This is a genomic window from Pseudomonas sp. AP19, from assembly GCF_001728855.1.
GTDB classification, from domain to species: Bacteria; Pseudomonadota; Gammaproteobacteria; order Pseudomonadales; family Pseudomonadaceae; genus Aquipseudomonas; species Aquipseudomonas fluorescens.
Map to the genome: position 1 here is coordinate 1 of NZ_LXJP01000024.1, position 53820 is coordinate 53820.

At 59.9% G+C, this 53820-nt stretch carries 55 protein-coding genes and 1 pseudogene; 30 read left to right on the top strand and 26 right to left on the bottom strand.

From position 1 onward, the window contains the following. Positions 1-111: 111 nt before the first annotated feature. The gene (locus A7D21_RS17420) at positions 112-1149 is read right to left on the bottom strand and encodes a patatin-like phospholipase family protein (RefSeq protein WP_053255125.1); all 1038 of its coding nucleotides are present in this window, start codon (positions 1147-1149) and stop codon (positions 112-114) included. A gap of 217 nt (positions 1150-1366) precedes the next feature. Between A7D21_RS17420 and A7D21_RS17425 the strand changes: the two genes are divergently transcribed. The 3 genes from A7D21_RS17425 (at position 1367) to A7D21_RS17435 (ending at position 3339) form a co-directional block, all read left to right on the top strand. Further along, a complete protein-coding gene (locus A7D21_RS17425) occupies positions 1367-1645 on the top strand; it encodes a hypothetical protein (protein ID WP_010176194.1) in 279 nt (92 codons plus the stop codon). A 44-nt stretch (positions 1646-1689) separates the two neighbouring features. Then, positions 1690-2451: a CHAD domain-containing protein gene (locus A7D21_RS17430; RefSeq protein WP_069552249.1), complete on the top strand. Its 762-nt coding sequence runs from the start codon at positions 1690-1692 to the stop codon at positions 2449-2451. Between the two features lie 90 nt (positions 2452-2541). Beyond that, on the top strand, positions 2542-3339 hold the full coding sequence (locus A7D21_RS17435; RefSeq protein ID WP_069552250.1) for an acyl-CoA thioesterase II: 798 nt from the start codon (positions 2542-2544) through the stop codon (positions 3337-3339). A gap of 6 nt (positions 3340-3345) precedes the next feature. Here A7D21_RS17435 and A7D21_RS17440 read toward each other — a convergent pair. From A7D21_RS17440 to A7D21_RS17450, 3 genes and pseudogenes are all read right to left on the bottom strand, one after another. Continuing rightward, positions 3346-3594, bottom strand: a pseudogene (locus A7D21_RS17440) (terminase); the annotation flags it as partial. A 108-nt stretch (positions 3595-3702) separates the two neighbouring features. Beyond that, positions 3703-5184, bottom strand: a complete 1482-nt coding sequence (locus tag A7D21_RS17445; RefSeq protein ID WP_053255128.1) for a methyl-accepting chemotaxis protein — start codon at positions 5182-5184, stop codon at positions 3703-3705. 96 nt (positions 5185-5280) lie between these two features. Beyond that, complete coding sequence (locus A7D21_RS17450; RefSeq protein WP_053255129.1) at positions 5281-6087, bottom strand: TatD family hydrolase; 807 nt, start codon at positions 6085-6087, stop codon at positions 5281-5283. Between the two features lie 236 nt (positions 6088-6323). On the opposite strand from A7D21_RS17450, the gene A7D21_RS17455 reads away from it, so the two are divergent. From A7D21_RS17455 to A7D21_RS17465, 3 genes are all read left to right on the top strand, one after another. Continuing rightward, positions 6324-7745, top strand: a complete 1422-nt coding sequence (locus A7D21_RS17455; RefSeq protein ID WP_069552251.1) for a transglycosylase SLT domain-containing protein — start codon at positions 6324-6326, stop codon at positions 7743-7745. Between the two features lie 102 nt (positions 7746-7847). Continuing rightward, positions 7848-8282 carry a DoxX family protein gene (locus A7D21_RS17460; protein WP_053255131.1) on the top strand — a complete coding sequence of 145 codons (435 nt, stop codon included), beginning with the start codon at positions 7848-7850 and terminating at the stop codon, positions 8280-8282. Between the two features lie 259 nt (positions 8283-8541). Further along, the gene (locus A7D21_RS17465; protein ID WP_053255132.1) at positions 8542-8850 is read left to right on the top strand and encodes a hypothetical protein; all 309 of its coding nucleotides are present in this window, start codon (positions 8542-8544) and stop codon (positions 8848-8850) included. A 4-nt stretch (positions 8851-8854) separates the two neighbouring features. Here A7D21_RS17465 and A7D21_RS17470 read toward each other — a convergent pair whose 3' ends face one another. From A7D21_RS17470 to A7D21_RS17480, 3 genes are read right to left on the bottom strand one after another with little or no spacing between them, the layout of a single operon-like run. Then, positions 8855-10597 carry a Gldg family protein gene (locus A7D21_RS17470; protein ID WP_069552252.1) on the bottom strand — a complete coding sequence of 581 codons (1743 nt, stop codon included), beginning with the start codon at positions 10595-10597 and terminating at the stop codon, positions 8855-8857. Positions 10598-10612: 15 nt separating this feature from the next. Further along, entirely contained in the window at positions 10613-11338 is a 726-nt protein-coding gene (locus A7D21_RS17475) for an ABC transporter permease (RefSeq protein ID WP_069552253.1), read from the bottom strand. Then, positions 11335-12261 carry an ABC transporter ATP-binding protein gene (locus A7D21_RS17480; protein WP_069552281.1) on the bottom strand — a complete coding sequence of 309 codons (927 nt, stop codon included), beginning with the start codon at positions 12259-12261 and terminating at the stop codon, positions 11335-11337. Before A7D21_RS17480 ends, A7D21_RS17475 begins: the two co-directional genes overlap by 4 nt. Positions 12262-12500: 239 nt before the next feature. Here A7D21_RS17480 and A7D21_RS17485 point away from each other — a divergent pair, with 239 nt between their 5' ends. After that, complete coding sequence (locus A7D21_RS17485) at positions 12501-13499, top strand: hypothetical protein (protein ID WP_069552254.1); 999 nt, start codon at positions 12501-12503, stop codon at positions 13497-13499. 125 nt (positions 13500-13624) lie between these two features. Beyond that, positions 13625-14098, top strand: a complete 474-nt coding sequence (gene greB / locus A7D21_RS17490; protein ID WP_053255136.1) for a transcription elongation factor GreB — start codon at positions 13625-13627, stop codon at positions 14096-14098. A gap of 42 nt (positions 14099-14140) precedes the next feature. Here the strand turns inward: greB and A7D21_RS17495 are convergent, their stop codons facing one another. Further along, the gene (locus A7D21_RS17495) at positions 14141-16651 is read right to left on the bottom strand and encodes an ABC transporter permease (RefSeq protein ID WP_069552255.1); all 2511 of its coding nucleotides are present in this window, start codon (positions 16649-16651) and stop codon (positions 14141-14143) included. Then, complete coding sequence (locus A7D21_RS17500) at positions 16651-17334, bottom strand: ABC transporter ATP-binding protein (protein WP_053255138.1); 684 nt, start codon at positions 17332-17334, stop codon at positions 16651-16653. Before A7D21_RS17500 ends, A7D21_RS17495 begins: the two co-directional genes overlap by 1 nt. A 10-nt stretch (positions 17335-17344) precedes the next feature. Here A7D21_RS17500 and A7D21_RS17505 point away from each other — a divergent pair, with 10 nt between their 5' ends. The 3 genes from A7D21_RS17505 (at position 17345) to A7D21_RS17515 (ending at position 19355) form a co-directional block, all read left to right on the top strand. After that, on the top strand, positions 17345-17950 hold the full coding sequence (locus tag A7D21_RS17505; protein ID WP_053255139.1) for an arylesterase: 606 nt from the start codon (positions 17345-17347) through the stop codon (positions 17948-17950). 58 nt (positions 17951-18008) lie between these two features. After that, positions 18009-18299: a hypothetical protein gene (locus tag A7D21_RS17510; RefSeq protein WP_053255140.1), complete on the top strand. Its 291-nt coding sequence runs from the start codon at positions 18009-18011 to the stop codon at positions 18297-18299. Positions 18300-18383: 84 nt separating this feature from the next. Next, the gene (locus tag A7D21_RS17515; RefSeq protein ID WP_053255141.1) at positions 18384-19355 is read left to right on the top strand and encodes a L,D-transpeptidase family protein; all 972 of its coding nucleotides are present in this window, start codon (positions 18384-18386) and stop codon (positions 19353-19355) included. Positions 19356-19490: 135 nt separating this feature from the next. Here the strand turns inward: A7D21_RS17515 and oprI are convergent, their stop codons facing one another. Continuing rightward, the gene (oprI, locus tag A7D21_RS17520) at positions 19491-19742 is read right to left on the bottom strand and encodes an outer membrane lipoprotei OprI (protein ID WP_003172710.1); all 252 of its coding nucleotides are present in this window, start codon (positions 19740-19742) and stop codon (positions 19491-19493) included. Positions 19743-20354: 612 nt separating this feature from the next. Here oprI and A7D21_RS17525 point away from each other — a divergent pair. Then, positions 20355-20636: a GNAT family N-acetyltransferase gene (locus A7D21_RS17525; protein WP_003189869.1), complete on the top strand. Its 282-nt coding sequence runs from the start codon at positions 20355-20357 to the stop codon at positions 20634-20636. A gap of 64 nt (positions 20637-20700) precedes the next feature. On the opposite strand, the gene A7D21_RS17530 is transcribed toward A7D21_RS17525, so the two are convergent. After that, on the bottom strand, positions 20701-21777 hold the full coding sequence (locus A7D21_RS17530; RefSeq protein ID WP_053255142.1) for a 3-deoxy-7-phosphoheptulonate synthase: 1077 nt from the start codon (positions 21775-21777) through the stop codon (positions 20701-20703). A 131-nt stretch (positions 21778-21908) separates the two neighbouring features. Then, the gene (locus A7D21_RS17535; protein WP_069552256.1) at positions 21909-22343 is read right to left on the bottom strand and encodes a PilZ domain-containing protein; all 435 of its coding nucleotides are present in this window, start codon (positions 22341-22343) and stop codon (positions 21909-21911) included. On the opposite strand from A7D21_RS17535, the gene A7D21_RS17540 reads away from it, so the two are divergent. The 5 genes from A7D21_RS17540 to cysB all read left to right on the top strand — a co-directional run bounded on the left by A7D21_RS17540 (position 22342) and on the right by cysB (position 26271). After that, entirely contained in the window at positions 22342-22728 is a 387-nt protein-coding gene (locus A7D21_RS17540) for a thioredoxin (RefSeq protein WP_053255144.1), read from the top strand. The genes A7D21_RS17535 and A7D21_RS17540 overlap by 2 nt on opposite strands. After that, positions 22725-23690, top strand: coding sequence for a putative 2-dehydropantoate 2-reductase (locus A7D21_RS17545; RefSeq protein ID WP_053255145.1), 966 nt, complete (start codon positions 22725-22727; stop codon positions 23688-23690). Before A7D21_RS17540 ends, A7D21_RS17545 begins: the two co-directional genes overlap by 4 nt. A gap of 14 nt (positions 23691-23704) precedes the next feature. Beyond that, positions 23705-24622: a 5'-nucleotidase gene (locus tag A7D21_RS17550; protein ID WP_053255146.1), complete on the top strand. Its 918-nt coding sequence runs from the start codon at positions 23705-23707 to the stop codon at positions 24620-24622. Positions 24623-24692: 70 nt separating this feature from the next. Then, positions 24693-25193, top strand: a complete 501-nt coding sequence (locus tag A7D21_RS17555; RefSeq protein WP_053255147.1) for a universal stress protein — start codon at positions 24693-24695, stop codon at positions 25191-25193. A gap of 103 nt (positions 25194-25296) precedes the next feature. Then, positions 25297-26271, top strand: coding sequence for an HTH-type transcriptional regulator CysB (gene cysB, locus A7D21_RS17560; RefSeq protein ID WP_003189876.1), 975 nt, complete (start codon positions 25297-25299; stop codon positions 26269-26271). 5 nt (positions 26272-26276) lie between these two features. Here the strand turns inward: cysB and A7D21_RS17565 are convergent, their stop codons facing one another. Both A7D21_RS17565 and A7D21_RS17570 read right to left on the bottom strand, forming a co-directional pair. Next, a complete protein-coding gene (locus A7D21_RS17565; RefSeq protein WP_053255148.1) occupies positions 26277-26759 on the bottom strand; it encodes a GreA/GreB family elongation factor in 483 nt (160 codons plus the stop codon). A 12-nt stretch (positions 26760-26771) separates the two neighbouring features. Continuing rightward, on the bottom strand, positions 26772-27140 hold the full coding sequence (locus A7D21_RS17570; protein WP_069552257.1) for a hypothetical protein: 369 nt from the start codon (positions 27138-27140) through the stop codon (positions 26772-26774). Positions 27141-27272: 132 nt separating this feature from the next. On the opposite strand from A7D21_RS17570, the gene earP reads away from it, so the two are divergent. Together earP and A7D21_RS17580 are read left to right on the top strand one after the other, a co-directional pair. Further along, positions 27273-28406, top strand: a complete 1134-nt coding sequence (earP, locus tag A7D21_RS17575) for an elongation factor P maturation arginine rhamnosyltransferase EarP (protein ID WP_069552258.1) — start codon at positions 27273-27275, stop codon at positions 28404-28406. A gap of 49 nt (positions 28407-28455) precedes the next feature. Further along, complete coding sequence (locus tag A7D21_RS17580; RefSeq protein WP_053255151.1) at positions 28456-29028, top strand: elongation factor P; 573 nt, start codon at positions 28456-28458, stop codon at positions 29026-29028. Positions 29029-29090: 62 nt separating this feature from the next. On the opposite strand, the gene A7D21_RS17585 is transcribed toward A7D21_RS17580, so the two are convergent. From A7D21_RS17585 to A7D21_RS17595, 3 genes are all read right to left on the bottom strand, one after another. Further along, complete coding sequence (locus tag A7D21_RS17585) at positions 29091-29510, bottom strand: organic hydroperoxide resistance protein (protein ID WP_034126737.1); 420 nt, start codon at positions 29508-29510, stop codon at positions 29091-29093. Positions 29511-29711: 201 nt separating this feature from the next. Further along, positions 29712-30164: a MarR family winged helix-turn-helix transcriptional regulator gene (locus A7D21_RS17590; protein ID WP_053255152.1), complete on the bottom strand. Its 453-nt coding sequence runs from the start codon at positions 30162-30164 to the stop codon at positions 29712-29714. Positions 30165-30244: 80 nt separating this feature from the next. Beyond that, positions 30245-31195, bottom strand: coding sequence for a LysR family transcriptional regulator (locus tag A7D21_RS17595; RefSeq protein WP_053255358.1), 951 nt, complete (start codon positions 31193-31195; stop codon positions 30245-30247). A gap of 108 nt (positions 31196-31303) precedes the next feature. Between A7D21_RS17595 and A7D21_RS17600 the strand changes: the two genes are divergently transcribed. Continuing rightward, entirely contained in the window at positions 31304-32053 is a 750-nt protein-coding gene (locus tag A7D21_RS17600; RefSeq protein WP_053255153.1) for a sulfite exporter TauE/SafE family protein, read from the top strand. On the opposite strand, the gene A7D21_RS17605 is transcribed toward A7D21_RS17600, so the two are convergent. Further along, positions 32043-32924, bottom strand: coding sequence for a LysR family transcriptional regulator (locus A7D21_RS17605; protein WP_069552259.1), 882 nt, complete (start codon positions 32922-32924; stop codon positions 32043-32045). The genes A7D21_RS17600 and A7D21_RS17605 overlap by 11 nt on opposite strands. A 70-nt stretch (positions 32925-32994) precedes the next feature. Between A7D21_RS17605 and A7D21_RS17610 the strand changes: the two genes are divergently transcribed. Next, on the top strand, positions 32995-33201 hold the full coding sequence (locus A7D21_RS17610; RefSeq protein WP_053255155.1) for a DUF1127 domain-containing protein: 207 nt from the start codon (positions 32995-32997) through the stop codon (positions 33199-33201). A gap of 45 nt (positions 33202-33246) precedes the next feature. Continuing rightward, complete coding sequence (locus tag A7D21_RS17615; protein WP_069552260.1) at positions 33247-34479, top strand: winged helix-turn-helix domain-containing protein; 1233 nt, start codon at positions 33247-33249, stop codon at positions 34477-34479. Between the two features lie 96 nt (positions 34480-34575). Here the strand turns inward: A7D21_RS17615 and A7D21_RS17620 are convergent, their stop codons facing one another. After that, the gene (locus tag A7D21_RS17620; protein ID WP_053255157.1) at positions 34576-35922 is read right to left on the bottom strand and encodes a class II 3-deoxy-7-phosphoheptulonate synthase; all 1347 of its coding nucleotides are present in this window, start codon (positions 35920-35922) and stop codon (positions 34576-34578) included. A 124-nt stretch (positions 35923-36046) separates the two neighbouring features. On the opposite strand from A7D21_RS17620, the gene A7D21_RS17625 reads away from it, so the two are divergent. Continuing rightward, complete coding sequence (locus A7D21_RS17625) at positions 36047-36802, top strand: spermidine synthase (protein ID WP_053255158.1); 756 nt, start codon at positions 36047-36049, stop codon at positions 36800-36802. 130 nt (positions 36803-36932) lie between these two features. On the opposite strand, the gene A7D21_RS17630 is transcribed toward A7D21_RS17625, so the two are convergent. After that, a complete protein-coding gene (locus A7D21_RS17630; RefSeq protein ID WP_053255159.1) occupies positions 36933-37724 on the bottom strand; it encodes a crotonase/enoyl-CoA hydratase family protein in 792 nt (263 codons plus the stop codon). A 423-nt stretch (positions 37725-38147) separates the two neighbouring features. Here A7D21_RS17630 and A7D21_RS17635 point away from each other — a divergent pair, with 423 nt between their 5' ends. After that, positions 38148-39821, top strand: coding sequence for a DEAD/DEAH box helicase (locus A7D21_RS17635; RefSeq protein ID WP_053255160.1), 1674 nt, complete (start codon positions 38148-38150; stop codon positions 39819-39821). 123 nt (positions 39822-39944) lie between these two features. Here A7D21_RS17635 and A7D21_RS17640 read toward each other — a convergent pair whose 3' ends face one another. Beyond that, a complete protein-coding gene (locus A7D21_RS17640; protein ID WP_053255161.1) occupies positions 39945-40712 on the bottom strand; it encodes a class III extradiol ring-cleavage dioxygenase in 768 nt (255 codons plus the stop codon). A 103-nt stretch (positions 40713-40815) separates the two neighbouring features. On the opposite strand from A7D21_RS17640, the gene A7D21_RS17645 reads away from it, so the two are divergent. Beyond that, positions 40816-41472, top strand: coding sequence for a thiopurine S-methyltransferase (locus A7D21_RS17645; RefSeq protein WP_053255162.1), 657 nt, complete (start codon positions 40816-40818; stop codon positions 41470-41472). Positions 41473-41526: 54 nt separating this feature from the next. Here A7D21_RS17645 and htpX read toward each other — a convergent pair whose 3' ends face one another. Both htpX and A7D21_RS17655 read right to left on the bottom strand, forming a co-directional pair. Then, entirely contained in the window at positions 41527-42414 is an 888-nt protein-coding gene (htpX, locus tag A7D21_RS17650; protein WP_053255163.1) for a protease HtpX, read from the bottom strand. A gap of 304 nt (positions 42415-42718) precedes the next feature. Next, positions 42719-43930, bottom strand: a complete 1212-nt coding sequence (locus tag A7D21_RS17655; RefSeq protein WP_053255164.1) for a pyridoxal phosphate-dependent aminotransferase — start codon at positions 43928-43930, stop codon at positions 42719-42721. Positions 43931-44132: 202 nt separating this feature from the next. Here A7D21_RS17655 and msrB point away from each other — a divergent pair, with 202 nt between their 5' ends. The 3 genes from msrB (at position 44133) to A7D21_RS17670 (ending at position 45630) form a co-directional block, all read left to right on the top strand. Next, positions 44133-44525: a peptide-methionine (R)-S-oxide reductase MsrB gene (gene msrB / locus A7D21_RS17660; RefSeq protein WP_053255165.1), complete on the top strand. Its 393-nt coding sequence runs from the start codon at positions 44133-44135 to the stop codon at positions 44523-44525. A gap of 131 nt (positions 44526-44656) precedes the next feature. Further along, positions 44657-45142, top strand: a complete 486-nt coding sequence (locus A7D21_RS17665; protein WP_053255166.1) for a glutathione peroxidase — start codon at positions 44657-44659, stop codon at positions 45140-45142. Then, a complete protein-coding gene (locus A7D21_RS17670; RefSeq protein ID WP_069552261.1) occupies positions 45139-45630 on the top strand; it encodes a MarR family winged helix-turn-helix transcriptional regulator in 492 nt (163 codons plus the stop codon). Before A7D21_RS17665 ends, A7D21_RS17670 begins: the two co-directional genes overlap by 4 nt. Here the strand turns inward: A7D21_RS17670 and A7D21_RS17675 are convergent. Then, complete coding sequence (locus A7D21_RS17675) at positions 45584-47893, bottom strand: response regulator (RefSeq protein WP_069552282.1); 2310 nt, start codon at positions 47891-47893, stop codon at positions 45584-45586. The genes A7D21_RS17670 and A7D21_RS17675 overlap by 47 nt on opposite strands. 163 nt (positions 47894-48056) lie before the next feature. Between A7D21_RS17675 and A7D21_RS17680 the strand changes: the two genes are divergently transcribed. After that, entirely contained in the window at positions 48057-48947 is an 891-nt protein-coding gene (locus A7D21_RS17680; protein WP_053255168.1) for an ATP-binding protein, read from the top strand. Beyond that, positions 48944-49426, top strand: a complete 483-nt coding sequence (locus A7D21_RS17685) for a GAF domain-containing protein (protein WP_053255169.1) — start codon at positions 48944-48946, stop codon at positions 49424-49426. Before A7D21_RS17680 ends, A7D21_RS17685 begins: the two co-directional genes overlap by 4 nt. Before the next feature lie 25 nt (positions 49427-49451). On the opposite strand, the gene A7D21_RS17690 is transcribed toward A7D21_RS17685, so the two are convergent. Further along, a complete protein-coding gene (locus A7D21_RS17690; protein ID WP_053255170.1) occupies positions 49452-53087 on the bottom strand; it encodes a transporter substrate-binding domain-containing protein in 3636 nt (1211 codons plus the stop codon). A gap of 8 nt (positions 53088-53095) precedes the next feature. Further along, entirely contained in the window at positions 53096-53722 is a 627-nt protein-coding gene (locus A7D21_RS17695) for a response regulator transcription factor (RefSeq protein WP_053255171.1), read from the bottom strand. Positions 53723-53820 lie beyond the last annotated feature (98 nt).

Here is a 53820-nt window from a genome sequence, read left to right on the forward strand (position 1 = left end):
GGCTCCTTCGCGAGCCAGCCCGCTCCCACATTCGATCGAGTTCCACCTTTGGAATGCGGACAAATGGGGGAGCGGGCTTGCTCGCGATGACGCCATCAGTCACGCCGCCAGTCAACCCTGCTCACTCTCATACTTGTCCAGCGTATCCCTGGCGATTTCCCGGCCCAAGGCGATCAACTCCGGCGCCTTGTAGAACTCGAAAAACCGGCACACGCGCTTCGGCACGTTGATCAGCACATCCGGCGGGTAACCGGCGATCTTGTACTGCGCCAGTGATGTTTGCATCACCTCGAAGCTCTGGTTGATCAGGTCCAGCAGCGACGCCGGGCCAACGTTGTCGATGATGAACGAGCCGGTCGCCGATTTGGGTGCCCCGGCTTTTTCCGGCGCGGCGGCGGGTTGCTGGGATTCGGGCTCGGCCGACTCCAGCCAGGGGTTGATTTCTGCGGTCTGGGCCTGCAATGCCTCCTGCTCCAGCTTCATTAACTGCTCGGCTTGTTTGCGGCGAAACGGCAGGTGTGAGCCCAATGATTTGGCCAAGCTGTTGAAGCGGCTCTTGAACGCCGGCGGGCGCTGGATCACCGGCAGTTGGTAGTGTTTTTGGTTGGTGGCGTTGAGGTTGACCGCGATGATCAAGTCGCAATGGCTGGACACCACCGGCACAATCGGCAGCGGGTTGAGCAGGCCACCGTCGACCAGCATGCGGTTGCCCTGCATGACCGGTGTGAACAGGCTGGGAATCGCCGCCGAAGCGCGCATGGCCTGGTGCAGGCAGCCTTCCTGGAACCAGATTTCCTGTTGGTTGGTCAGGTCAGTGGCAACGGCGGTGTAGGGAATGCGCAGCTCTTCGATATTGATCTCGCCGACAATCTTGCGGATTTGTCCGAAGACTTTCTCGCCGCGGATCGCCCCCAGGCGAAAACTCACGTCCACCAGGCGCAGCACGTCCAGGTAGTCGAGGCTTTCGATCCAGTTTCGGTATTCATCGAGCTTGCCGGCGGCATAGATCCCGCCTACCACTGCGCCCATCGAGCAACCGGCGATACAGGCGATGTCATAGCCGCGCCGTTCGATTTCCTCGATCACGCCAATATGGGCGTAACCCCGGGCTCCGCCGGAGCCCAGCACCAAGGCAACACGTTTCTTCATGACCTGATCCTTCGCAAAACAGGTGCCCACAATGCACCCATCAAGGTCAGTGCTTCAATCCTCGTCGACACACGCAATAATTTTCCGGAATAGTCGTGGCGCTCGGGTATGCTCTGGCTATTGTGACTTTCGGTTTCAGGCTCCCGTACAAGGCACTTTTCCTTGTCGCCAACGTCTACACCGTACGACTGTTTTTCTTAAATTTGAGGTGTCATTGATGAAAGCCTGGATGTGTGTGCCTGTGATCGTGTTGGCCCTGGCCGGTTGTGCCGGGAAAACCGCGTACCGCGACAGTTGTGGCACGCAATTGGACGCGGCGTGGCATGAGTTGGATTTGGCCAAGGCCGAAGGGTTTGCCGGGACTGTCAGCTACTCTAAGGCGTTGTCGTTGTTGACGGGCGCCAAGACCCAACAGCAATTCGAAGCGTTTGAAGGGTGCTCCAACAAGGCCGAGAAAGCGCGGTTCTATATCCGTGAGTCGCGCGCCGGGCGTTAATCGGTAAGCGGCAAGCAGGGTCTTAATGGTTTAGGGAGGAAGGGATGTCAGCTTTGGTTGATCAGTTAGTCGCTCAGGTCATTGGCCTGGAGGTAGGGTTACTGAGCTGCCAGGCTCGCCTCGCCGCCGTCACCGACGATGAAGCCTTGCACGACCTGCGCACCACCGTGCGGCGCCTGCGCAGTTTGCTGCGGCCTTTACGTGGCCTGCCGGGTGTCGAACAGCTTGAATTGGCCGCCGGCACGGTCGGCCAAATGACCACGCCGCTGCGCGACCGAGAGGTCCTGGCGGCGTATCTTCACCAGCACGGTCATCACGACGCTGCCGACCGACGCCTGCGCCTGCAACCCGATGCCTACCGCCACGTCGCGCAAAGCCCGGAACTGGCGCACCTGCTGCTGATCCTTGATGCCTTCCCACGTTTTATCCGCGCCTCCCAGCACCAGAAGCTGCTCAAAGGCCTGCGCTCCAGCATCGAAAAGCGGCTGGGCAAGCAATGGCACGCCCTCGATAAAGCCCTGAAAGACCCAAACCATGACCGTCATCGCCTGCGCTTGCTGATCAAGCGCGTACGCTACGCGGCCGAGGCCTACCCCGCGCTGGACAAACTCCCGGCCAAAGCGATGTCGCGCCTCAAGCAAGCGCAGGGCGCCCTGGGTGATTGGCACGATTGCTGGCAGTGGTTGGCCCAGGCCGAACATCAACCCGACTTGCAGCCGTGTGTTGCAATCTGGCATCGCACCATGGCCGAGGCTGAAGGGCAGGCGGATCGGGTGCTGGACAAGCTTGGCGCCGATTGTTTTTAACGCGGTCCGGTTTTTGGCCGGAATGCGCGCTGTACGTGGCTGACCTGATGGTTAAGATCCCTTGATCGGTTTTCTTGAGGTGAGGTCGCCATGCGTTTTAGTGATTTGCTCGACGCTGCCCGTAGTACCCCGCTGGACGTCACTATTCCCGCCGAATGGGCCCAGGGTCGCGCGACCTTTGGTGGCCTGGTCGCCGCCTTGCAATACGAAGCGCTGCGCGCTCAAGTACCGGCAGACCGGCCCTTACGCTCACTGGCTGTGACCTTCGTCGGTCCGGTCGCCCCGCAGGTGCCTGCCAGTTATCAGGTTGAGGTCCTGCGCGAAGGCAAGGCTGTGAGTCAACTGCTCGGCCGTGTGGTGCAAAATGGCGAGGTTGCAACCCTGGTGCAGGCCAGCTTTGGCGCGGCACGCGAGTCGCAGATTGATGTGGCAAGCGAGGCCCCACCGGTGTTCAAACATTGGGATGAGTGCCAGGAGTTGCCTTACATCAAGGGTGTCACCCCCGAATTCATGCGGCACCTGGCAATGCGCTGGAGTGTCGGCGGACTGCCGTTTACCGGTAATAAATCGCGCGTCATGGGCGGCTGGGTGCGTTTGCGCGGGGACGTGAAGGAAGAGCCCCTCACCGAGTCGCACATCCTCGCCCTGGTCGATGCCTGGCCACCGGCCTTGCTGCCACACCTGTCCGCGCCGGCGCCCGGCAGCACGCTGACCTGGACCATCGAATTTATCCAGCCGCTACATGAGCTGAGCACCCTCGACTGGTGCCAGTACTGCGTCAACATCGAGCATGCCCGCGACGGCTATGGCCATGCCGCCGCCGCACTCTGGAGCCCGACCGGCGAGTTGATCGCCATCAGCCGCCAGACCGTAGTGGTCTTCGCCTGAGCCTCAGAACCGCTGGCTACCCTGAGCTTCCAGCGTGCGCCCGTGGCGTTGCAGCGCAACGCCTGCCAACACACCGATGGCGCCGACGGCAAAACTGGCCAGGCTGAGGCTGAATACACCGGATGCCATCGACAGAAAACCGATGATCAGCAGCGGTACGGCAATCAACTGCAGCCCCAGGTTGGTCGGGTGCTGAAGGCTGTGTGGCTGATTGCGCCATTGCCACGCGGGGAAGTTAGGATGACGTTTGCCCATGATGATTAATCCTCTGTCCGTTGAAACAACATGGACAAAGTGTAGGTCGCAGGCGGGTGGGGCGGCGAATCAAGCCTCGCTATGGGGGCCATAGCCAGCCTTGTCTGGCTACAACTTCAACTGCCCGATCGCCTTGCTCAACTCCCCGGCCAGCGTCGCCAGTTCATTGCTGGTGGTGGCCGAGCCCACGGTCTGCTGCACGGTGTTCTCGGTCACATCACGAATGCTCACCACTGCGCGGTTCATCTCTTCGGCAACATGGCTCTGCTGTTCGGCGGCGACGGCAATCTGCGTGTTACTTTCGCGCATCTGCGCCACGGCACCGGTGATTTCGGCGAGCGCCGCGCCGGCTTCCTGGGCCTGTTGCACACAGTCGTCGGCCTTGAGTGAGCTTTCCTGCATGAAGTCCACGGCGTCGCGGGTGCCCGATTGCAGGGCTGACACCATGCGGGTGATTTCGTCTGTGGAGGTTTGCACGCGTTTGGCCAGGTTGCGCACTTCGTCGGCGACCACGGCAAAACCACGGCCCATTTCCCCGGCCCGGGCGGCTTCGATGGCGGCGTTGAGGGCGAGCAGGTTGGTCTGTTCGGCGATGCTATGGATCACACTGACGACACCGTTGATTTTCTGGCTGTCTTCGGCGAGTTGCTGGATCATTTCGGCGGTCTGTTGCACGCCGGTGGACAACCCGGCAATCGAGCGCTGGACCCGGTCGACCACTTCCCGGCCGCTGCCCGCCAGGGTATCGGCGGTCTGTGACAGGTCGCGGGTGGCGCCGGCGTGTTGGGCGATATGGTGGACGGTGGCGGTCATTTCGTTGATGGCGGTGGCGGCCTGGTCGGTTTCGCTTTGCTGGCCGAGCATGCCGTGTTGCACCTCGTTCATGCTGCTGGCCAGGCGCGCGGCGCCTTCATCGAGCTGCCGCGCAGTGCGCGCCACGGTGTTGACCACTCGCTGGTAGCCGGCTTGCATGGCGTTGAACGCACTGGCCATTTGGCCGACTTCGTCTTTGCAGGCCAGCGGCACGCGGGCCGACAAATCGCCGGTCTTCTCGACGTGCAGCATCACGTCCTTGAGGGTATTGAGTTGGCTGAGCAGGAAGCGGATCAGCAACTGCGAGGCGCCAAGCATCGCCAGCATCAGGATCAGCACCGCCACGGCGTAGTTGGCGAAGCGTTCGGTGAATACCTGGCTCAGGCTCTGCCCGTAGGCCAGCACGGCAACCTGTCGCCCATCGGCGCGCGCAATGACGTCAGCGCCGATCAGCGGGTTGTTCCCGAACAAGGGCAGATGATTCAGTGCGACCCAGCCACTGGCTGTGCTCAGGGCTGACAGGTCCTGATCGGCCAACTGCGGGGTTTGGCCACGGGCAAACGTCAACCAATGCTCGCCTTCAGGCAGCGCCTTGTCGGCCGGCCAGGTGCCGAGCAATCGGGCCTGCGCCTGGGCCGAGGCTTGGGACGCGTCGCTGCGTGCCTGTTGTTCGAGCTGCACGGCGTACAGCACCAGCAGCAAGGTGGTGATGAAAGCGACCGCGTTGACCGCCCAGAATTTGTATTTCAGCGAGATATTGCTAAGCCAGGCACCCATGGAAGGTTTTCTCTGATAGCGGAAACAGTATTGGCAAGGTGCCATTATTGTGCCGCTACTCAGGAAATCGGTTTTGACATGGGTCAATGCGCCGCATCAGGCGATGTGGGGCAAGCCAAAAAATGCGCGCGAGCATGCGCTGCTGTGTTCGGCCAGGTCTTCGATGGTTTCGTTGCGGTGCAGGGCGACTTCACGCAGCACTTCGGGCAAGTAGGCGGGTTCGTTGCGGCCATTTTTTGGCTTGGGGCGCAGTGTGCGCGGCAGCAGGTAGGGCGCATCGCTTTCCAGCATCAGACGGCCGCGGGGAATTTCCCTGACCAGCGGATGCAGGTGAGTCCCACGGCGCTCGTCGCAGATCCAGCCGGTGATGCCGATGTGCAAATCGAGGTCGAGGTAGCTGAACAACGCGTGTTGTTCGCCGGTAAAGCAATGCACCACGGCAGCCGTCAGGTGGTCGCGGTAACCCTTGAGAATTTCCAGCAGGCGCTGGTTGGCGTCACGCTCGTGAAGAAACACCGGCAACTTCAGCTCGACGGCCAGCGCCAGGTGTTCTTCGAGGACTTTTTCCTGCTGAGGGCGCGGCGAGAAATCCCGGTTGAAATCCAGCCCGCATTCACCCACTGCACGTACCCGGCTTTCGCTGAGCAAACCGCGCAGGCGCTGAGCACTGTCGCCGTTCCAGTCACTGGCCGAGTGCGGGTGGATGCCGGCGGTGCTGAACAGGCGTTGGCCGCTTTCATCAAGTTTTACGCACAGCTCCAGGGCCTGTTCGCTGCCATCCACACTGGTGCCGGTGAGCACCAATTGTTCCACCCCGGCGGCATAGGCACGGTCGAGAACGGCCTGGTGCCTCTCGTCGAAACTGGGGTTGGTCAGGTTGACGCCGATATCAATGAGTTGCATGGTGCTATCTCCGCCTGCGGCCGGAAAGCATATCAGAGCTGTAGATTTATAAGAAAAACTAAGAACTACAACGAGTTATAGCTGTCTTTGAACGTCGTAAGCGACATTGTGGAGGGTCACTCGCCCTCTACCTTGCCGCCGTTGCGTGCCTTGCCAGCGCATAAAGCGCTCTGTTTCTGACCTCCAGCCCTTCGCCTTTCGCGACGGCGCTGGCCAGTATTCTTTCCGGAGAGCGGATGATCCGACCCTCGGCGTTGCTTGTGTTGTGCCTGACGTTACTGCTGCCCATGGCGGCGGTCGCACGTCTGGACGGCCCGCTGGAAGTGACCAAGCCTGGCAAGGTACGTGATCTGGCGCAAATTCGCTCCAGCCGCACCCTGCGTGTGTTGGTCAACCAGAGCCGCAACAGTTCCGGTGAAGTCCAGGGCCAGGCCATCGGTGTCGAATACCATCGCCTGCGGGCCTTTGAGCAATACCTGAACGGTCACGCCCGTGACGGTGAAGAAATCAACCTGAAGATTATTCCCAAGGCCAAGGACCAACTGCTCGGCGCGCTGGCCCGTGGCGAAGGCGACCTGGTCGCGCCGGGTGAATTGCTCGATGTGAAGGCAGTGCACAAAATCAGCAGCAGCGACCCGATTGCCACGGGTGTGCCGTTGTGGCTGGTGGGCGTGAAGGGCGAGCGGCGGTTTACCAAGCTGGAGCAACTGTCCGGGCGCCCCCTGGCGCTGACCACCGGCAGTGCGGCGGCGGACGCGATCAACCAGGTCAACCAGAAACTGGCCCTGCACAAGCAGCCGCCGGTCAAGGTGGAATGGGTCGACCCGACATTGGCCGTGGAGGATGTTTTGGAGATGGTCCAGGCCGGGATCTTCCACCTCACCATTGTCGAGAAACCGATTGCCGAGCGTTGGTCGAAAATCCTGCCCAAGTTGCGCTTTGATCGGCAGGTGGCAATCAGCGAGCCGGGCGATGAGTACTGGTTCGTGCGCCAGGATGCCTCGATGCTGCGGGCCAGCATTGATCGGTTCCTCAAGTCTTATCGCACGCCTTCCGACCAGGACGTGGCGTTTCAGCGTATCTACCGACGCCTCTATCAAGTGCGTAACCCCCTGGCGCGCGCCGATCGCCAGCGTTTGGAAAAGCTGCGCCCGGTCCTGCAAAAACACGCCCGTGAGCAGGGTATGGACTGGTTGAACCTGGCGGCACTGGCGTTCAAGGAGTCGGCCTTTGACCCTGGCGCGCGCAACAGTGGCGGACCTACCGGCCTGATGCAGATCACGCCGTCGGCGGCGCAGCGCGTGGGCGTCAACAATATCGAGAGCCTCGACAGCAACGTGCAGGCTGGCGCGCGTTACCTGGCGATGATTCGCCGCAAATTCTTTGCCAGCCCAAAACTCAACGAGCGTGAACGCATGGCCTTTGTGCTGGCGGCTTACAACATGGGGCCAGAGCGTGTGCAAGGTATGCGTGCGGAGGCGCGCCGCCGAGGGTTGAACCCCAATCAGTGGTTCTTCCAGGTCGAACGTATTGCCATGGAGCAGGTGGGAATGGGTGGCGTCAGCTATGTTAATAGCGTGAACAAGTACTACTTGGCGTTTGATCGGGAGCGCGGGTCCCTGGAGCCGTCGGCACCGAAGATCGCCTCGCGAAAATAATCGGTTTTATAGATAAGTATTAGGCATTTTTTCGGCTTTTATCATTGCTTAATCCGATTAATATAGCGGCCAACCCACCCTACTTTGAAAAGGATTATCTCGATGAGCCCACTGATCAACCGCGTCCTGTCCACCCGTGCCGGTTACGGCCTGACCATTCTGCGAATTTTCGTCGGTATCATTTTCGCGGCACACGGCTCGCAAAAACTTTTTGGCTGGTTTGGTGGCTACGGCCTGGCGGGTACTGCGCAGTACATGGAAAGCCTCGGCCTGACACCGGGTACCTTGATGGCGGTGCTGTCAGGCGGTACGGAGTTCTTCGCCGGGCTGGCATTGATCATTGGTTTGCTGGTGCGCCCAGCCGCGTTGGGCCTGACCTTCCTGTCGCTGGTGGCTATTTTCTCGGTGCACATCCACAACGGGCTGTTCATGGCCAACAACGGTTATGAGTTTGCGTTGGCCTTGCTCGGCGGCGCGCTGGCGGTCTTGCTGGAAGGCGCTGGTAAGCTGTCAGTCGACCGCGCCATTGCCAACTGATACTCACGCAGCACCTTGAAAAAGCCCGCCATGCGCGGGTTTTTTCGTTGCTCGGGATTCTTGACACCGCCCCATCGGCTTCTCTAGGATGCTGCTCATGCGCCGATTTAAACAGCTAATTGCGGGGCGCCACTGGGACTCATTGCAGCCCGACAGAAGCCTGCGCTTATTCAGCGTCAGTATTCGAAATACCGCTAAAGCGCTGGTTCGGTGTTGCCTCTCACCTGCCCGCAGACTTTTGAGGCAGAGACACGACACGATGAATGCACTACGCCCCCTCATACGCCTGGCCCCGATCACTGCGGGCCTGACTCAACGTAATCCGAGAATCCTGCTGGGCGGCAAGCACCAGCCGACATTGCTGCGTTACCTGGACGGTTGGCCGCGTCGTAGCGGGCGGCCTTCGGCCTTCCTGATCCAGTTTGTGGAAGAGGGCGATTCCCTGGGCCGTTTTGCCAGCAACAGCTTTGATCTTGCCGTTATCCAGGCGCCGAGTGCCGGCGATGCCGATGAGGTGATTCGTCAACTGACGCGCATTGCCCGCCAAGGCTTGATTGCGCGTCGTTAAGGCGTCAGTGGCAGGCTGTAGCAACGACTGATCGCCGCCGTCGGTGGTAGACAAAAACTGCCCAGGCAATCAGGCATAACGGCAGCGGCACCGCACAAATCATCAGCAGTTTCAGGTTTCGTTCCATGCGATGCACCGATGCGTAAGCCTCGACCTTGAGTGCTTGCAACTCCATGGGCAGCCGCAGGCGTTCCTTATTGAGCGCTTGCAACTGGGTATTGGTGTCCACCGCTTGAGTGCCGAATTCTATGCTCGGCGGGTTTAACCGTTGCCACTCCTGTTCGGTTTGCTCAAGCCGTTTTTGCAGTTCCCCGGCTTTTTGCGTATAGGCCTGTGCGGCGGCCTCGCGCATCTGTTCCAGTGCCGTCGGGGCATCGCCCGCCATCACACGGGGTTGAATGTTCGCGAGAATGTTCGGGGCAGCCAGGTTGTCCAGGGTATTCAAGACAAACAGTACGTTGGTGTTAGGCGCCGAATTGATCACCGAATCCATCAGCAAATCCGTGTCGGCGACCACCACCACTTGGATGTTTGCGGCCTTTTGCAAGCCGGGAGACTGTCCGCTGAGACCCTCTGGAAATGCGGAATAGGCGGGGCCCTCGATGCGGGCTGCTATCACCTGGCGTTGGCCGGGCGTCGTCCCGTCAATGAGTGAGTCGGATGCAGGCGCCGCTGCGACCCGGTCCGTGTCCATCAACGCGGACTGCCTGGAGCTTTGCAGCAGCGGCGTCAGCGTCGTACGGCCTTTCCTCACGCGCGACAGGGCGCCGCTGCTGGATACCACAACAGTGCTCAGTTTCCAGGTGCTCACATCGCTGGCTGTCATCGCTTGTCGTGGCAGGTTCAACCTGGCCGCGTGACGTAATGCCGGCGCGTCAGGGCTGAGTGAAGACGATAGGGCATAGACGTGGTCGACCAGTAGTTTGTCGGTCGGCATCTGTATGCCCCACGCGGCAAGCAGCCCGTCGAGCCGGGAATCCACCGCTGGCGTGTTCGCATCCGACGCGCTCACGGGATCAATGAAGATCATCAGTTTGCCGCCCCTCAATACGAACTGCTCAATCGCATACAGCGCGTGTTCGGGCAATGCGCGCGGATGCACGACCATCAGCGTGCCGATCGATTCAGGCACCTTGGAGGTGTTTGATGCCAGGCTCACCAGGTTGAAATGTTGATGCATCTGCGCCATCGCACGCCCGGCAGACTCACTCAGCGCCAGCCCCGTTAGCACACCAATGGTGGGCGGGTCGGGGTGCATCAGTTTGTAGATCAGGTGGCTGATTTCATATTCAAGCAGTGGCTCGTCATCGCGGCTGAATACATCGATTCGTTGTGAGTTCTGGCCTGCGCGAGTGCCGATGAGGCCCAGAAAACCCTGCTTGTCGTCAAGGCCGAACAGTCCGGCTTTGTAGGCATCTTCTGAATAAGGTGCCGGATCAATAACATGCAGGTTAATCATGCCCTTTGATGCTTTCTCGAACTCATTGAGCAAGTCTTCCACCCGTTCACCGTAGCGTTTTAGTGCGTGGCTTCTTTTTGGATCATGGCTCGAATTGAAGTAATACAAGTCCAACGGGTGTTCGAGTGTCGCGAGTAAGTTTCGCGCTGCGGGCGATAACGTGTGTTTTTTTTGTTGTGAAAAGTCCCAGCGTACCTCAGGCAGGTTGTTGACCCAGGACAGATTAAAGGCCAGGAACAGTAGCAGTATGACCAACAGTGTCATGCCCGTACTAAGAGCGGATCGCATAGGTTGCTTCCCTTCTCAACTGGTTTTGTAGTTGAGTGTGACCGTGCTTGCCGATAGAAAGGCAAGGATCATGCTGATGAAGTACAAACTGTCGTGAAGGGTCAGTTTGCCATTGTCGATAGTTTCGAAACGCGCGATTGGATCAAGTGCGATCAAACTGTCGATTACCCAGATAGGCGCCTGATGTTCGAGTGCATCCAGGACAGAAGAAAGTCCGCTGGCTGTCAGCAATAAACCCAATGTCACCAGGAAAATAACCAGGCGGTGGCGCGCGAGTGTACAAATAAAACAACCGACAGACAGGTAGCTGCCGGCCAGCAACCAACTGGTCAGAAATTGTGAACCGATAACAAGGTTATCGGCATTGCCGAGACAGTTGGCGAGGATCACCACCGGAAACGTGAGCACCAACGCGATACCACACACGACCCACGCGGCCAGAAATTTTCCCATCACGCGTTCTGCTGAAGTCACGGGCAGTGTTTTCATCATGTCGCGCAAGCCTGCGCAGTGTTCATCCGCCCACAGGTGTGTCGATAACGTGGGAATCAACAGCAGATAAAGCCAGGGATGCAACTGGAAAAATACGTGCAAGTCGCCACTGTCCCGTTCCATCCACGGTGTCGTATACAACCCGAGCGCTGCGCCCAGCACCAGAAAGGCGGCGACACTCAGGTAGGTGCTTGGCGTGCAGGCGTAACTGGCAAGTTGACGCTTGAAAATAACGGGCAGCAGCTTCAAAGGGATACCTCGTGGCTAAGACGGTGGACAACGTCATTCAGGCGCCCTGGTTCCAGACTCAGTGACGTGATGTTCCAGCTGCGGCTGGCGATCAGTGCGTTTATATGGGGGTAGATGCTGTGCCCCGGCATGGCCAGAACAGTCACGGTGCCCGGCGCATGCCGGTCCTCTTCTATGCCGGCGACGCCGGGTAATACGGCAAGGGCCAGCAAATCCAGAGGGGTTTGCGCGGCGAGCGTGACGGCTTGGTGATGTCGGGAGTTGCGCTGCAAATCGGGCAGCGGGGTATCAGCCACCAACTGACCGTCTGCGATAACCAGCGCGCGTGCGCACAGAGTGGAAAGGTCATCGCAATGACGGGAGGCGATGATGACCGTCATTTCTTCGGCCAGGGACTGGATCAGTGTCTTGAACTTGAGCAGTTGATCCGGTGCCAGCCCCTCGTTCGGTTCATCCAGCAAAAGCAGCCCCGGTGTATGCAGGATTGCTTGGGCGATGGCTACTTTGCGCTTCAAGCCAATGGAAAGCGTATCGAGTGGCGCGTTGAGCAGCCGGGATAATTCCAGGCGCATGGCGACACGATCGACCCGGCTGCGTTTTTCAGCGCCGCTGAAACCTCGCACGTCAGCGATGAAATTGAGCATGCCTTTGACGGACATGGTCGAATGGCTGAGGCCGCTCTGGAGTTGATAGCCCAGGGCTTTTTGGGCCTGAAGTGGATGAGATTGGGTGTCGAACCCTTGGACGGTGATATGCCCGGCGGAGGGTTTAGTTACGCCTGCTATCAGATTCAACAGCGCAGTTTTGCCTGCGCCATGCTCCCCAAACAGGCCTATGCATTCCTGGCGTTCGGCGCAAAACGAGAGGTGGGTGATAACTTTTCTTTTGCCCAGGTGCTTTGTCAGGCTGCTTATCTCGAGCATTTGTTTACCGAATAAGTTTTGCGAGGCGTATGAATAGGTACCCGTCATAAACGGTTGAACGCCAAGAAGGTTACGTTTAAACATTGGACTTGGGAACGTGGGGACATGTTTATCAGATAAGTCCTACGTCAGATTGGATAACTTGCTGAAACAATTGCGCTGTTTCGAGCTTATTAATGGCCGGATGTTTATCTGGTGTTTATATAAGGTTTGTTCTTTCGCAATGAGGCCTGAATAGCATGATGCTTCTACGTACCCTTGTTCTTGAACGCAGCGGCCAGGATGCACCGGTCAACGGCGCACTGCTCTGCGGGTTTGCCGTCGCGCAGACCGACGCCAACTTTCTTGTCTATAGCCTGGATGAAGAGGTCGAACCAGGTAACTCGAGAGTCTATATTGCGGCGTTACGCAAGAAACTTGATCGGTATTTCCTGGGCGGTGTGGAGTCCAAGGAAGACCTGCAAGTTGCCATGCAAGTCTTCAAGCAAATCCTGATGATGGCGGCAGCCTCCGGCACTAAGACGGGTGCGGCGGTCGAGTCTTCGACCCTGTTTCATTTTATTGATTTGAAAGGTTGCAAGTTGCCGCCTGCCAGGCCTGAGGATCATCATTCAATGATCATCAAGAAGGCCTTGGTCATGAAGGTCATTACCCTGGGCATGTCTGCGCCCGTGTTGCCGGCGATTGAAAGTGCTTCATTGATCGTGCCGTCCATTCGCTTCTCGTCGCAGATGGTGTCGCCGCCCCGAGCCACGAACCCACCCAAGGCCACCGAACAGCCTGTCAGCGAGCCTGTCGTGCCGCAACTCCAGGACTCTCCCGTTCCAATAACGCAGGCACCGGCCGAGCCGAGTGCACCGCCGGCTCAGCGTGAGCCCCTGGAACCTGTACCGCACAAACTTCCTGCCAAGATGGAACATGCATCTATGGTTGAGGTGGACACTACGCTGACCAGTCTCGCCAAGGTCGCCCAGGAACTGGCACAGCAGAAGCTTGCTGTTATCGAACGTGAGGAAATACTTGAGCAGTGGCAGGCTCGACTGGAGCAAGAGCAGGTCGCGCTGGATGAAAAGGGCGTTGCGTTGGAGCAGCACACCACGCAGTTGCAGAACCAGACATTGGCGGTTGACCTTAAGGCTGAGCAGTTGACGCTCGCGCTGGCGCACGTGTCGGGAATACGTGAGCGTCTGCAGGGTGTGCTGCTTGAGCTGGACCACGCGTTGGACGGCCAGGGTTGAATTGACGGGTTCTCTGGTCTGGCTACTTTTCAGGGTTCATTTATTATCAACCCCAGCCGGCCGACGCCAAGGCATGATGCTGTGGCGTATCGGCACCATTGGACATTGTCTGGGGATGCAAGCGTTTGAGTACCAAGCTGATTACCAAAGAAGGTCATGAAGCGCTGAAAAAAGAGCTCGATTACCTGTGGCGAGAAAAGCGCCCGGATACCACCCGCAAGGTGACCTGGGCGGCTTCCCTCGGAGATCGCAGCGAGAACGCGGATTACCAATACAACAAGAAACTGCTGCGTGAGATTGATCGGCGCGTGCGCTACTTGCGCAAGCGTCTGGAAGACATGCGGGTGGTGGAGTACATGCCTGAGCAGGAAGGCAAGGTGTTCTTCGGCGCTTGGGTGGACATCGAAAATGAGCAGGGCGAGACCAAGCGTTTTCGAATCGTCGGCTATGACGAAATTTATGAGCGCATGGATTACATCTCCATCGACTCACCGATGGCTCGGGCGCTGTTGCGTAAGGCGGTCGACGATGAGGCTATCGTGCAGACACCCAATGGTGAGGTGTGCTGGTGGATCACCGCTATCGAGTATGTGAAGTAGACGATGGCCAGCACGCGTTACGTGCGCTGGCCATCAGCCGTTTCAGCCTTCGCGCAGCACGGTCAGCGGGCTGGCATTCAGTGCGCGGCGCGTACCAAATACGCCGGCACCGCCGATCAGCACGGCACCGATCACGGGCAGCACGAGCAACCACGCATGTGGATGCCAGGCCAGGTCGAAAGCGTAGCGGTACAGCACCCAGGTGATGAGTTCCGTGCCGAGTGCCGCCAGCAGGCCGCTGACCGCGCCGAGCAAGCCGAACTCGATCCGCCGAGCCTTGACCAGCAACGTGCGCTCGGCACCCAGTGCACGCAACAGCGCACCTTGGCGAATGCGCTCATCCAGCGTGGCCTGCAGGCCCGAAAACAACACGGCCATGCCCGCGGCCAACACAAACAGCAATACGTACTCTACCGCCAGGGTCACTTGGGCAAGAATGCTGCGCAACTGCTCCAGCAAGGCTTCGACCTGCAATATCGTGACTGCCGGGAATGCTCGGGACAGGTCGACGATCTGCTGGTCATGCCCAGGCGCCAGGTAGAAGCTGGTCAGGTAGGTGGCGGGCAGGTCTTTCAGCGTGCCCGGTTGGAAGATCATGAAGAAGTTGGGCTGGAAGTTATCCCAGTTAATGGTCCGCAGGCTGGTGACCCGCGCTTCGCGATTCTCCCCACCGATGGTGAACACCAAGTGATCGTCCAGCTTGAGCTTCAGGCTTTCGGCGACCTTGGCTTCTACCGACACGCCAGGGATGCCATCGCCCGGTTGCTGCGACCACCAGGAACCTGTGGTCAGCACGTTGCCCGGCGGCAGGTCGGCCGCCCAGGTCAGGCTCAAGTCACGCTGTACGGCACGGTCCCCGCTGGAGTCTTTGCTGACGATTTGCTGCACCGCTTCGCCATTGATGCTGATCAACCGGCCCGGCACCACCGGATACAGCGGCGCTGCTTGCGCCTGCAGGTCCAGCAGGCGGGCGCCAAAGGCGTCCTTGTCGGCCGGCAGGATATTCAGGGCGAAATAGTTGGGGGCGTCCTTGGGCAACTGGTTTTGCCACGTGTCGAGCAGTTCGCCGCGCAACAGGGCGATCAGGCCCATGGACAACAGGATCAGGCCAAACGCCAGGGACTGACCGGCTGCCGCCAGTGGGTGACGCAGCAATTGGCCCAGGCCCAGGCGCCAGGGCAGGGAGGCGCGCGCCAATAGCCGTCGCAAGCTTTGCAGCAACAACAAGAGCAGGCCGCCGAGGATCAGCGCTGCCATTACGCCGCCGCCCAGTAATGCGAAGGTCAGCACCAGATCGAGGCTCAGGCGCCACATGATCAGGCCAAGGGCGAACAGTGCGGCGCCGTACACCATCCAGGTACTGGAAGGGATCGGCAGCATGTCACGGCGCAATACCCGCAGCGGTGGCACGCGGCCCAGCGCCGCCAACGGCGGCAGGGCGAAGCCGGCGAGGGCAACCAGCCCGGTGCCGATACCTGCAACTGCCGGCAGCAACCCGCCGGGCGGCACGTCGGCCGGCAACAGATCGTGCAGGAAATAGAACAGACCAAATTGCGCCAGCCATCCGAGCACGGCACCGGTCAGGCTCGCCAGCAGGCCCAGTACGCTCAGTTGCAGGCTGAACAATACCATCGCTTCACGGCGTGACAACCCGAGGCAACGCAGCAGGGCACTGGCGTCGAAACGTCGGCTGGCAAACCGGTTGGCCGACAGCGCCACGGCTACGCCGGCAAGCAACACCGCCACCAGGCTGGCCATGTTCAAGTAACGTTCGGCCTTGCCCAGGGCGCCGCCGATCTGCTGGTTGCCGTCTCGCGAATCCTGCAGGCGCTGGTTGGCGGCAAGGCCTGGCTTGACCAGGTCGCGATAGGTTTGCAGCGCTGTGCTGCCTTGGGGCGCACGCCACAGTTCGCGGTAGCTGACGCGGCTGCCGGGCTGCACCACACCGGTTGCGTCCAGGTCCGAAAGGTTGATCATCACCCGAGGCGTGAGGCTGTAGAAGTTGCCGGCGCGGTCGGGTTCATAGGTCAGGATGCGAGCCAGTCGCAGGCTTTTCATACCGACGTCGATGCTGTCGCCGACCTTCAGGTTCAGCGCCGTCAACAGGCGAGCTTCCACCCAGGCTTCGCCGGGTTTCGGGCCGCCGCCCGGGGTTTCGGCACCGAATGGCTCTGCCGCGCTTTTCAGTTCGCCACGCAACGGGTACTGCTCGTTGACCGCCTTGATACTGGAGAGCTGGATGCCGTTATCCGTGGCGATAACGCTGGAGAATTCCACGATGCGCGCGTGATCGAGGCCCAGCTCGGTCCCGGATCTGATTTGTTCGGGACGCGCCGGCGAGCTGCCTTCGAGCACCAGGTCGGCACCGAGGAACTCGGTGGCACGCAACAGCATGGCGCCGTTCAGACGTGCACCGAAGTAGCCGATGGCAGTGCTGGCTGTCACCGCCACCAGCAGGGCGAAAAACAACACGCGCAATTCACCGGCGCGGGCGTCGCGCAGTAATTGGCGCATGGCAAGGCTGAACAGGCGCAACAGCGGCATACGTGCCATCAAGGCTCCAGGGGCGCGACCATCAGGCCGGCTTCAAGGCGGATCAGGCGTCGGCAACGGTGGGCCAGGCGCTCGTCGTGGGTGACCAGCACCAGGGTCGTGCCGCTCTCTTTATTGAGCTCGAACAGCAGGTCGCTGATGCGCTCGCCGGTGTGGCTGTCGAGGTTGCCGGTAGGCTCATCGGCAAACAGCACATCCGGCTCGGCGGCAAAGGCCCGGGCGATGGCGACACGCTGCTGCTCGCCACCGGAAAGCTGGCGGGGCGAGTGGGTCAGCCGTTGGCCCAGGCCGACGCGCTCCAGCAGGTACCTGGCGCGTTCGCGGGCGTCTTTGCGACCGTCGAGTTCCAGCGGCAGCATGACGTTTTCCAGGGCGTTGAGGCTGTCGAGCAATTGAAACGATTGAAAAACAAAACCCACGTGCTCGGCACGAATGCGCGCGCGCTGGTCTTCGTCGAGGGTGCTCAAGGCTTGGCCGGCGAGGGTGACTTCACCGCTGCTGGGCAGGTCGAGGCCGGCCAGCAGGCCGAGGAGGGTGGATTTGCCGGAACCGGAACTGCCGACGATCGCCAGGCTATCGCCCTTGTTCAGTTCCAGGCTCAGTTCGTGCAGGATAGTCAGTTCACCTTCCGCGCTGGGAACCACTTTGCTAAGGTTTCGCGCGGTGAGAATGCTTGCGCCCATGGAGAATCCGATGCGAATGTGGTTTTTGAGTGCTGGCCTGGCCTTGATGTGCATGGCCCAGAACGCAGCGGCGGGTACAGTCCTGATCGTTGGGGATAGTATCAGTGCCGGTTTCGGACTGGATACCAGCAAAGGCTGGGTAGCGTTGTTGGGACAACGGCTCAAGCGCGAAGGTTTCGACGATAAAGTGGTCAACGCCTCCATCAGTGGCGACACCAGTGCCGGAGGCCTGGCGCGGCTGCCGGCGGCGCTTGCAGAGCATAAGCCAGACGTCGTGATCCTTGAGTTGGGCGGCAATGACGGTCTGCGCGGCCAGCCGCCAGCGCAATTGAAACAAAATCTTGCGTCGATGATTGACCAGTCCAAGGCCGGTGGTGCCAAGGTGCTGCTGTTGGGCATGCAGTTGCCACCTAATTACGGGCCGAAATACACCACGGCCTTTGCCGAGGTGTACGGGGCCTTGGCCAAGGAGAAAAGTGTCCCGTTGGTGCCGTTTTTCCTCGAAGGCGTTGGTGGCCACCCGGAACTGATGCAGGCCGATCAGCTCCACCCGGCAGTCGGCGCCCAGGGCAAGTTACTGGAAAATGTCTGGCCGACGCTAAAACCGCTGCTATGACGCTTTTCTAGCGGCAGGCTTTCGGCTAAGGTGGCGCCCCCCCGATCTGGAGCCCCCGATGTCGCGCCCTGCCTGGTCCCTGTTCAACTACCAACTGATCGAGCCTGACGAGCAGCTGGATCTGTTCGCCTGCCAGGAAGTCCGGGTGCATCTGGTGGCGCGTCAACTGGAGTTGGGCGGCTCGATCGACCGCACGCTCTGCGGCACTTTATTGCCGGCGCAACCACGCTGGTCGGCGGTGGATCGTTCGATCTTTCAGGACCAGCGGTTGTGCCCGTTGTGCCGGGCGATTCTCGAATCGCAAAAGCGCGGCACGCCGCTGATCTGGCCGGAACTGCGCTTCGAATAGCAACGGCGCGGACAGATGCTTGCAGCGCGCTTCACGTATACAATCAATTTTTTCCTACCCGTCGTTCTGCGAAGGATTTTCCGGATGTTGTCGCGCCTTTCCGTCGTTACCTGCTGCCTGTCTCTCGCTGCTCTGTGTGCGGCCGGTTCGGCGTCAGCTTTGCAGTTGCCCTTGCCACCGCCGGGTGAAGACATCGTTGGTCAGGTCCAGGTGATCAAGGCCAAGTACGAAGACACCTTTGCCGACCTGGGTACCACCTATGACCTGGGCTACTCGGAAATGGTCGCGGCCAACCCGGGTGTCGATGCCTGGTTGCCCGGCGCGGGCACCGAAATTGTGCTGCCCACGCGTTTCATCCTGCCGCCCGGGCCCCGTGAAGGCATTGTGATCAACCTTGCTGAATACCGGCTCTATTACTACCCCAAGGGCCAGAATGTGGTTTACACGTTCCCGCTGGGGATTGGCCGCGAGGGCTGGGGTTCACCCGTCGCCCACACCACCATCACGGGCAAGATCCCCAACCCGACCTGGACGCCACCCGCCTCGATCAAGGCCGAGCATGCCGCCAACGGTGATCCGCTGCCTAACGTGGTGCCGGCCGGTCCGGATAACCCGCTGGGGCCGTTCAAGTTCACATTGGGCACGCCGGGCTATTTGATCCACGGCTCCAACATGAAATTTGGTATCGGCACGCGTACAAGCCACGGCTGCTTCCGCATGTTCAACAACAACGTGCTGGAGATGGCGAGCATGGTGCCGGTGGGCACGTCGGTGCGCATCATCAGCGATGCCTACAAGTTCGGCACCAGCGGCGGCAAGGTCTACCTGGAAGCGCATACGCCGTTGAATGATGACGGCACACCGTCGGTCGTCGACAAGCACACCGCGGTGATCAACGCCTTGCTCAAACGCGAAGACCTGGCCAATAACCTGCGGGTCAATTGGGATCAGGTGCGTGACGTGGTGGCGGCGGAAGACGGGTTGCCAACCGAAATTGGCGTACCGGGCGGCAACGCACCCGTGGTGTCGAGTACCCCGGTCGACCTGCAGCAATAAGCGCGCTCGATCAAACGCCCGCCCTGGCCTTGCGCTGCGGCGGGCTTTTTATTGCGCGCGATTCAGGGCTGAATCCCGGGCAATAAAAAAGCCGATCCAAGAATGGATCGGCTTGATAACAACCCCGAAGGATTATTACTTGCGGCTTGCTTTTTCAAGCATGCGCAGAGCGCGCTCGTTAGCTTCGTCAGCAGTCTGTTGTGCTTTTTGAGCAGCAGCCAGAGCTTCATCAGCTTTACGGTAGGCTTCGTCTGCACGAGCCTGGGAGCGAGCTGCTGCGTCTTCAGTTGCAGTCAGACGAGCTTCGGTTTCTTTGGAGACGCTGCTGCAACCGGTAGCCAGAACTGCGGCCAGAGCCAGAGCAGAGAATTTCAGAACGTTGTTCATCGTGTTCCCCTTCAAGGACTTTCTATTAAATGGCTACTTTCTCAGAGTGAGCTGATAGCCGGCGTACATACTACTCATTACTTGTAGTAAGTAAACTGACGTAGCGCAAGAAGCAAAAAAAATTCTTGCGCCGAATCTATTTTGGCTAATCTTTTGGGGGTTTGTATAAAAACTATCCAGAAAATTTCATATCAGTGGGAACTGGATCCAAGCTGAAAGGTCCGGCCCGCATGTGTCGGGCCTGCCCGACAGATGAAGATTTATATATCGATGTTGACACTTTTTTTCTGGGCGCCTTTGCCTCACCCGGTATCTTTTGCGCATGTAGAGGTGACTTTAAGAGCGGCAGTTCGTCTCAAGCTTCAACTGCCGGCAATGTTCAGGCTATCGATCGCTGATTGATCGAGGCTCTTTCTGTAACCACCAGCGGCAGGGGATGACGCGTGCGCCTTGAGCTATTGCAGGATTGGTGCCTACTATTCTCTACGTGCTGGTTGTGAGCGCTATAGGTTTTCTCGTTGTCGAAACCGGCACGGGGTGGCGTAGATGTTCCTTCGCCGGAAAAACATCGGTAAGGTAGGGGTCGACATTCAAGACCCGCGAGGAGTAGTGATGAGCGAGGCGTTGTCCATCCACCATGACCAGGCTGGTCATCAGTTCGAGACCAATGTGGACGGTCATCGTGCCTATCTGACCTACATGGACCTCGGGAAGCAGACCCTGGATATCTATCGTACCTTCGTGCCCAACGCACTGCGGGGCCGCGGCATTGCTGCTGCGCTGACCGAGGAAGCGTTGAAGTTCGCAGAAGAAGCCGGGTACACCGTGATCCCTTCGTGCTCTTACGTAGAACGCTACATGGAGCGCCACCAGCGCCATGCCGCGAAGCTGTAACTGATCAGGCGCACACAAAAACGCCGGGCTTAGCCCGGCGTTTTTGTGTGCGCAATTGTGCGGCTCAGGTGCGTTTGCGTTTAGGCAACACGTCCTTGAGCTTGGCGTGCATGCTGCGCAGGGTCGTTTCGGTGGCCGCCCAATCGATGCAGGCATCGGTGATCGACACGCCGTACTGCAAATCCGCCAGGTCTTTTGGAATTGCCTGGCAGCCCCAGTTCAAGTGGCTCTCGACCATCAAGCCGATAATCGACTGGTTGCCTTCAAGAATCTGGTTGGCGACGTTTTCCATCACCAGCGGTTGCAGGGCCGGGTCCTTGTTGGAGTTGGCGTGGCTGCAGTCGACCATGATGTTCGGCTTGATCTTGGCTTTGTTCAGTGCCTGTTCGCACAGTGCAACGCTGACCGAATCATAGTTGGGCTTGCCGTTGCCACCGCGCAATACCACGTGGCCGTAGGCGTTGCCTTTGGTGGTGACGATCGACACGCCACCTTCCTGGTTGATCCCCAGGAAACGGTGCGGGCTGGACACCGATTGCAGCGCGTTGATCGCGACCGTCAGGCCGCCATCGGTGCCGTTCTTGAAGCCCACGGCCGAAGACAGGCCGGACGCCATTTCACGGTGGGTCTGGGATTCGGTGGTGCGCGCGCCGATGGCCGACCAACTGATCAGGTCCTGCAGGTATTGCGGGGAGATCGGGTCGAGGGCTTCGGTGGCGGTGGGCAGGCCCATTTCGGCCAGGTCCAGCAGCAACTGACGACCAATGTGCAAACCGTCCTGAATCTTGAACGAGTCGTCCAGGTACGGGTCGTTGATCAAGCCTTTCCAGCCGACGGTGGTCCGCGGTTTTTCGAAATAGACGCGCATCACCAGGTACAGGGTGTCGGACACTTCCGCCGCCAGTACCTTGAGCCGCTCGGCGTATTCGTGGGCAGCCTTGAGGTCGTGGATCGAGCACGGCCCGATGACGACGAAGAGGCGGTGGTCGGTGCCGTCGAGAATGTCACGGATGACTTCGCGGCCCTTGGTGACGGTCTGCAGGGCAGCGTCGCTCAGAGGGATTTCGCGCTTGAGCTGATCGGGCGTGATCAGGGTCTCGTTGGATTCGACGTTTAGGTCATTGATCGGTAAATCAGCCATCGTGTTACTCGTCAGGGTCACGGGTGCCGGCCGCCAGCCATCCCCGTGCGGCGGAGCACAGCATGATTTGAATGCAGGGGGGAGGAACCTTAGCGCGTAATACCGGCCCGCCACAATGGGCAAAGCCGGCTTTAATCCAGCACTGGCGCCACAAAAGCCGCGTGGGAGAACTCAACGGCATGGCGCGAGACCCACTCGCGGGCCATGGCTTCGAGCTGCGCAGGCGTTGGCTCGGCCTCTTCGTGCAGGCGGCAGTAGCGTTCCATCTGGCACACTTGCTCGCCCATTCGTGCTCCGAACAACGCGTGCTCATCGGTAAAAGAGATGCCGACGCGATAGCCCTTATCGACTTTGCGGCACCAGGCGACATAGCCCGGATAACGGGCGCTGGCACCCAGGGACGGGATGCACAAATCAACGGCTGTGCCCTGGCGCAAGGCACGCGGGCAATTGCAGGCGACGCCGCCCAGGCCGATAGTGTGCAGGCGTTGCCGGGGAATGGCAGGGGAGGGACGTTGGATCAACTCGACAGCGACATCATCAGGGTGAGGTAAAAAACGACCCATGTACACGGACTCCGAGCGCCGTCCAGTTGACGGCAGTGGCAGCAGTATAGTGAAGGAACAGGAATTGACCGACCTGGATATTGACCAGCAATTGCTGGGATTGCCAGGTATTTCGCTTGTGGTGTTTACCAGCGTAGGGTGCTCCAGCTGCCGCTGGGCACGCCAGCAGTTGCCGAGTTGGACATTGCCGGTGGACCGCGTGTGCTGGGTCGATGCCGGGCACAATGGCGGAGCGGTCGAGCGCTACCAGATCTTTCATTTGCCCGCGTTGTTCCTCGTGTGCGAGGGTCAATTTCTTGGGCAATTACAGTCACGCCTTACGAATAAAGACCTTACCGACGCGGTGAATCACGCACTCACCCGCACACCAGAGGATTTGCCATGAGCGCAGTTGCACCCGAGTCGTCTCCACGTATTGGCATTATTGGCACCGGTGCTATCGGTGGGTTCTATGGGTTGATGCTGGCGCGTGCCGGGTTCGATGTGCACTTTCTGTTGCGCAGCGAATATGCAGCGGTCAGTGAGCATGGCCTGCACCTCAACAGCACGCTGCACGGCCAGTTGCACCTGCACCCGGTGCAGGCTTATGCCCGCGCCGCCGATATGCCGGCGTGCGATTGGCTGTTGATCGGGACCAAGTCCACCGGCAACGTGGACCTGGCCCCGACCATTGCCCAGGTCGCAGCGCCGGACGCCAGGGTGGTGCTGTTGCAAAACGGTCTCGACGTTGAAGACAGCCTGCGTGAACACCTGCCGCCGTCCCTGCACCTGCTGGGCGGCCTGTGCTATATCGGCGTGCATCGTGCCGCGCCCGGTGTCGTCGAGCATCAGGCCCTGGGCAGGGTCAACCTGGGCTATCACAGTGGCACGGCGGCCAATGATGAGGCGCGCCAGAAGGCGATTGTCGAGGAGGGCGCCGCGCTGTTTCACAAGGCCGGTATCGAGTCCCAGGCCATGGCCAGCGTACACTTGGCCCGCTGGCACAAGCTGGTGTGGAATGTGCCTTACAACGGCCTCTCCGTGTTACTGGGCACCGGCACTACCGCGATGATGGCGGATGAATCGAGCCGCGAACTCATCCAGGCATTGATGGCTGAAGTGGTCCAGGGCGCCCATGCCTGCGGTCATCACATCCCGGCCAGTTATGCCGAGCAGATGTTCGCCATGACCGAAACCATGGTTGACTACTTGCCGAGCATGTACCACGACCATGTGCATAAACGCCCGCTGGAGTTGGCGGCGATCTACGCACGGCCACTGGCCGCCGCCAAAGCGGCAGGTTGCGAATTGCCACGCATGGAAGCGCTTTACCAGGCGTTGAGTTTTATTGATCGGCACAACCGCTGATTCGGGGGCACACCATGGCAAAGGGATTGGGCGACAAGTTGGTGCTGGCGATTTCGTCGCGGGCGCTGTTCGACCTGAGCGACAGCCACAAGGTCTACTTGGCCGAAGGTGTGGAGGCTTACCGCAAATACCAGATCGAACACGAGGAAGAAACCCTGGAGCCCGGCGACGCGTTCCCACTCGTCAAGAAGTTGCTCAGTCTTAACGCCAGCCTGGGGCGTGCGCGTGTCGAGGTCGTCCTGGTGTCGCGCAACAGTGCCGATACCGGCTTGCGAGTGTTCAATTCGATCCAGCATTACGGTCTGGATATTTCCCGCGCTGCTTTCGTCGGCGGGCGTAGTCCCTATCCTTATTTGGCTGCATTCGGTTGCCATCTGTTTCTTTCGACCCATGCTGAAGACGTGCGCAGCGCACTCGACGCCGGCTTTGCGGCGGCGACGATTCTGTCGGGCGGTGCGCGTCGGGCATCGAGTGAAGAACTGCGGATTGCGTTCGACGGCGATGCGGTGCTGTTTTCCGATGAGTCGGAGCGGGTGTACCAGGCCGGCGGGCTGGCAGCGTTCCAGGCCAGCGAGCGCGAGTCGGCGCGCCAGCCTCTGCACGGCGGCCCGTTCAAGGGTTTCCTGGCGGCGCTCAACCTGTTGCAGCGTGAGTTCGCGGATGATGCATGCCCGATCCGCACGGCGCTGGTGACGGCGCGTTCGGCGCCCTCCCATGAGCGCGTGATTCGCACCTTGCGTGAATGGGATATCCGTTTGGACGAGTCGCTGTTCCTCGGCGGCCTGGAGAAATCCGCCTTTCTGGAGGCGTTCGCCGCCGACGTGTTTTTCGATGACCAGGCCGGTCATTGTGAGAAAGCCCGGGAAGTGGTGGCCACCGGGCATGTGCCCCATGGCATCAGTAATGAGTTGAAAATCCACACCGAGCGCTAAGTCAGCCGAAGTCGTCAAGGCGCTGCTAAGCTCATTCAATCGCCGCCATCCTGGCAGTCCAGGAGGTTCTATGATTCGTTCGATGCTGTATGCCACGGACCTCGGTCTGTATGCGCCCTATGTGATGCAACACGCGCTGGCGCTGGCCCGAACGTTCAAGGCGGATTTGTATGTGATCCATGTGGTCGAGCCGATTGGGCTGTTCGCCGAATCGGTGTTGCAGAGCTACCTTGATGAGCAGGCCTTGAGTGAATGGCAGAGCCAGGGGCTTAACACGGTCATGGCGTCGATCGAGCAGCGGGTACTGGACAGTTTTCGCGAGGAGTTGGGGGACGGCGAGCAAGACTTGAAGTTGATTCAGTCGGTGCGGGTGATTCAGGGCGACCCGTGCGAAGTGATTCTCGACCAGCTGCGTAAACTTTCCGTCGACCTGTTGATCGTAGGTAGTCACAGCCATGCAACCGCCGCCGCCACACCGCTGGGGCGCACAGCGGCGAGGGTGCTGCAACTGGCGACAGTGCCGGTTTACATGGTGCCGTCGTTGCAGCGTCGGCGCAGTGATGACAGTTGATCGGTGAAAACGATAAAAAGTTCTAGATTTATCCGTCTGACCTTTAATATAGTTATATACCGTCGCTGATACCCGTGGCGTCTATTTGCTTTGAGGGACATCTATGAAGCTTCAACAACTGCGCTACATCTGGGAAGTGGCGCACCACGACCTCAACGTTTCCGCTACCGCTCAAAGCCTCTACACCTCGCAACCCGGTATCAGCAAGCAGATCCGCCTGCTCGAAGACGAGCTGGGCGTCGAAGTGTTCGCGCGCAGCGGCAAGCACCTGACCCGCGTCACCCCGGCTGGCGAGCGCATCATCACCACCGCCGGCGAGATCCTGCGTAAAGTCGAAAGCATCAAGCAGATTGCCCAGGAATTCTCCAACGAGAAGAAAGGCACCCTGTCGATCGCCACCACTCACACCCAGGCGCGTTATGCGTTGCCGCCGGTGATCCGCGATTTCATCAAGCAGTACCCCGACGTGGCCCTGCACATGCACCAGGGTTCGCCGATGCAGATCGCCGAGATGGCCGCTGATGGCACCGTTGACTTCGCCATTGCCACCGAAGCCCTGGAGCTGTTTGGTGACCTGGTGATGATGCCGTGCTACCGCTGGAACCGTTGCGTGGTCGTGCCCCAGGGGCACCCGCTGGCCAAGCTGCCGAAGCTGACCCTCGAAGCCCTGGCTGAATACCCGATCGTGACTTACGTGTTTGGCTTTACCGGCCGTTCCAAGCTCGACGAAGCCTTCAGCCACCGCGGCCTCACGCCGAAAGTAGTGTTCACCGCCGCCGACGCCGACGTCATCAAGACTTACGTGCGCCTCGGTCTGGGCGTCGGCATCGTCGCCAAGATGGCGGTCGACACCAACCTCGACAAAGACCTGGTAGTACTCGACGCCAGCGAGTTGTTTGAATCCAGCGTGACCAAGATCGGCTTCCGCCGTGGCACATTCCTGCGCGGTTTCATGTGCGATTTCATCGAGAAATTCGCCCCACATTTGACCCGCGAAGTCATGGCCAAGGCGATCCAGTGCCACAACAAGCAGGAACTGGAAGAGCTCTTCGACGGCGTGGAATTGCCCGTCCACTGAGTGGTTTATTTGGCCTCGGTAACCGTAAAGTGTTGCCGAGCGCCTGCCACCAGAATCTCCACCTCATCCCCTTCGAACTTGCCCAGCAGGCTTTTGCCCAGAGGTGAACGCGGGGTGATGACGGTTACCGGTTGCCCCACCACATCGACTTTCAAGCCGGCTGCATCCGGCGCCAGGAACAGCCACTGTTGGCGACCGTTCTCGTCTTCCAGGCCCAGTAGTGCACCGACTTCTATGCCGCGCTGATCATCATAAGCGCGCAGTTGCAGGGTGTGGCACAGCGTCAGCGCCTGCTTGATTTCCTCGACGCGCTTGGCCTGCCCAGCCGCCAGGTAGGAAGCTTCCAGCCCCAGGGTGTCGTACTTGTTTTCCGCAATGTTTTCTTCGTGGGTCGCGGTTTCGTAGGCGGTCTGCGCGGCGCGTTGGGCGATGTCGAGGTCGACGGAGAGCTTTTCCAGGACCAACTGGTGGACGGCGTGTTTATTCATGGCTGTGCTTGATCATTCGCAAAATTGCAGGACGTTCGCCTTGCTCTTTTCAGTGGGGGCGTTCTGGTCCTGCTGTAGCCAGAACTGGCATTTGGGGTTGGACAGGTTGCGCGCGTTGTTGCGCGCCTGGTCCAGGCTTTGCTGTTGTTCCTGCTTGCGCAGGTTCTCCTGGTACTGCTCAAACATGCGGTTCGGTGGCTCCGGCGCAACCACCGCAGGCTTGCCCAATTGCTGAACCGCCTGAGCAACCGGCGCCAGGGTTTGCACAAACACGTAGCGCGATGCCAGCCAGGCGGTCAGCACAATGGCGATAAAGCCAAGCCACAGGCCAAAAGCCACAGCCATACTGAGCTTGAACAGCGATAACGGACGATCAGACATGATGGCCTCCTGGCAGGCATTGACGGCGTGACGGCGATTGTCGCACAGCCACTGTGCAGAATAATCGCGATCAAGCCTTCTGCATCCGCGCATTTATGCGGACAATCGAGCCTTTGATCGTTGGAGCCCGGAATGAAAGCCCGCTGGGATATTTTTTGCAGCGTCGTCGACAACTACGGCGACATCGGCGTGACCTGGCGCCTGGCCCGGCAATTGGTGGTGGAGCATCGCTGCGAAGTGCGTTTGTGGGTCGATGACCTGCGCGCCTTCGAGCGCATGTGCCCCGAGATTGATGTGCACCTGGACCAGCAATGGCAAGAGGGTGTGGAGGTTCGCCATTGGCCGGCGCAGTGGCACGACACGCCCTCTGCCGATGTGGTGATTGCCGCTTTCGCCTGCCAGCTGCCGGCCGATTATATGGAAGCCATGGCCACGCGGGAGCGCACGCCGTTGTGGATGAACCTGGATTACCTCAGCGCTGAAGACTGGGTGGTGGGGTGCCATCGCTTGCCGTCGGTGAAGTTCAAGGGCGTGCAGAAGTACTTCTTCTTCCCAGGCTTTCGTCCGGGCACGGGCGGGCTGTTACGCGAATGCGGGTTATTGGAGCAGCGTCAGGCATTTCAGCAAGACGGCGCAGCGCAACACCAATTCCTGCAGTCGATGGGCATCGTTCCGGTAGCGGGTGCGCGGCTGATGTCGTTGTTTGCCTATGAAAATGCCGGGCTCGCCAGTTGGCTGGACGTATTGGCGACGGACGGGCGTGCCACTCATCTATTGGTTCCGGAAGGGCGCATCCTCGGCGACGTACAGCGTTGGCTCGGTGTGGAAGGGCTGGCGGTCGGGGATATCCATCAACGTGCTGCCCTGACCGTGCAGGTACTGCCGTTCGTACGGCAGGAGCAATATGACCGCCTGCTGTGGTGCTGCGACTTCAACGCCGTGCGCGGCGAAGACTCGTTCGTGCGTGCCCAATGGGCCGGGCGGCCGTTGCTCTGGCACATCTACCGCCAGGACGAAGACATCCATCTGGACAAGCTCGATGCTTTCCTGACGCTCTACACCGCCGCCTTATCGCCCGCCGCCAAGGTCGCTGTCGTGACCCTGTGGCAAGCCTGGAACGCTGATGGCGATATGACACAGGCGTGGAAAATGCTCATGGAACACTGGCCGGAGGTGCACCACCACGCGCAAACGTGGTGTCTGGAACAAGGCTTGCAGGCCGATCTTGCTACGGCGCTGGTACAGTTTTATGAAAGTTGGATATGATACGCCACCTTGATTTTTGTAAATCCCATCCAAATTTCGGATATACGCAATGAAAACTGGTAAAGAGCTGAAACCCGGTACCGTCATCAAGCTCGAAAACGACCCTTGGTTGGTTCAGAAAGCTGAGTTCACCAAGTCTGGTCGTAACAGCGCAATCATGAAGACCAAGCTGAAGAACCTGCTGACCGGCTACAAGACCGAGATCGTCTACAGCGCCGATGACAAACTGGAAGACGTGATCCTCGACCGCAAAGAAGCGACCCTGTCCTTCATCAGCGGCGACACCTACACGTTCATGGACACCACCGACTACACCATGTACGAGCTGAACGCTGAAGATATCGAAGCCGTTCTGCCGTTCATCGAAGAAGGTATGGAAGACGTCTGCGAAGCGATCTTCTTCGAAGACCGTCTGGTTTCCGTAGAGCTGCCGACCACCATCGTGCGTAAAGTTGCCTACACCGAAGGTTCCGCTCGCGGCGACACTTCGGGCAAGGTGATGAAGCCTGCCAAACTGGCTAACGGTACCGAGCTGCAAGTTGCTGATTTCATCGAAATCGACGACATGATCGAGATCGACACCCGTGAAGGTGGTTCGTACAAAGGTCGCGCCAAGAAGTAATTCTGGCTCCGCGATACAAAAAACCCGACCTGGCGTCGGGTTTTTTTATGGGCGTCTATTTATCAGACCGTCACGTGCAAACGCACATCGACGTTGCCACGGGTGGCGTTGGAGTACGGGCAGACTTGGTGGGCGGCATCGACCAGGCTTTGCGCGTCATCTTGGGCCAGGCCCGGCAGGCTCACGTGCAGGTCGATGTCCAGGCCGAAACCACCGGGGATTTGACCAATGCCGACGTGGGCGGTGATCGAAGCGTCATCCGGGATTTTGCGCTTGGTCTGGCTGGCGACAAACTTCAGGGCGCCGATAAAGCAGGCCGAGTAGCCGGCAGCAAACAGTTGTTCAGGGTTGGTGGCCTGGCCGCCGGCACCGCCCAGTTCTTTGGGGGTGGACAGTTTGACGTCGAGGATGTTGTCGCTGGAAACCGCACGACCATCACGGCCGCCGGTGGCGGTGGCTACTGCGGTATAGAGAGTTTGCATGGTGTCGTCCTCTTGGTTTGTTAGCGCTAAATATTTGCGCGCTAAGTAGTTGGTGAGGCAAATGTATAGCGCTAATGTTTAGCGCGCAAGATAAATTACAAAAAATTTTGCACGGGTTGACCCATTGGCACACGGCACAAACAAATGTGCGAGCAGGCAAGCCAACTCCCACAGGGGGGAGTTGGCGTTTGGTCTATCGCCTCAGACGTTAGCCTGCAGATTTCTGCGCAACGCAATCAAATCGCTTTGCAGCTTGCGCAACTGCTCCAGCTCCAGGCCGCTGGCGCCGAGGATGCAGTGCGGGATTCCCATGGCTTTGTCTTGCAATGCACGGCCGGTGGCGGTGAGCTCCACTACGACCACGCGCTCATCTTCACGGCTGCGGGTGCGGCTGAGCAGGCCTTCGGCTTCCAGGCGCTTGAGCAAGGGGGTCAGTGAGCCCGGATCGGTCAGCAAGCGACTGCTGATTTCGCCCACGGTCAAACCATCTTCTTCCCACAGCACCATCATGGCCAGGTACTGCGGATAGGTCAGGCCAAGGGCTTGCAGCAACGGCTTGTAGACCTTGGTCATCAGCAGCGAGGTGGAGTGCAGGGCGAAGCACAGCTGGTTGTCCAGCATCAATGCTTGGCAAGGGGCGGGGTTTTTGCTCATGGCGGTGCCTCGAAAAAGCGTGTCTGGGCTGGAATCTAGCGGGCAAATCTTTAATGCGCCAGATAATTCTGGCCGAGTGCTCAGACCAGGCCGCTTTGCAGTGCCAGATCCCACGGTGGCACGGGGCTGAAGCGCGACTTGAGGTATTCCAGCAACAACCGACTACGCGCATTGGCCTGTTGTTCCAGGCGCAGCGCGTAGATGCCGGTGGTTTCCGGGCTGGGTAGGCCGTCTTCGCAAAACAGTGGTAGCAGTTCACCCCGCACCAGGTATTCACTGGCCAGCCAGGTCGGCAAATGCGCAATACCCAGCCCGGCGAGCGCGCCCGAGAGCAGCGCTTCGGCATTATTGGCACTCATGCGAATGCGCCGTGGGCGATAAGTGGCGCGGCGCCCATCCAGTTCAAAGCGCCAGGCGAACATCGGCGCCAGGCCGTCCCAGTCGAGGCCGTCATGTTCACTCAGCTCGCTGGGATGGGTCGGCGTGCCACGACTTTTCAAGTACGCCGGGCTGGCGCAGGCGATACGCACGATGCTGGCCAAGGGCGTGGCGATCAGGCGGGTGTCGACGATATGCCCGGCGCGCAGCACCAGGTCGACCTTGCCCAGATGGGCGCCCTGCATATCGACGAAGCTGTCGATCAAATGCAGGTGCACGTCGAGCCCCGGGTACACCTTCAAAAAGTCGGCAATCACCGGCGCCAAGTGCCGTCGTCCGAACGCGGCCGGGGCGTCCACACGAATCAAGCCTTCTGGCGCATGGCTCAATGACACCGCCTCGGCACGCGCCAACTGCAACTCGCTGACGATTCGCCGCGCTCGCTCCGCGAAGGCCAGGCCCGCCGGGGTCGGCACCACGGCGTGGGTGCTGCGCTGAAACAAGCGGCTGCCCACCGAATTTTCCAGGCTGTCGATGCGTCGGGCCACTGCCGAAGGGGTCAGCGGATGCCGGCGGGCGGCGGCGGAAAAACTGCCGGTCTCCAGTACATCGAGAAACAGGCCGAGTTGATCGGTCAGGGCATTCGGGTTCATGGGCAAGCGCTTATGCGAGATTGGCACAGCCATTGTGCGTTGCTGTGCCTTTGCGCGCCAGAGCCGACTGCGTAGCATGCGAGGCCTGGGCTTCTGGAGTAATGAGCGGTGTTGGATCTAGCGATGTATCTGGTATTGGGCGCGGCCCTCGGCACCGTGGGCGGTCTGTTCGGCATTGGTGGCGGGTTGATTGCGATCCCGGTACTCGGCGTGCTGTTCGGTCTCGATCAACAGCTTGCCCAAGGCACCGCGCTGGTGATGGTGGTGCCTAACGTCATGTTGGCCCTGTGGCGTTACCACCAGCGCAACCGTATCGAACTGCGTCACGCGTTACCGTTGGGTGTCATGGGCTTCAGCTTTGCCTGGCTCGGCTCGATCTGGGCGGTCGGCCTGGATGCCGGCGCCATGCGCATCGGTTTTATTGCGTTCTTGCTGACGTTGTCGGCGTACAACCTGCTGCGCATGTTCACCCGGAATGCGCCGCCGACGGCGCAGATGCGGTATTCCTGGCCATGGCTCGGCGTGCTGGGTGCCGCGTCGGGCTCCATGGGCGGTTTGTTTGGTGTGGGCGGCGCGGTGGTGGCCACGCCGGTGTTGACCAGCCTGTTCGGCACCACCCAGGTGGTCGCCCAAGGCTTGTCCCTGGCCCTGGCGTTGCCCAGCACCAGCGTCACCCTGGTCACCTACGCCTGGCACCACGAGGTGGACTGGATGATCGGTGTTCCACTGGCGGTGGGTGGCCTGCTGAGTATCAGTTGGGGCGTGAAAGTTGCCCACGCGCTGCCGGAACGGGTACTGCGCGGCTTGTTTTGCGGTTTTCTGGCGGTGTGCGCGGTGATGCTCACCTTTAAAGTTTGAAGCCTTCAAGGATGTACTCGGCCAGGCATTCGGTTATCGGCGAGGTCATGGCCGGGTTGCGCAGCAGGCGCAAATTAACCGACGGCAGCGGTGGAAATCCCTCGTCACTGCCCAGTACCCGCAGGTCGTCTGTCACCAGGCTTTGCATGCTGACGGTGACTGCCAGGCCTGCGCTGACCACCGCCTGGATCGCCGCCCCGTTGGAGCTGTGATAGGCCAGGCGATAGTCGCGCCCAATGGATTCGAGGGCAGAGCGAGTCCAGTGGGTGCAGAAGCTGTCCACCCCGGAAATAGCCAATGGCAGCGACTCATGCTCGTCCACACAGAAGCACGGCGCCGCCACCCAGACCATGCGCTCATTGCGCAACAGTTCGCCGATTTCACTCCCGGGCTCCCGGCTGATCACGGTGAGGGCCAGATCGCGGCGCTGCATCAATACCAATGACGATTCGCAGTGCATTTCGATCTGGATCAACGGGTAGGCTTTGGAAAACCGTTTGAGGATGCCCGGCAGATAACGCATCACGTAGTCGTCTGGCGTACCGATACGTACCAACCCGACCATGTGCGGTTCGCGCAGCGTGTTGAACACCTCACTGTGCAGCTTCAGGATGCGCCGCGCATAACCGAGCAGCACTTGGCCTTCGGGCGTCAGCCGCACCTGGCGGCCGTCGCGTTCGAACAGTTTGCGTTGCAGCACGTCTTCTTCCAGGCGCTTCATCTGCATGCTCACCGCTGATTGCGTGCGATTGACCAGCTCGCCGGCCCGGGTAAAACCGCCCTGGTCGGCGATGGCGACGAAGGTACGCAGCACGTCGGTGTCGATGCTCGGGTAGTCGGACAATTGATCAATCTCCGAGATGTATTGCATAAGAAACATTCGTTGGATTGATCATAAGGCCAGGCACACACTCTCGTCATCCCCACTGGAGGGCGAGAAGATGAAAGGTCAGAAAGGTTTTGTGTTGATGACGAAACGTCCGTTTTTCGGGCTGTTTCAGGTGGTGGCCCGTTGGCAGGCACTGCACCACGAGCGTCAGGTGCTGGCGAGCTTGAGTGATGACGCACTCAAGGACATCGGGCTCAATCGTGGCGATGTGGAGCAGGATCGCCACCTGCCTTTCTGGCAAGACCCGCTGCGAAAATGACCCAGGATGCAGTAGTGTAGTCGGCGCGCCCATACGGAGAATCCCATGCCCGTCGACCTGTGTTTTTCACTCAAGCAAGCTCGACGCATGGCGCTGGTGGCCCAGGGTTTTTCCGGGCGCCAGGCGCCAGCGGTGATCAAGGCTGCGCACCTCAACCGGGTGATTGATCGCTTGGGCGTGTTACAGATCGATTCGGTCAATGCGGTAGTGCGCTCGCATTATCTGCCGCTGTTTTCCCGCCTGGGTGATTACGCCCCTTTGCTTCTTGAAGACGCCGCCTGGAGCCAAGGGCGGCGGCGTTCGCTATTTGAATACTGGGGCCATGAGGCCTCTTTGCTGCCAATGGCGCTGTACCCGTTGATGCGCTGGCGCATGGAACGGGCAAAGCTGGGGCAGGGGATCTATGCGCAGATGGCGCGTTTTGGGCGTGAGCAGCAAGCCACTGTTCATCGCGTCCTGCAGGCCGTCGAGGAGCGGGGCGCGTTGGGCGCGGGCAGCTTGTCCACCCGTGAAGAGCGTGCCGGCCCTTGGTGGGATTGGAGTGATGAAAAACACGCGCTGGAATGGCTGTTCGCCGCCGGCCTGGTCACCGTCGCAGGGCGACGTGGTTTTGAGCGGCTCTACGATTTGCCCGAGCGGGTCATCCCCGTCGGCATCCTTCAACAATCCCCCTTGAGCGAAGCTGAGGCCCAGCGCGGCTTGCTGCTGCACAGTGCGAAGGCATTGGGGGTGGCCACTGAAAAGGACCTGCGTGATTATTTCCGCCTGGACCCCGCCGACAGCCGCAGCCGATTGGCCGAGTTGGTCGAGGACGAGCAGTTGCTGGCGTGCCGGGTGCAAGGCTGGAAGCAGCCGGCGTACTGCCTGCCTGAGCCGAAAGTGCCCCGCACGGTGCCGGCCAGTGCGTTGCTGTCGCCCTTCGATTCGCTGATCTGGGAGCGCAGCCGCACTGAGCGGCTGTTCGATTTTCGCTATCGGCTGGAAATCTACACCCCGCAGGCAAAGCGGGTGTACGGCTACTACGTGCTGCCGTTTTTACACAACGAGCGCATTGCTGCGCGCGTGGACCTGCGCGCCGAACGCGCCAACGGGCGCTTGGCGGTGCATGCGGTACACGAAGAGGCGCCGGGGCTGGACGACGCCGGGATGCAGGCGTTGGCGTTGAACCTGCGGCAAATGGCTGACTGGCTGGGGTTGGAACAGGTCCAGCTCAATTGCCAGCGGCCGAGTGCTGCGCGGTTAAGAGCAGCCATGCTCGACGTGGACAGTGGCCTTTAGCGCGCCATCGCGGGCAAGCCCGACGCCGACAGGAGTACGCGGTTGAAGGTGGGCGCCGGGCGCGCCCGCGATGGCGCGACCGGTCGAGTCAATCTCTCAGCGTTTGACTTGTTTCAACGTCTCGGCAATCAGAAACGCCAGTTCCAGCGACTGGTCGGCATTCATCCGTGGGTCGCAATGGGTGTGGTAGCGGTCCGACAAGCCGTCTTCGGTGATCGGCCGTGCGCCGCCGATGCATTCGGTAACGTTCTGCCCGGTCATCTCGATGTGAATCCCGCCGGCATACGAGCCCTCGGCCTGATGCACCTGGAAGAACTCCTTCACCTCACCCAGAATCTGCGCAAAGTCGCGGGTCTTGTAGCCGCTGCTGGCCTTGATGGTGTTGCCGTGCATCGGGTCCGAACTCCACAGCACCTGCTTGCCTTCGCGCTGTACGGCGCGGATCAGGTTGGGCAGGTGGTCGCCGACCTTGCCGGCGCCCATGCGCGCGATCAGGTTGAGGCGGCCGGGGTCGTTGTCCGGGTTGAGGATGTCGATCAGACGGATCAGGTCCTCCGGGTTCATGCTCGGGCCGACCTTGACGCCAATCGGGTTGTTCACCCCGCGCAGGAATTCGACGTGGGCACCGTCCAACTGACGGGTGCGGTCGCCGATCCACAACATGTGGGCCGAGCAATCGTAGTAGTCGTTGGTCAGGCTGTCGCGGCGCACGAAGGCCTGTTCATAGTTGAGCAGCAGCGCTTCGTGGGCAGTGAAGAAGCTGGTTTCGCGCAGCTGCGGTGAGCTGTCCATGCCGCAGGCGCGCATGAAGGCCAGGGTTTCGTCGATGCGGTCCGCCAGTTGGCTGTACTTCTCGGCCAGTGCGGAGTTGGCGATGAAGTCCAGGTTCCATTTGTGCACTTGATGCAGGTCGGCAAAACCGCCCTGGGCAAACGCGCGCAGCAGGTTCAGCGTGGCGGTGGACTGGTGATAGGACTGCAGCAGGCGGTCGGGGTCCGGCACGCGGCTTTTTTCGTCGAAACCGATGCCGTTGACGATGTCGCCGCGGTAGGCGGGCAGGGTAATGCCGTCGATGGTTTCATCGTTGGCCGAGCGCGGCTTGGCGAACTGGCCGGCCATGCGCCCGACTTTCACCACCGGGCAGCCGGCGGCGAAGGTCATCACGATCGCCATCTGCAGCAGCACCTTGAAGGTGTCGCGGATTTTTGCCGCCGAGAACTCGGCGAAGCTCTCGGCGCAGTCGCCGCCCTGCAACAGGAACGCGCGGCCCTGGGTTACTTCGGCAAACTGACGGCGCAACTCGCGGGCTTCCCCGGCAAACACCAGTGGCGGGTAGCTGGCCAGGTTCTGCTCCACGTGCAGCAAGTGTGCAGCGTCCGGGTACTGGGGTTGTTGCTGGATCGGCAGGGCGCGCCAGCTGTCGGGGCTCCAGGGTTGGCTCATCGTGAACTCGATTGGTTGATTGACGGTCGGGCACCAATGTTATCAGCAATTAGTGCGTGACCTGTTGCCGCCGCTTGGCCGACAATCGCGCCTTTGCCGTGCGGTAAACCCATTAGGAGTAGTGATGACCGAGGAGCGTGTCGAGCGCCTGCTGGCCGAAGTCCATGATGATTTCGGCATGATCCGTGTGCTCGAAGTGGCCGACTACCGGTTTCTCGAGTTTGGCGATGCCATCGAGCAAAGCTGCGTATTTACCGCCGACCCCAGCTGGCTGGAGTACGACTACACCCGCGCCATGTTGATCGGTGCGTTGTGCCATGAGCAGCCGGAGAGCGCGCTGTTCCTGGGCCTTGGCGCCGGCACGCTGACCCAGGCGTGCCTCAAGTTCCTGCCGCTGGAAGACGTCGAAGCCATCGAGCTGCGCCCGGATGTGCCACGCCTGGCCATTGAGTACCTGGGGCTGGATGACGACCCGCGCTTGTACATCCGCATTGGTGACGCCCTGCAATTGCTCGACACCGCCGAGCCGGCCGACCTGATTTTCGTCGACTTGTATACGGATGTTGGCCCGGGCGTCGGGCATCTGGCCTGGACCTTCCTGGAAAACTGCCAAAAGAAACTCAACCCGGGTGGCTGGCTGGTGATCAACCAATGGGCCACCGACGACGGCAAACCGCTGGGCGCAGCCTTGCTGCGCGGGTTGTATCACCGGCATTACTGGGAGCTGCCGGTGAAGGAGGGCAATGTGATTCTGCTGGTGCCTTCGGAGCTGGATCAGGCGCTTGATCTGGGTGCCCTCACGGCGCGCGCCGAGGCGTTGGCGCCGCGGTTGGGGTATTCGTTGCAGGCGTTGATCAAGGCGATTCGGCCGGCGACTTAGTTGCCTGTTCCGACGCCTTCACGAACAAGCCCGCTCCCGCCCGACCGCATTCCAAAGGATGTACGCGTACAAACGGGGCGCGGGCTTGCTCGCGAAGTGGCCAGCACTGTCGACTGCTAAATCAAGGTGCTCAAATTCCTTTAAACACCCCCGGCCGCTTCTCAACCATCGCCCGCACACCTTCTTTGGCATCCTCACTGTTCAACAATTTCTCCACCACCGCCTGCAACCCTGCCGCCGCGACGGTTTCACCTTGCATGCGCGCCTGGCGCGCCGACATCAACGTCGCCTGCACCCCCAGCGGCGCCTGGCGGGCAATGCGACTGGCCAACTCGATGGCACGGGGCAGCAGGTCTTCGCTGGCCATCACTTCCTGCACCAGCCCGAGACGCAGGGCTTCATGCGCGTCGAATTCATCGCCGGTGAGCAACCAGCGCATCGCATTGCCCCAGCCGGCCACTTGATGAAAGCGCAGTGTCGCGCCGCCAAACGGAAAGATCCCACGCTGTACTTCCATCTGCGCAAAGCGTGTGTTGCTCGCGCAAATATTGATATCCGCCGCGAGCATCAACTCGATACCGATAGTCAAGCAGTAACCCTGAGCCGCGACGATCACCGGTTTGCTGACCCTGGGCCCGGCAAATACACCCCACGGATCGCACCCGCCCAGGGGCGGTTGCCAGCCGCCCGACATCACGCCGCTGACATTGATCAGGTCCAGCCCGGCGGTGAAGTGGTCGCCGTGGGCAAACACCACGGCGACCCGCGCCTCGTCGTTTCGATCAAATTCGCCGTAAGCCAGGCTCAGCTCATTGAGCAACTCCAGGTCAAAGGCGTTGCGCTTTTCCACCCGGTTCAGGCCCAACAGCAGGACATGGCCCTGTAATTCACGACTGACGCGACGGCTGCTGGCTTGATTCATCGGGTGTGCCCTCAGGGCTTGGTTAAGGTTTCAGACCGAAGGGTCTTGATGGAGAGGTGAACCGTTTAAGTGTTATGACCAACAGGGCCGGGCCTTTGAAAAATAGACCCTGGCGCGCGTATCTGCAAAGGCATTGACGCAGTGCGGTTTATCGGCGCTTTCAGATAAAAAAAGCTCCCTTTTTCAGGTATTTCCGGTATAGTGCGCGCCGGCCTTTAACCGGGCCGCGTTTAGGTAGCGCAATTCCCCGAAGTCAGCTTCGGCTGCACGTCCGCACAGCGGACTCTTCCTTGACGAATCTTTTTCATTCATTCGTTTTCGCAAATCCCCGCCGACAAAGCAGCCAGGGCGACTCTTGAGTCTCAACACGGCATGCGCAGCTTTGGAGCATGGGTCTTTGCGGATGCACTTAGAGGCAGACCCATGACCCAGGAAACCGGCGGCTTCGCCGCTTTTAATCTTAACCCGAACATTCTTGCTGCCGTCATCGCGACCGGCTACGAAGAACCTTCGGCTATTCAGCAGCAATCGATCCCAATCATCATGGCCGGCCAGGACATGATTGGCCAGGCGCAAACCGGTACCGGTAAAACCGCCGCGTTCGCCCTGCCTATTCTGCATTGCATCGATCCTGCCAAGCGCGAGCCGCAAGCCCTGATCCTGGCGCCAACCCGTGAGTTGGCGCTGCAAGTAGCAACCGCTTTTGAAACCTACGCCAAGCAAATGCCAGGCGTAACCGTTGTGGCCGTTTACGGCGGCGCGCCTATGGGCCCACAACTGAAAGCAATCCGTAACGGCGCACAGATCGTTGTCGCCACCCCGGGCCGTCTGTGCGACCACCTGCGTCGTGACGAGAAAGTGCTGTCGACCGTGAACCACCTGGTTCTGGACGAAGCTGACGAAATGTTGAAGCTGGGCTTTATGGATGACCTGGAAGTCATCTTCAAGGCGCTGCCACCGACCCGTCAGACCGTACTGTTCTCGGCGACCCTGCCACAGTCGATCCGTGCCATTGCCGAACGCCACCTGCGCGATCCGCAACACGTGAAGATCCAGACCAAGACTCAGACCGTTACCGCGATCGAACAGGCTCACCTGTTGGTTCACGCTGACCAGAAGACCTCGGCTGTATTGAGCCTGCTGGAAGTTGAAGACTTCGACGCCCTGATCATGTTCGTGCGCACCAAGCAAGCGACCCTGGACCTGGCCAGTGCCCTGGAAGCCAAAGGCTACAAAGCCGCTGCGCTGAACGGTGACATTGCCCAGAACCAACGTGAGCGCGTGATCGACTCCCTCAAGGATGGCCGTCTGGACATCGTTGTGGCGACCGACGTTGCTGCCCGTGGCCTCGACGTTCCACGTATCACCCACGTGTTCAACGTTGACATGCCGTACGACCCAGAGTCCTACGTTCACCGTATCGGCCGTACCGGCCGTGCCGGTCGCGAAGGTCGTGCACTGCTGCTGGTGACTCCACGTGAGCGCCGCATGCTGCAAGTGATCGAGCGTGTTACCGGTCAGAAAGTTGCCGAAGTCCGCCTGCCGGATGCCCAGGCCGTTCTCGATGCGCGCATCAAGAAACTGACCAACAGCTTGTCGCCGCTGGTGGCTGACGCTGAATCGACCCACGGCGAACTGCTGGACCGCCTGACTGCCGATATCGGTTGCACCCCTCGTGCCCTGGCTGCAGCTCTGCTGCGCAAAGCCACCAACGGTCAGGCCCTGACCCTGGCAGCCATCGAGAAAGAACGCCCACTGGTTCCGAACAACGCGCCACGCGGTGATCGTCCAGAGCGTACCGGTGACCGTCCAGACCGTGGTGATCGTGAGCGTCGCGCTCCGGTTCCATTGGCTGAAGGCCGTGCTCGTTGCCGTACCGCGCTGGGCGCGCGTGATGGCATCGCCGCCAAGAACCTGCTGGGCGCTATCCTCAACGAGGGTGGCCTGGCACGTGAAGCGATCGGTCGCATTCAGGTCCGTGACAGCTTCTCCCTGGTGGAGCTGCCGGAAGACGGCCTGGAAAAACTGCTGGCCAAGCTGAAAGACACGCGCGTTGCCGGTAAGCAGCTGAAGCTGCGTCGCTACCGCGAAGATTGATCCGCCCTTGGGCTGATTGATCGCACATAAAAAATCCCCGACTGGTTCGGGGATTTTTTTTGCCGGGTGTTTATTGACGACTACGCGATCAACTGTGGGAGCTGGCTTGCCTATAGATCTCTGTTAGCCGAAACGGTAGATGTCCATCCCCAGCGCGCCCATCGTGAACCCCTGGTGCGCCACGCTGAAATCGCCTCCGGCGCCACGCGCAAAGTACAACGGCAACAGGTGCTCATCGCTCGGATGGCTGCGCACGGCATGGGGCGCCTGGCGGCGATAGTCGTGCAAGGCAGCTTCGTCGTTGGCAGCGAGCTTAGCCACCACCCAATCACGGAAGTCACGTGCCCAGGGCTCGATGCTCTCGGGCCCGGCGTGCCAGTTCAGCTCGCCGAGGTTGTGGGTGATGCTGCCGGAACCGATCAACAGCACGCCTTGCTCGCGCAAGCCCGCGAGTGCGTGGCCGACTCGGGTCTGCAGGGCCGGGCCCATACGGCTGGGCAGCGAGACTTGCACGACTGGAATATCCGCAGCCGGGTACATCAGCGACAGCGGCACCCAGGTGCCGTGGTCGAAGGGCCGGCGCTCATCGATTTGTGCATCCAGGCCGTCAGCCTTGAGCAGGTCGACAATTTCACCCGCCAACTGCGGGTCGCCCGGCGCTGGGTATTGCACGGCAAACAGTTCGCGGGGGAAACCACCGAAATCGTGCCAGGTTTCCGGGGCGGCGCTGCCGCTGACCAGCAATGTTTGGCTTTCCCAGTGCGCGGACACCACCACAATCGCCTTGGGCCGTGGCAGTTCAGCCGCCAAACGCCGCAACGCCGGGCCGCTGGCGCCAGGTTGCAGGGCAAGCATGGGTGAGCCGTGGGAGATAAACAGGCTAGGGAGCATAAGTGGGGTCCTGAGCGTTAAGATGGGCCCATCTTCAATCAGATCATTGATCTAAATCTAATATAAGTTTTAGCGCCTTTTGATCGAATTTTCAGGGTGATTTATGGAGCCTAAGTTTTGGCAAGAGCGCTGGGCGCGCAACCAGATCGGTTTTCATCTGCCCGAGGTCAATCCCTACCTGCTGCGGCATTGGCCAACCCTGGGCTTGGCTGACGGAGCCAAGGTGCTGGTGCCGTTGTGTGGCAAAAGCCTGGATCTGATCTGGCTGGCGAGTCTCGAATATTCGGTGTTGGGCGTGGAGTTGTCGGAGCAGGCCGTTGAAGCCTTTTTCAGTGAGCAGTCGCTGACGCCGCATATCCGCCAGCACGGCGCGTTCAAGGTGTATCAGTCCGGGTTGATCGAGGTGTGGTGCGGTGATTTCTTTGCCCTCGACGCCAGTGCGGTCAACGATTGCACTGCGCTTTACGACCGGGCCGCGTTGATTGCGTTGCCGCCACTGATGCGGGCGCGCTATACCGAGCATCTCAATAGTCTGCTGCGGCCTGGCTGCAAGGGGCTGCTGATCACCCTCGACTATGACCAGACGCAGAAGGTCGGCCCACCGTTTGCGGTCACCGACGAAGAGGTCCGGGTGTTGCTCGGCGCCCGTTGGGATTTGGCGGTGCTGGAAGAGCGCGACATCCTGAGTGAGAGCTGGAAGGCGATGCAGGACGGCGTCACGCGCCTTGAAGAGCGTGCCTATCGGTTGGACAAGGCGTAAATCTCGGGCATAAAAAAAGGGGCGATCAGATCGCCCCTTTCTGGTTGCTGGCTATCAGCCCCGACGACGCAGCGCGTCGATGCGCTCGTCCAGCGGCGGGTGGCTCATGAACATGCGTGCAAAGCCTTGCTTGATGCCACCGTTGATGCCAAAGGCCGTCAGGCTGTCGGGCATGTGCACCGGCAGGCCCTGTTCGGAGCGCAGGTGTTGCAGCGCTGCAATCATTGCCCCGGTACCGGCCAGGCGGGCACCGGCTTCGTCTGCGCGGAATTCGCGTTTGCGCGAGAACCACATGGTGATTGCACTGGCCAGGAAGCCCAGCACCACTTCCGCGAAGATGGTCGCTACGTAGTAGGCAATGCCACGGCCTTCTTCGTTCTTGAAGATCACCTTGTCGACGAAGTTGCCGATGATCCGTGCGAAGAACATCACGAAGGTGTTCACCACGCCTTGTACCAGCGCCAGGGTGACCATGTCGCCGTTGGCTACGTGACCGATCTCGTGGGCCAGTACCGCCTTCACTTCGTCGTAGGAAAAGCGTTCCAGCATACCCTGGCTCACCGCAACGAGCGCGTCGTTCTTGTTCCAGCCGGTGGCAAAGGCGTTGGCTTCATAGGCCGGGAAGATCCCGACCTCAGGCATCTTGATTCCGGCCTCGCGGGACAATTGCTCAACGGTTTGCAGCAACCATTGTTCATGCCGGGTGCGTGGCTGGGTGATGACCTGGGTGCTGGTGCTCATCTTTGCCATCCACTTGGAGATGAACAGCGAGAACAGTGAGCCGGCAAAACCAAAGACCGCACAGAAAACCAGCAGCTGATTGAGGTTCAGATCAACCCCGTTGGCCGCCATGAACCCGTTGAAGCCGAAAAGGCTCAGGGTGATGCTGGCAATCAGCACGACCGCCAGGTTAGTGGCCAAGAACAGCAGGATGCGCATCATGGTTGTAGAGTTCTCCTCATGCTTAATATGTCGCGTACTGCGGGGTATATAAGGTGCCGCTTGGGGTGATTCAACCGAGCGACTATTTCAAACTGTGTCCTACAGCATGAATGTAGAGGCTTGAAAGGAATTTCCCACCTGAAAAGCACGCCGGGATAACCATAATCCTGCCCCGGCACCCTGTAATTACAGGGGCCTGACCGGTCCGTGGTGTGTGGCGACAGCAGAGGAGGGGGGCAGGGCAGAGAAGTGTTGCCAGATACTCGCTGTACGACCTGGCAGGGGTCGTACAGCGATAGTTGCATTACTGGCGATACGACTTCAGGAAGTTGCCGATGCGACCGATGGCCATGTCCAGGTCATCTACGCGCGGCAAGGTCACCACGCGGAAGTGATCCGGCCACGGCCAGTTGAAGGCCGTTCCCTGGACCACCAGCAGCTTTTCCGAGAGCAGCAGGTCGAGCACGAACTTCTCGTCGTTGAGGATCGGGCACACTTTCGGGTCGATTCGCGGGAAGGCGTACAGCGCGCCCATAGGTTTTACGCAGCTGACGCCCGGAATTGCGTTGAGCAATTCCCAGGTGCGGTTGCGCTGCTCCAGCAGGCGACCCTGGGGCAATATCAGGTCGTTGATGCTCTGGTAGCCACCGAGCGCTGTCTGGATCGCGTGCTGGCTCGGCACGTTGGCACACAGGCGCATGTTGGCCAGCATGTCGATGCCCTCAATGTAGCTCTGGGCGTTGTGCTTAGGGCCGGAGATGGCGACCCAGCCGGAGCGGAAACCCGCCACGCGGTAGGACTTGGACAGGCCGTTGAACGTGAGGCACAGCAGGTCCGGTGCCAGTGAACCCGTGCAAATGTGCACCGCGTCGTCGTAGAGGATCTTGTCGTAGATTTCATCGGAGAACACCACCAGGTTGTGCTGGCGCGCCAGTTCGAGCATGCCCAGCAACACTTCCTTGGAGTACACGGCGCCGGTGGGGTTGTTCGGGTTGATGATCACCAGGGCTTTGGTATTCGGAGTGATCTTGGCCTTGATGTCGGCCAGGTCCGGGAACCAGTCGGCGCCTTCATCGCACAGGTAATGCACCGGGTGGCCACCCGCCAGCGTCACGGCGGCGGTCCACAGCGGGTAGTCGGGCGCCGGCACCAGCACTTCATCGCCATTGTTGAGCAAGGCCTGCATGGACATCACGATCAGCTCGGACACGCCATTGCCCAGGTAGATGTCTTCGATGCCGACACCTTCCACCTGCTTTTGCTGGTAATACTGCATCACTGCTTTACGTGCGCTGAACAGGCCTTTGGAGTCGCTGTAGCCCTGGGCGGTCGGCAGGTTGCGGATCACGTCCTGGAGGATTTCGTCCGGCGCTTCGAAACCAAACGGCGCCGGGTTGCCAATGTTCAGCTTGAGGATGCGATGGCCTTCCTCTTCCAGGCGTTTGGCGTGCTTGAGCACTGGGCCGCGAATGTCGTAGCAGACGTTGGCGAGCTTGTTCGATTTGCTGACCTGCATGGCGATGTGATCCTGAAAATGAACGATCCAGACGGTGTGGACACTACCGTACTGCGAATCCTGCGAGGCCTGCACCCATAAATACGTTTGAATGCCGATAGCGCGGGTGCCAGACTGACGTTTTGACGAGGCGCAATCATACGTGCCGCCTGATCCATGGAAAAGACACAGATCAGGGTTTTTCAGATGCCGAGGTGTACCGATGGAAAAGTTGCAGAAAACCGTTGATGAATGGAAGGCGATGCTCGACCCAGAGCAGTACAACGTGTGCCGTCTCAAGGGCACCGAGCGACCTTTCAGCGGTAAGTACAATGGCACCAAGACAGATGGCATTTACCACTGCATTTGCTGCAATGAGCCCCTGTTCGATTCCACCACCAAATTCGATTCCGGCTGCGGCTGGCCGAGCTTCTACGCGCCGATTGCCGACAGTGCGATGATCGAGATCCGTGATGTCAGCCACGGCATGATCCGTACCGAAGTCACCTGCGCCAAGTGCGATGCACACTTGGGGCACGTGTTCCCCGATGGTCCGCCGCCGACCGGCCTGCGCTACTGCATCAATTCGGTGTGCCTGGACCTGGTGCCACGCTAAGCCGTGAGCCGCCCCCGCCAAAGGTGCGGGGGCGATCCATGACGCGGTATTAGTCGGGGCAATTCAATTGCACACAATTGAATTGCCTACTATCTTCCTGGCTCTTACCCCTTTTATTTCGAGGCGCCGCCATGAGTGACAACCTGCTGAGCATCCCGTGCACCACCATCAAGGGTGAGCAAAAGACCTTGGCCGATTTCGCCGGCAAAGCCGTTTTGGTGGTCAACACCGCCAGCAAATGTGGCTTTACCCCACAGTACAAAGGGCTGGAACAACTGTGGCAGCAGTACAAGGACCAAGGCCTGGTGGTGCTGGGATTTCCCTGCAACCAGTTTGGCAAGCAGGAGCCGGGCAACGAAGGCGCGATTTCCGAGTTCTGTGAGCTGAATTTCGGCGTCAGCTTCCCACTGTTCAAAAAGATCGACGTGAACGGCAGCGATGCCCACCCGTTGTTTGTGCAGCTAAAAAAACAGGCGCCCGGCCTGCTGGGCTCGAAGGGCATCAAGTGGAACTTCACCAAGTTCCTGATCGGTCGCGACGGTCAGGTGGTCAAGCGTTTTGCCCCGACCACCAAGCCTGAGGACTTGACCCAAGAGATCGAAGCCCTGCTCAAATGACCGACTTGCCCGCCGTGTCCCTGGCGCTCGACGACCAGCTGTGTTTCAAGCTCTATGCCGCGTCCCGCGCGGTGACGCGCGCCTACAAGCCGATGCTCGATCAGTTGGGCCTGACCTACCCGCAGTACGTGGCGATGCTGGTGCTGTGGGAGTGGCAGGACGCGACGCCGGCGCAACCCACGGTCAAAGCCCTGGGCGAGCGCTTGATGCTTGACTCCGGGACGCTGACGCCCTTGCTCAAGCGCCTGGAGCAGCTCGCGCTGGTGAAGCGTCAGCGCAGCACACGGGATGAGCGTGAGATGCACCTGAGCCTGAGTCCGGCGGGTGTGCAGTTGCGCGACCAGGCCCAGGCCTTGAAAGCCCGGCTGCTGTGCGACAGCGGCGTGGACCTGAACCAGGCCGACGCCTTGCGCGACGGCCTGGACCAGTTGCTGGCGCAGATCAAAGGCTTGTCGTGTCAGGCACCCAGAGGTCCAGCAGGGCCTTGAGTTCTTCGCGGCGGAACGGCTTGGCCAGGTAGTCATCCATCCCCGCCGCCCGACAACGCTCGCGTTCTTCCGAGAGGGCGTTGGCGGTCAAGGCGACGATAGGCAGGTCCGGCCAGCGCCCGCTGCGGCGAATCTGCCGGCTGGCTTCGTAGCCGTCCATCACGGGCATATTGCAGTCCATCAACACCATGTCGAAGCGCTGTTCTTCAAGGAGCTTGAGGGCTTCGCCGCCGTGGGCGGCCACAATGACTTCGCATCCCAGCTTGCTGAGCATGCCTTTGGCCACCAACTGATTGACCGGGTTGTCTTCCACCAACAGGATGCGCGCCCGATGGGCGAGGGGCGCACTGTCCATTTGGATCGGGTCGAGGATCAGTTGCGTGTCGCTGCGCAGGTTGCGTTGCAGAATCTGGTACAGCGCGTTGCGGCTCAGCGGGCGTGCCTGTTGCTGCAGGGGGGCAAGGGCGGCGACTTCCTCACTGGGCATGAAGTTGCCATAGGCGGTGACCAACAGAATGGGCGCGCTAATCCCCGGGCGCAGGCGGAACAGGCATTCCGGGCAATCGGTAATCAGCAGGTCGGGGGTTTGCCCGCTCAAATCATCGTCCTGGGAATAGCAGCGCGGTGCCAGCCCCCAATGGGGCAACAGCGTGGTGAGCAACTCTGTCAGGCCATTGCTGCCGCTGGTGATGACAATCACCTCACCTGCCAGGGGCGCGTACCGGGCGGCGGGCAAATGCATGGGCAGCGGCAGGTCAGCACAGAACTGGCTGCCAAAACCGACCTCCGAGCTGATACTCAGCCGGCCCTTCATGGCTTCACACAGGTTGTGGGTCAACGCCAACCCAAGTCCCGTTCCGCCAAACTGGCGTGTGATCCCCGCACCGGCCTGGGTGAAAGGCTGGAAGATCTTCACCTGCGCTTCCTGGGCAATACCGATGCCTGTGTCGCAGACCTCGATTTTTACCCGGCCATCCTGGGCGCTGAGGCGCACATCCACGCGGCCGAAGCGGGTGAACTTCAAGGCATTGGAAAGCAGGTTGCTGACGATTTGCCGCACACGCGTCGGGTCGCCTATTACCTGAGCGGGAAAGAGTGGGTCGATCAGGCAGGTTAACTCGACACTCGGCGCCGCGTTCTGCGACAGCAAGTTGGCGGTGTCTTCCACCAGGGAACCGAGATCAAACGGGATGCGCTCCAACTCCAGTTGGCCGGCGTCAAACTTCGACAGGTCGAGAATATCGTTGAGCAATTCCACCAAAACTTTGCCCGAGTCGTGGGCGATGGACAGCTGCTGGCGCTGTTCGGCGTTCAACGGGCTGTCCAGTGATAGCGCAATCATCCCCAGCAAACCATTGAGCGGCGTGCGGATCTCGTGACTCATATTGGCCAGGAACGCGGCGCGGGCCTGGGCCATGCCCAAGGCGGTCAACTTTGCCGCTTCCAGCTCATCGTTGGATTGGCTCAAGCGTTGGTTGCTGGCCTTGAGCTCCAGGGTGCGTGCGGAGACGATATCTTCCAGTTGGCCCAGGTATTCGGTGAGGCGGTCCTCGGCGTGGCGGCGCTGCTCGATTTCGGTTTCCATATTGTCGAATTGCTGGTTGGCGACGTTGACCAATACGCCGATTTCATCGTTTTCGTGACCCGGTGGGCAATCCAGGCGGGCCTGCTTGCTGGTGCTCAGTGCGCGAATAATGCGCACCAGCGGCTGGGTCAACATCACGTAAAAGAGGCCCAGCAGGATCCCGGTCAGGAGCAGGCTGCGGGCGAACCCGTTGAGCAGGGTAATCTCGGCACGGTGCAGGAAACGGCTGCCAAAGGCGTAGGTGTCCACGTCCAGGCGGAGTACGCCGAGGGAATCACTGGGCATGTGGCTCAGGAACAGCCGGTCTTCAAACTCCCGGTTGGCGCCAAACAGAAAATCGCTGACAGGCCGATAAGCACTTTCCTTGCGCGGTCGATTCACGTCGGCCAGGACCACGCCATTGTTGTCGATCAATTGCGCGCGGGTAATCGCCGGGGAATGCAGCAGGCCCAGGGTCAGTTCCTGAGCGAGTTCAGCATCGATGTTGTAGGCGATACGCGAGGCTGGGTTATGGCTGATTTCGATCAGTGAGCGTATTTCACGGTTGATCGATGCGTCTTCGCTGGCATAATCAATGCCGATTTGGATCAGGCTGAGCAAGGTTCCCAACACGAAACCTACCAGCACAGTCAATTTGGCTTGTTTATAAGACAAGCGGTGGGCGAACTTGATATCCATCGAGTGTTGAACCACTTCACGTTTCCCTTCGCCCGGCAAGCATAGCTGAACATCCACAGGCTCTGGCTTGGCCGGCATGAATCGTTTTATACGCAGCCTTGTGCGGCCTGACGCAGGGTTGCCAATACGCCATCTTTTGCAAGAACTTGCCAGAGGAATAATCGTGGATTCTCGATTGAATGCCTTTCTTGAGCGCGCCGATGCGGTACTTGCTCGCCTGGAACCGTTGTTACCTGCGCCGCGCCAAGCCATCGACTGGAACCAATGCCTCGCGGCCCGTTGGCAGCGCGAAGGCCGCAGCGGCTTTTTGCTGCCCCTGGAAGTCAGCCTGGACATGCGTTTGTCCGATCTTATCGGCGTAGACAAACAGCGTGAACAACTGGCACGTAACACCCAGCAATTTCTCGACGGGCTGCCTGCCAACCATGCGCTGCTGTGGGGCTCACGTGGCACCGGTAAATCGTCGATGGTGCGCGCTTTGCTGGCCGAGCACGCCAGGGCGGGGTTGCGCCTGATTGAAATCGAGCGCGATCACCTGGCTGATCTGCCCCGCGTAGTCGAGCAACTGCTCAAGTTGCCGCAGCGTTTTATCCTGTTTTGCGACGACCTGTCTTTCGAGGCGGGCGAGGGCGATTACCGCGTGCTCAAAAGCGTGTTGGACGGCTCCCTGGAGCAGGCGCCGGAAAACGTGTTGCTGTATGCCACCTCCAACCGTCGTCACCTGGTGCCGGAAAACCAGAGCGACAATGACAACTGGAAGCGGGTGGACGGTGAGTTGCACCCCAGTGAGGCGGTGGAAGACAAAATCGCCCTGTCCGACCGTTTTGGCCTGTGGCTGTCGTTCTACCCGTTCAGCCAGGAGCATTTTCTGGATGTGGTCGAACACTGGATCGGCGAGCTGGCCAGCAAGGCCGGTTTGCAGTGGCAGCGCGATGAAGCCCTCGACATTCTTGCCGTACGCTGGGCCACCGGGCGTGGCAATCGCAACGGCCGTTGCGCGTATCAATTCGCCCGTTATTGGGTAGGACTCAAATTGCTGGAGCGTCAACCATGATCGATTTGCAACAGGCCGGCACCGGCCTGGATGGCTATGCCCTGTTATGTGCACAACTGGAATCGCTGCTGGCCGATGAACGTGACTTTATCGCCAACAGCGCTCAGTTCTCTGCGTTCCTGTTCAACCAGTTGGACGACTTGAACTGGGCCGGCTTCTACCTCAACCGCGATGAAGAGCTGGTGCTGGGCCCGTTCCAGGGCCAGATCGCTTGTGTACGCATTCCGTTCGGTCGTGGCGTGTGCGGCGCGGCGGCGGCATCCCGGCAAACCCAGCGGATTGAGGATGTACATGCGTTCCCCGGCCATATCGCCTGTGACAGCGCCTCCAACAGCGAACTGGTGGTGCCGCTGATCAAGGATGGCGTACTGATTGGCGTGCTTGACCTGGACAGCCCGTCGCTGGCCCGTTTTAACGAGCGGGACCAGGCGGGTATCGAACAACTGGCGGCGATTTTTCTACGCTTGACCGACTGCTGATCGGGGCGCAGAGGGTTGGCCTTGGTCATGGGCTATCCAGCTTATGGAGCTGCACCTGCAGTATCCTCTCCAGCTCCAGCATGAGTTTTTCCAGGGACTTCACCTCGACCTCGATCAGGGGGCGCTCATCGCGACGCGCACAGGCATGCTCCAGTGCTTCGCATTGCGCGGCCAGGGCGCATGCCTGGACGATGCGCGCGGCGCCCTTGATCTTGTGGGCTTGCTCAATGATGTCTTGGAGCGGTGCCTGTCTGGCCATCAAGCTCAGCAGGTCCTGGCGGTCATGGCGACTGCTGTCCAACAGCTCCTCCAGCAAGCGCCGGCTTAATTGCGGATCACCCCCGGTCAGTGCCTCGAGGCAGTCGAGGTCCACCCGCAGGACCGCCGATTGAGGTCTGATTCGGGCCAGTTGCTGCTCCAGCGCGGTGAGGCTGATGGGTTTGAACAGGCAGTCGTTCATGCCCGCTTGCGCACACCGCTGTTTCTCCTCGGGTTGGGCATTGGCAGTGAAACCGAGTATCACACAGGGCTCCTGTTGCTCTCGCTGCTCATATTCACGGATTGAGCGACTCAACTCATAGCCATTCATGACGGGCATGTTGCAGTCGGCTATCACCAGGTCGAAGCGCTCCTGACGCCAGGCCAGAAACCCGGCAGCACCTTGCTGGGCCGCCGTGAACTGATGCCCCAGATAACCCAGTTGCTGACACATCAGCAAGCGATTGGCCGGGTGGTCGTCGACCACCAGTACATTGAGAACCGGCGCGGCAGCGGGCGGCTGGGACTTGAGTTCTTCCTGTACCTCGTTTGGCTGCAGGCTCGTCATCTTCAAGCAGACCTGCACTTGAGTGCCCACCATGGGCACGCTGCTCAGGCTCAGTTGCCCCCCCATCATCTCGCACAGGCTGCGACAGATCACCAACCCCAGGCCGGCGCCACTCCTGGCCAGGTGTCCGGAGTTGTCGGCCTGGGCAAAGGGTTCGAACAGACGCGATTGATCGTCCCGGCTGATGCCGATGCCCGTGTCCTCGACCACCAGTTTCATCTGGATCTCGTTCGGCAGCGGCGTGGCTTGCACCTGCACCTTGATCTTCACCTGCCCGTGCTCGGTGAATTTGATCGCGTTGCTGACCAGATTCGACAGCACCTGCTTGAAGCGCAGCGGGTCGATCAGTACGGTGGTGTCGTCCAGGTCGGTGTCGAATTCGAGCAACAGGCGCAGGGTTTTCTGGCGGGCCAAGCCATCGAACACGCGCACCACCGACTCGATCACTTCCCGTAGATTCACGCGCTCAGGCGCCAGGCTCAGGCGGCCGGACTCGATGCGCGCAATGTCGAGGATGTCGCCAATCAGCTCCAGCAAGTCCTTGGCCGAGTTGTAGGCCACCTCGATAGCCGGGCGATCAAGATGGCCTTGGTCGGCACGCTTGAGGGTCAGTTCCAACATCCCGATCACCGCATTCATCGGCGTGCGGATTTCATGGCTCATGGTCGCGAGAAAGGTGCTTTTGGCTCGGTTTGCCTCGTCGGCGCGTTCCTTGGCAGCACGCAGTTCGTCGAACAGTTGGCGCCGGTCACTGATGTCGATCCAGCCGCCGATAACGCCCTGAACTTCGCCGTCCGAGTCGCGATAGGGAAGAATCCAGTGGTAGATCGTCAGTTTCTTCCCGTGAATATGCAGGGAGCGATCGAGGATCAGCGGGTTACCTTCCGCGACCACCCGTTGGTAGTCGGCGTGGTACTGCGCCGCCTCCGACTCCAGAGCCATGTCCATTTGCACCACGCTCTTGCCAATCACTTCCTCGCGTTTGACCCCGAACACTTGCAGGTAACTGTCATTGCAGGTTTGCAGCAGGCCCTTGCGGTCGCGTACGTAAATCGGGTGCGGCGTCTCATTGACCAATGCGCGCATGAACTCGAATTGGTCGTTGAGGGCCCGTTCGGCCATCTTCCGGTGTTTGATCTGGCGGCGCATGTAGGCGTTCCAGGTCAGGGAAATCAGCAGCAACAACCCCGTACCGATGATGATTTGTGCAATCAACTCGTGGTAATTGCGCCAGTAGCTGTCGGAGGCGGGTGTGTAACCCCGCCAGCGGCTGTTGATCACGCCCATTTCGTCCGGGGAAATACTCAGCAGTGCCTTGTCCAGGATTGAACTCAGCTCGACGGCGCGGCGCGGCGTCGCCAGGGCGAAAGTCGCTGGAAGGGTGCCGATGCTGGCGCTGATCTGTAGTTTGTCCTGGAACACCTGGGAGGACAGAAAGTAGTTGGCGATGACCAATGAATTCACCGCACCGTCCACGTTGCCCTGGGCCAGCATTTCCGATGCCTTGAAGGTGTCACTGACTTCCACCAGGAGAATCCCCGGGAATTCCTGTTGCAGGATTTTTTCCAGCGGGTTTCCCATGGTGATTGCCAGGCGCTTGCCCGCCATCTGCTCCAGGCTCGAGGGGGCGTTGGGCTCCTTGCGAGTCAGCAGGACATAGGAGTTTTCCAGGTAGGGACGACTGAAACTGAGTTGGGCCTCCCGCTCGGCGCTGGGCACGATAGCGCCGATGATGTCGGCTTGGCCCGAGGTGACCCGCTCTATCATCGTGTTGACCTCGCGAATGCGCTGGATTTCGAAGCGCAAGCCCGTCCGCAGGCGAATCAGTTCCAGCAGGTCGGCGGTGATGCCGCGAAAATTGCCGTCGGCATCGAAGAACGTCAGCGGCGCGAAGGTCTCATTGACCACGACTTTGACGACCGGGTGCTCTTTCAACCAGCGTTCTTCACGTTGGGTCAGTTGCAGTTTTTTGTCGGTCAGCAGGATATCGCTGCCGGCGCTCCAGCGCTTGGCGATGCTGTCTCGCTCATTCATGGGAACGGCCGCCAGTATCGAATCGACGATGCTGAGCAGAATCTGCTGGTCCTGGCGCAGCGCAAAACTGAAACCATAGGCTTCATGCTTGCCGAAATTCGCCATGCGGACGTTCTTCAGATAGCCCTTGTTGATCATGTAATGGGTGGAGATGGTGTCCCCCAGAAACACATCCGCCTGATCAAAGGCCACTGCATTCAAGGCGTTTTGATACGAGGGGAAGGCGCGGATATCCGCCTGCGGGTACAACTTTTCCACTTCGCTCAGCGGCAGGTAATGGTAGACGAGGCTCAGGCGCAGCCCGGCCAGGCCATCGCTCAAACTGCGCGTTTCCTCTTCGCGGGTCACCAGTACCGGCTGATCTACTGCGTACGGCTGCGACAGGATGAAATTCGGGTTGGCGGCCTCAAAGCCGTTGGAGGAACCCAGCAGGTCAATTTCACCTTTTTCCAGGGCGCGAATCGAGGCTTCCCGCGTGGGGTAGCTCAATACCTTGATAGGCAGGGCCATGGCTTTGGCCAGGAGCCCGGCGTAATCGGCGGTCAGGCCTTCATAGTCGCGGCCGCTGGAGGTCAGGTCGAAGGGTGGGTAATCGGGTGCCGAGGTGCCCAGCACCAGCTCGCGTTTGTTCAGCAACCACTGGCGCTGAGCCTTGTCCAGTTGAGTATCCAGTTGAACGGTACCCGCGCGGCTCAATAAGGTGAAGTTTTCCGGACCCGGTTGTGGGGTCGCGGGCACAGTAGTGCTCAGGCACATACCGGCAATTAATACAATCAGATAGTCCTTTATACGCCTGGGCATCCGCTTTCTCACACTAGCGCGTTTCGTTTTGCCATCTCGATAAGTTCTACCAAGGATTTGGCTTTAAGTTTCTGCATCAGCCTTTTTTTGTAAGTGCTTACTGTTTTGTTACTTAGAAACATACCTTTGGCGATTTCTTTGTTGGTGCGCCCCTGTGCGAAGAGTTGCAATACCATCAGTTCCCGGTCGTTCACTGCCTTGAACAGTTCAAGTTCCAAGGCATCCTTACCGTCGGTGCCATTGCTATTCAATGCCTGGCTGGGAAAGTAATTGTAACCGGACAACACCGCGCGAATGGCGCTCAGCAGTTCGCTCAGGTCACCCTCCTTGCACACGTAGCCATCTGCGCCGGAGCGCATGCAACGCGTGGCGAACAACGTCGGACTCTGGGCGGTAAGAATCAGGGTTTTCATGGATGTGTTCATGGCGTTGAACCGGCAGAGCACTTCGAGGCCGTCCAGTTTCGGGATGCTGATATCCAGGATGATCAGGTCCGGCAGGCATTCGCGAACCATTTGGATCGCGTCACAACCGTTGTCCGTTTCACCAACGACCTTATAACCCTCGTGTTCCAACAACATACGAATCGCCAACCTGATAACGGGGTGGTCATCAATGATAAAAACTGTGTTCATAATCATATTCCATGCAAGTGCAAATAAAGCGGGCACATTAGCTCAGAAGATGAGGGAGTAGGATGAACCTAGGGGGGAGTAGATATAAAACAGGAGAA

What these genes read in the sequence shown, in the direction of transcription:
- A7D21_RS17420 (WP_053255125.1), bottom strand. Translation starts at nt 1,149, where the DNA reads ATGAAGAAACGTGTTGCCTTGGTGCTGGGCTCCGGCGGAGCCCGGGGT.
- A7D21_RS17425 (WP_010176194.1), top strand. Translation starts at nt 1,367, where the DNA reads ATGAAAGCCTGGATGTGTGTGCCTGTGATCGTGTTGGCCCTGGCCGGT.
- A7D21_RS17430 (WP_069552249.1), top strand. Translation starts at nt 1,690, where the DNA reads ATGTCAGCTTTGGTTGATCAGTTAGTCGCTCAGGTCATTGGCCTGGAG.
- A7D21_RS17435 (WP_069552250.1), top strand. Translation starts at nt 2,542, where the DNA reads ATGCGTTTTAGTGATTTGCTCGACGCTGCCCGTAGTACCCCGCTGGAC.
- A7D21_RS17445 (WP_053255128.1), bottom strand. Translation starts at nt 5,184, where the DNA reads ATGGGTGCCTGGCTTAGCAATATCTCGCTGAAATACAAATTCTGGGCG.
- A7D21_RS17450 (WP_053255129.1), bottom strand. Translation starts at nt 6,087, where the DNA reads ATGCAACTCATTGATATCGGCGTCAACCTGACCAACCCCAGTTTCGAC.
- A7D21_RS17455 (WP_069552251.1), top strand. Translation starts at nt 6,324, where the DNA reads ATGATCCGACCCTCGGCGTTGCTTGTGTTGTGCCTGACGTTACTGCTG.
- A7D21_RS17460 (WP_053255131.1), top strand. Translation starts at nt 7,848, where the DNA reads ATGAGCCCACTGATCAACCGCGTCCTGTCCACCCGTGCCGGTTACGGC.
- A7D21_RS17465 (WP_053255132.1), top strand. Translation starts at nt 8,542, where the DNA reads ATGAATGCACTACGCCCCCTCATACGCCTGGCCCCGATCACTGCGGGC.
- A7D21_RS17470 (WP_069552252.1), bottom strand. Translation starts at nt 10,597, where the DNA reads ATGCGATCCGCTCTTAGTACGGGCATGACACTGTTGGTCATACTGCTA.
- A7D21_RS17480 (WP_069552281.1), bottom strand. Translation starts at nt 12,261, where the DNA reads ATGCTCGAGATAAGCAGCCTGACAAAGCACCTGGGCAAAAGAAAAGTT.
- A7D21_RS17485 (WP_069552254.1), top strand. Translation starts at nt 12,501, where the DNA reads ATGATGCTTCTACGTACCCTTGTTCTTGAACGCAGCGGCCAGGATGCA.
- A7D21_RS17495 (WP_069552255.1), bottom strand. Translation starts at nt 16,651, where the DNA reads ATGGCACGTATGCCGCTGTTGCGCCTGTTCAGCCTTGCCATGCGCCAA.
- A7D21_RS17500 (WP_053255138.1), bottom strand. Translation starts at nt 17,334, where the DNA reads ATGGGCGCAAGCATTCTCACCGCGCGAAACCTTAGCAAAGTGGTTCCC.
- A7D21_RS17505 (WP_053255139.1), top strand. Translation starts at nt 17,345, where the DNA reads ATGCGAATGTGGTTTTTGAGTGCTGGCCTGGCCTTGATGTGCATGGCC.
- A7D21_RS17510 (WP_053255140.1), top strand. Translation starts at nt 18,009, where the DNA reads ATGTCGCGCCCTGCCTGGTCCCTGTTCAACTACCAACTGATCGAGCCT.
- A7D21_RS17515 (WP_053255141.1), top strand. Translation starts at nt 18,384, where the DNA reads ATGTTGTCGCGCCTTTCCGTCGTTACCTGCTGCCTGTCTCTCGCTGCT.
- oprI (WP_003172710.1), bottom strand. Translation starts at nt 19,742, where the DNA reads ATGAACAACGTTCTGAAATTCTCTGCTCTGGCTCTGGCCGCAGTTCTG.
- A7D21_RS17525 (WP_003189869.1), top strand. Translation starts at nt 20,355, where the DNA reads ATGAGCGAGGCGTTGTCCATCCACCATGACCAGGCTGGTCATCAGTTC.
- A7D21_RS17530 (WP_053255142.1), bottom strand. Translation starts at nt 21,777, where the DNA reads ATGGCTGATTTACCGATCAATGACCTAAACGTCGAATCCAACGAGACC.
- A7D21_RS17540 (WP_053255144.1), top strand. Translation starts at nt 22,342, where the DNA reads ATGTACACGGACTCCGAGCGCCGTCCAGTTGACGGCAGTGGCAGCAGT.
- A7D21_RS17535 (WP_069552256.1), bottom strand. Translation starts at nt 22,343, where the DNA reads ATGGGTCGTTTTTTACCTCACCCTGATGATGTCGCTGTCGAGTTGATC.
- A7D21_RS17545 (WP_053255145.1), top strand. Translation starts at nt 22,725, where the DNA reads ATGAGCGCAGTTGCACCCGAGTCGTCTCCACGTATTGGCATTATTGGC.
- A7D21_RS17550 (WP_053255146.1), top strand. Translation starts at nt 23,705, where the DNA reads ATGGCAAAGGGATTGGGCGACAAGTTGGTGCTGGCGATTTCGTCGCGG.
- A7D21_RS17555 (WP_053255147.1), top strand. Translation starts at nt 24,693, where the DNA reads ATGATTCGTTCGATGCTGTATGCCACGGACCTCGGTCTGTATGCGCCC.
- cysB (WP_003189876.1), top strand. Translation starts at nt 25,297, where the DNA reads ATGAAGCTTCAACAACTGCGCTACATCTGGGAAGTGGCGCACCACGAC.
- A7D21_RS17565 (WP_053255148.1), bottom strand. Translation starts at nt 26,759, where the DNA reads ATGAATAAACACGCCGTCCACCAGTTGGTCCTGGAAAAGCTCTCCGTC.
- A7D21_RS17570 (WP_069552257.1), bottom strand. Translation starts at nt 27,140, where the DNA reads ATGTCTGATCGTCCGTTATCGCTGTTCAAGCTCAGTATGGCTGTGGCT.
- earP (WP_069552258.1), top strand. Translation starts at nt 27,273, where the DNA reads ATGAAAGCCCGCTGGGATATTTTTTGCAGCGTCGTCGACAACTACGGC.
- A7D21_RS17580 (WP_053255151.1), top strand. Translation starts at nt 28,456, where the DNA reads ATGAAAACTGGTAAAGAGCTGAAACCCGGTACCGTCATCAAGCTCGAA.
- A7D21_RS17585 (WP_034126737.1), bottom strand. Translation starts at nt 29,510, where the DNA reads ATGCAAACTCTCTATACCGCAGTAGCCACCGCCACCGGCGGCCGTGAT.
- A7D21_RS17590 (WP_053255152.1), bottom strand. Translation starts at nt 30,164, where the DNA reads ATGAGCAAAAACCCCGCCCCTTGCCAAGCATTGATGCTGGACAACCAG.
- A7D21_RS17595 (WP_053255358.1), bottom strand. Translation starts at nt 31,195, where the DNA reads ATGAACCCGAATGCCCTGACCGATCAACTCGGCCTGTTTCTCGATGTA.
- A7D21_RS17605 (WP_069552259.1), bottom strand. Translation starts at nt 32,924, where the DNA reads ATGCAATACATCTCGGAGATTGATCAATTGTCCGACTACCCGAGCATC.
- A7D21_RS17610 (WP_053255155.1), top strand. Translation starts at nt 32,995, where the DNA reads ATGAAAGGTCAGAAAGGTTTTGTGTTGATGACGAAACGTCCGTTTTTC.
- A7D21_RS17615 (WP_069552260.1), top strand. Translation starts at nt 33,247, where the DNA reads ATGCCCGTCGACCTGTGTTTTTCACTCAAGCAAGCTCGACGCATGGCG.
- A7D21_RS17620 (WP_053255157.1), bottom strand. Translation starts at nt 35,922, where the DNA reads ATGAGCCAACCCTGGAGCCCCGACAGCTGGCGCGCCCTGCCGATCCAG.
- A7D21_RS17625 (WP_053255158.1), top strand. Translation starts at nt 36,047, where the DNA reads ATGACCGAGGAGCGTGTCGAGCGCCTGCTGGCCGAAGTCCATGATGAT.
- A7D21_RS17630 (WP_053255159.1), bottom strand. Translation starts at nt 37,724, where the DNA reads ATGAATCAAGCCAGCAGCCGTCGCGTCAGTCGTGAATTACAGGGCCAT.
- A7D21_RS17635 (WP_053255160.1), top strand. Translation starts at nt 38,148, where the DNA reads ATGACCCAGGAAACCGGCGGCTTCGCCGCTTTTAATCTTAACCCGAAC.
- A7D21_RS17640 (WP_053255161.1), bottom strand. Translation starts at nt 40,712, where the DNA reads ATGCTCCCTAGCCTGTTTATCTCCCACGGCTCACCCATGCTTGCCCTG.
- A7D21_RS17645 (WP_053255162.1), top strand. Translation starts at nt 40,816, where the DNA reads ATGGAGCCTAAGTTTTGGCAAGAGCGCTGGGCGCGCAACCAGATCGGT.
- htpX (WP_053255163.1), bottom strand. Translation starts at nt 42,414, where the DNA reads ATGATGCGCATCCTGCTGTTCTTGGCCACTAACCTGGCGGTCGTGCTG.
- A7D21_RS17655 (WP_053255164.1), bottom strand. Translation starts at nt 43,930, where the DNA reads ATGCAGGTCAGCAAATCGAACAAGCTCGCCAACGTCTGCTACGACATT.
- msrB (WP_053255165.1), top strand. Translation starts at nt 44,133, where the DNA reads ATGGAAAAGTTGCAGAAAACCGTTGATGAATGGAAGGCGATGCTCGAC.
- A7D21_RS17665 (WP_053255166.1), top strand. Translation starts at nt 44,657, where the DNA reads ATGAGTGACAACCTGCTGAGCATCCCGTGCACCACCATCAAGGGTGAG.
- A7D21_RS17670 (WP_069552261.1), top strand. Translation starts at nt 45,139, where the DNA reads ATGACCGACTTGCCCGCCGTGTCCCTGGCGCTCGACGACCAGCTGTGT.
- A7D21_RS17675 (WP_069552282.1), bottom strand. Translation starts at nt 47,893, where the DNA reads ATGGATATCAAGTTCGCCCACCGCTTGTCTTATAAACAAGCCAAATTG.
- A7D21_RS17685 (WP_053255169.1), top strand. Translation starts at nt 48,944, where the DNA reads ATGATCGATTTGCAACAGGCCGGCACCGGCCTGGATGGCTATGCCCTG.
- A7D21_RS17690 (WP_053255170.1), bottom strand. Translation starts at nt 53,087, where the DNA reads ATGCCCAGGCGTATAAAGGACTATCTGATTGTATTAATTGCCGGTATG.
- A7D21_RS17695 (WP_053255171.1), bottom strand. Translation starts at nt 53,722, where the DNA reads ATGAACACAGTTTTTATCATTGATGACCACCCCGTTATCAGGTTGGCG.